The sequence below is a fragment of the Pseudarthrobacter raffinosi genome, assembly GCF_023913835.1.
Taxonomy (GTDB): Bacteria; Actinomycetota; Actinomycetes; order Actinomycetales; family Micrococcaceae; genus Arthrobacter; species Arthrobacter raffinosi.
Map to the genome: position 1 here is coordinate 168,965 of NZ_JAMXBG010000006.1, position 56,227 is coordinate 225,191.

The 56,227-nt window shown below is 64.8% G+C and carries 54 protein-coding genes and 3 tRNA genes (1 of these 57 only partly in view); 19 read left to right on the top strand and 38 right to left on the bottom strand.

The window, feature by feature from the left end; genetic code table 11:
* Positions 1-69 precede the first annotated feature (69 nt).
* From pyrE to NG697_RS08285, 15 genes are all read right to left on the bottom strand, one after another.
* Positions 70-651 carry an orotate phosphoribosyltransferase gene (pyrE, locus tag NG697_RS08215; RefSeq protein WP_252602161.1) on the bottom strand — a complete coding sequence of 194 codons (582 nt, stop codon included), beginning with the start codon at positions 649-651 and terminating at the stop codon, positions 70-72.
* A gap of 127 nt (positions 652-778) precedes the next feature.
* Positions 779-3,058 carry a gluconokinase, GntK/IdnK-type gene (locus NG697_RS08220; protein WP_252602236.1) on the bottom strand — a complete coding sequence of 760 codons (2,280 nt, stop codon included), beginning with the start codon at positions 3,056-3,058 and terminating at the stop codon, positions 779-781.
* Between the two features lie 56 nt (positions 3,059-3,114).
* A complete protein-coding gene (gene manD / locus NG697_RS08225) occupies positions 3,115-4,344 on the bottom strand; it encodes a D-mannonate dehydratase ManD (RefSeq protein WP_056348669.1) in 1,230 nt (409 codons plus the stop codon).
* A gap of 45 nt (positions 4,345-4,389) precedes the next feature.
* On the bottom strand, positions 4,390-5,823 hold the full coding sequence (gene uidB, locus NG697_RS08230; protein ID WP_252602158.1) for a glucuronide transporter: 1,434 nt from the start codon (positions 5,821-5,823) through the stop codon (positions 4,390-4,392).
* A 300-nt stretch (positions 5,824-6,123) separates the two neighbouring features.
* Positions 6,124-7,551, bottom strand: coding sequence for a mannitol dehydrogenase family protein (locus NG697_RS08235; protein WP_374209907.1), 1,428 nt, complete (start codon positions 7,549-7,551; stop codon positions 6,124-6,126).
* Complete coding sequence (gene uxaC, locus NG697_RS08240) at positions 7,548-8,954, bottom strand: glucuronate isomerase (protein WP_252613993.1); 1,407 nt, start codon at positions 8,952-8,954, stop codon at positions 7,548-7,550. Before uxaC ends, NG697_RS08235 begins: the two co-directional genes overlap by 4 nt.
* An 81-nt stretch (positions 8,955-9,035) precedes the next feature.
* Complete coding sequence (locus NG697_RS08245) at positions 9,036-10,097, bottom strand: LacI family DNA-binding transcriptional regulator (protein ID WP_252602152.1); 1,062 nt, start codon at positions 10,095-10,097, stop codon at positions 9,036-9,038.
* Positions 10,098-10,203: 106 nt separating this feature from the next.
* Positions 10,204-11,370, bottom strand: a complete 1,167-nt coding sequence (locus NG697_RS08250) for a Gfo/Idh/MocA family protein (RefSeq protein ID WP_252602150.1) — start codon at positions 11,368-11,370, stop codon at positions 10,204-10,206.
* Positions 11,371-11,430: 60 nt separating this feature from the next.
* Positions 11,431-12,291, bottom strand: coding sequence for a sugar phosphate isomerase/epimerase family protein (locus NG697_RS08255; RefSeq protein ID WP_252602147.1), 861 nt, complete (start codon positions 12,289-12,291; stop codon positions 11,431-11,433).
* 47 nt (positions 12,292-12,338) lie between these two features.
* Entirely contained in the window at positions 12,339-13,244 is a 906-nt protein-coding gene (locus tag NG697_RS08260; protein WP_252602144.1) for an ATP-binding cassette domain-containing protein, read from the bottom strand.
* Entirely contained in the window at positions 13,241-15,091 is a 1,851-nt protein-coding gene (locus NG697_RS08265) for a dipeptide/oligopeptide/nickel ABC transporter permease/ATP-binding protein (protein ID WP_252613994.1), read from the bottom strand. Before NG697_RS08265 ends, NG697_RS08260 begins: the two co-directional genes overlap by 4 nt.
* Positions 15,088-16,029 (bottom strand): ABC transporter permease, encoded by a 942-nt coding sequence (locus NG697_RS08270; RefSeq protein ID WP_252602138.1) that lies wholly within the window; start codon positions 16,027-16,029, stop codon positions 15,088-15,090. Before NG697_RS08270 ends, NG697_RS08265 begins: the two co-directional genes overlap by 4 nt.
* A 123-nt stretch (positions 16,030-16,152) precedes the next feature.
* On the bottom strand, positions 16,153-17,679 hold the full coding sequence (locus NG697_RS08275; protein ID WP_252602135.1) for an ABC transporter substrate-binding protein: 1,527 nt from the start codon (positions 17,677-17,679) through the stop codon (positions 16,153-16,155).
* A 195-nt stretch (positions 17,680-17,874) separates the two neighbouring features.
* The gene (locus tag NG697_RS08280; RefSeq protein ID WP_252613995.1) at positions 17,875-18,888 is read right to left on the bottom strand and encodes a Gfo/Idh/MocA family protein; all 1,014 of its coding nucleotides are present in this window, start codon (positions 18,886-18,888) and stop codon (positions 17,875-17,877) included.
* The gene (locus tag NG697_RS08285) at positions 18,885-19,745 is read right to left on the bottom strand and encodes a sugar phosphate isomerase/epimerase family protein (protein WP_252602129.1); all 861 of its coding nucleotides are present in this window, start codon (positions 19,743-19,745) and stop codon (positions 18,885-18,887) included. Before NG697_RS08285 ends, NG697_RS08280 begins: the two co-directional genes overlap by 4 nt.
* Positions 19,746-19,968: 223 nt before the next feature.
* Here NG697_RS08285 and NG697_RS08290 point away from each other — a divergent pair, with 223 nt between their 5' ends.
* Together NG697_RS08290 and nadE are read left to right on the top strand one after the other, a co-directional pair.
* Positions 19,969-20,985, top strand: a complete 1,017-nt coding sequence (locus NG697_RS08290; RefSeq protein ID WP_252602232.1) for a LacI family DNA-binding transcriptional regulator — start codon at positions 19,969-19,971, stop codon at positions 20,983-20,985.
* A gap of 114 nt (positions 20,986-21,099) precedes the next feature.
* Positions 21,100-21,921, top strand: a complete 822-nt coding sequence (nadE, locus tag NG697_RS08295; protein WP_252602126.1) for an NAD(+) synthase — start codon at positions 21,100-21,102, stop codon at positions 21,919-21,921.
* A 126-nt stretch (positions 21,922-22,047) separates the two neighbouring features.
* On the opposite strand, the gene NG697_RS08300 is transcribed toward nadE, so the two are convergent.
* A complete protein-coding gene (locus NG697_RS08300; protein WP_252602772.1) occupies positions 22,048-22,830 on the bottom strand; it encodes an IclR family transcriptional regulator in 783 nt (260 codons plus the stop codon).
* 199 nt (positions 22,831-23,029) lie between these two features.
* Here NG697_RS08300 and NG697_RS08305 point away from each other — a divergent pair, with 199 nt between their 5' ends.
* From NG697_RS08305 to NG697_RS08325, 5 genes are all read left to right on the top strand, one after another.
* Positions 23,030-23,749, top strand: a complete 720-nt coding sequence (locus tag NG697_RS08305; RefSeq protein ID WP_252613996.1) for a CoA transferase subunit A — start codon at positions 23,030-23,032, stop codon at positions 23,747-23,749.
* A gap of 78 nt (positions 23,750-23,827) precedes the next feature.
* The gene (locus NG697_RS08310) at positions 23,828-24,502 is read left to right on the top strand and encodes a CoA transferase subunit B (RefSeq protein WP_252610066.1); all 675 of its coding nucleotides are present in this window, start codon (positions 23,828-23,830) and stop codon (positions 24,500-24,502) included.
* Entirely contained in the window at positions 24,499-25,695 is a 1,197-nt protein-coding gene (locus tag NG697_RS08315) for an acetyl-CoA acetyltransferase (protein ID WP_252613997.1), read from the top strand. The genes NG697_RS08310 and NG697_RS08315 overlap by 4 nt, the downstream gene beginning before the upstream one ends.
* Before the next feature lie 244 nt (positions 25,696-25,939).
* Positions 25,940-28,093, top strand: coding sequence for an amylo-alpha-1,6-glucosidase (locus tag NG697_RS08320; RefSeq protein ID WP_252602761.1), 2,154 nt, complete (start codon positions 25,940-25,942; stop codon positions 28,091-28,093).
* Between the two features lie 22 nt (positions 28,094-28,115).
* Positions 28,116-29,126 (top strand): glycosyltransferase family 4 protein, encoded by a 1,011-nt coding sequence (locus tag NG697_RS08325; protein WP_252613998.1) that lies wholly within the window; start codon positions 28,116-28,118, stop codon positions 29,124-29,126.
* Positions 29,127-29,133: 7 nt separating this feature from the next.
* Here NG697_RS08325 and NG697_RS08330 read toward each other — a convergent pair whose 3' ends face one another.
* Complete coding sequence (locus NG697_RS08330; protein ID WP_252613999.1) at positions 29,134-29,880, bottom strand: ankyrin repeat domain-containing protein; 747 nt, start codon at positions 29,878-29,880, stop codon at positions 29,134-29,136.
* A 10-nt stretch (positions 29,881-29,890) separates the two neighbouring features.
* Complete coding sequence (locus NG697_RS08335) at positions 29,891-30,475, bottom strand: GlcG/HbpS family heme-binding protein (RefSeq protein ID WP_252602752.1); 585 nt, start codon at positions 30,473-30,475, stop codon at positions 29,891-29,893.
* Positions 30,476-30,721: 246 nt separating this feature from the next.
* Between NG697_RS08335 and NG697_RS08340 the strand changes: the two genes are divergently transcribed.
* The 3 genes from NG697_RS08340 to NG697_RS08350 all read left to right on the top strand — a co-directional run bounded on the left by NG697_RS08340 (position 30,722) and on the right by NG697_RS08350 (position 32,981).
* The gene (locus NG697_RS08340) at positions 30,722-31,984 is read left to right on the top strand and encodes a sensor histidine kinase (RefSeq protein WP_252614000.1); all 1,263 of its coding nucleotides are present in this window, start codon (positions 30,722-30,724) and stop codon (positions 31,982-31,984) included.
* Positions 31,981-32,607 (top strand): response regulator, encoded by a 627-nt coding sequence (locus tag NG697_RS08345; RefSeq protein WP_252602747.1) that lies wholly within the window; start codon positions 31,981-31,983, stop codon positions 32,605-32,607. Before NG697_RS08340 ends, NG697_RS08345 begins: the two co-directional genes overlap by 4 nt.
* 170 nt (positions 32,608-32,777) lie before the next feature.
* Positions 32,778-32,981: a cold-shock protein gene (locus tag NG697_RS08350; RefSeq protein ID WP_013599688.1), complete on the top strand. Its 204-nt coding sequence runs from the start codon at positions 32,778-32,780 to the stop codon at positions 32,979-32,981.
* Positions 32,982-33,059: 78 nt separating this feature from the next.
* Here NG697_RS08350 and NG697_RS08355 read toward each other — a convergent pair whose 3' ends face one another.
* Positions 33,060-34,193 (bottom strand): acyl-CoA dehydrogenase family protein, encoded by a 1,134-nt coding sequence (locus tag NG697_RS08355; protein WP_252614017.1) that lies wholly within the window; start codon positions 34,191-34,193, stop codon positions 33,060-33,062.
* Positions 34,194-34,355: 162 nt separating this feature from the next.
* Between NG697_RS08355 and NG697_RS08360 the strand changes: the two genes are divergently transcribed.
* The gene (locus NG697_RS08360; RefSeq protein ID WP_252614001.1) at positions 34,356-36,083 is read left to right on the top strand and encodes an AMP-binding protein; all 1,728 of its coding nucleotides are present in this window, start codon (positions 34,356-34,358) and stop codon (positions 36,081-36,083) included.
* Between the two features lie 2 nt (positions 36,084-36,085).
* Complete coding sequence (locus tag NG697_RS08365) at positions 36,086-36,592, top strand: MarR family winged helix-turn-helix transcriptional regulator (RefSeq protein ID WP_252614002.1); 507 nt, start codon at positions 36,086-36,088, stop codon at positions 36,590-36,592.
* A 73-nt stretch (positions 36,593-36,665) separates the two neighbouring features.
* Here the strand turns inward: NG697_RS08365 and NG697_RS08370 are convergent, their stop codons facing one another.
* The 4 genes from NG697_RS08370 to NG697_RS08385 all read right to left on the bottom strand — a co-directional run bounded on the left by NG697_RS08370 (position 36,666) and on the right by NG697_RS08385 (position 40,996).
* Positions 36,666-37,442, bottom strand: a complete 777-nt coding sequence (locus tag NG697_RS08370) for an enoyl-CoA hydratase (RefSeq protein ID WP_252614003.1) — start codon at positions 37,440-37,442, stop codon at positions 36,666-36,668.
* Between the two features lie 65 nt (positions 37,443-37,507).
* Positions 37,508-38,422 carry a 3-hydroxyisobutyrate dehydrogenase gene (gene mmsB / locus NG697_RS08375; RefSeq protein WP_252602740.1) on the bottom strand — a complete coding sequence of 305 codons (915 nt, stop codon included), beginning with the start codon at positions 38,420-38,422 and terminating at the stop codon, positions 37,508-37,510.
* Entirely contained in the window at positions 38,415-39,497 is a 1,083-nt protein-coding gene (locus NG697_RS08380) for an enoyl-CoA hydratase/isomerase family protein (protein ID WP_252614004.1), read from the bottom strand. Before NG697_RS08380 ends, mmsB begins: the two co-directional genes overlap by 8 nt.
* Positions 39,497-40,996, bottom strand: coding sequence for a CoA-acylating methylmalonate-semialdehyde dehydrogenase (locus NG697_RS08385; RefSeq protein WP_252614005.1), 1,500 nt, complete (start codon positions 40,994-40,996; stop codon positions 39,497-39,499). The genes NG697_RS08380 and NG697_RS08385 overlap by 1 nt, the downstream gene beginning before the upstream one ends.
* A gap of 274 nt (positions 40,997-41,270) precedes the next feature.
* Here NG697_RS08385 and NG697_RS08390 point away from each other — a divergent pair, with 274 nt between their 5' ends.
* Together NG697_RS08390 and NG697_RS08395 are read left to right on the top strand one after the other, a co-directional pair.
* Complete coding sequence (locus tag NG697_RS08390) at positions 41,271-42,077, top strand: exodeoxyribonuclease III (protein ID WP_252614006.1); 807 nt, start codon at positions 41,271-41,273, stop codon at positions 42,075-42,077.
* 34 nt (positions 42,078-42,111) lie between these two features.
* A complete protein-coding gene (locus tag NG697_RS08395) occupies positions 42,112-43,110 on the top strand; it encodes a DUF8083 family protein (RefSeq protein ID WP_252602731.1) in 999 nt (332 codons plus the stop codon).
* A 109-nt stretch (positions 43,111-43,219) separates the two neighbouring features.
* On the opposite strand, the gene NG697_RS08400 is transcribed toward NG697_RS08395, so the two are convergent.
* The 14 genes from NG697_RS08400 to NG697_RS08465 all read right to left on the bottom strand — a co-directional run bounded on the left by NG697_RS08400 (position 43,220) and on the right by NG697_RS08465 (position 51,673).
* Positions 43,220-44,272, bottom strand: a complete 1,053-nt coding sequence (locus NG697_RS08400) for a LacI family DNA-binding transcriptional regulator (protein ID WP_252602728.1) — start codon at positions 44,270-44,272, stop codon at positions 43,220-43,222.
* A 145-nt stretch (positions 44,273-44,417) separates the two neighbouring features.
* Entirely contained in the window at positions 44,418-45,395 is a 978-nt protein-coding gene (locus NG697_RS08405; RefSeq protein ID WP_141139288.1) for a carbohydrate ABC transporter permease, read from the bottom strand.
* Positions 45,392-46,357 carry a carbohydrate ABC transporter permease gene (locus NG697_RS08410; RefSeq protein ID WP_056348751.1) on the bottom strand — a complete coding sequence of 322 codons (966 nt, stop codon included), beginning with the start codon at positions 46,355-46,357 and terminating at the stop codon, positions 45,392-45,394. Before NG697_RS08410 ends, NG697_RS08405 begins: the two co-directional genes overlap by 4 nt.
* A gap of 93 nt (positions 46,358-46,450) precedes the next feature.
* Positions 46,451-47,788: an ABC transporter substrate-binding protein gene (locus tag NG697_RS08415; RefSeq protein ID WP_252602725.1), complete on the bottom strand. Its 1,338-nt coding sequence runs from the start codon at positions 47,786-47,788 to the stop codon at positions 46,451-46,453.
* A gap of 309 nt (positions 47,789-48,097) precedes the next feature.
* On the bottom strand, positions 48,098-48,370 hold the full coding sequence (locus NG697_RS08420) for a hypothetical protein (protein ID WP_252602722.1): 273 nt from the start codon (positions 48,368-48,370) through the stop codon (positions 48,098-48,100).
* A 104-nt stretch (positions 48,371-48,474) separates the two neighbouring features.
* Entirely contained in the window at positions 48,475-49,086 is a 612-nt protein-coding gene (locus NG697_RS08425) for a hypothetical protein (RefSeq protein WP_252614007.1), read from the bottom strand.
* Positions 49,083-49,667 carry a DUF6286 domain-containing protein gene (locus NG697_RS08430; RefSeq protein ID WP_252614008.1) on the bottom strand — a complete coding sequence of 195 codons (585 nt, stop codon included), beginning with the start codon at positions 49,665-49,667 and terminating at the stop codon, positions 49,083-49,085. Before NG697_RS08430 ends, NG697_RS08425 begins: the two co-directional genes overlap by 4 nt.
* A 71-nt stretch (positions 49,668-49,738) precedes the next feature.
* Positions 49,739-50,119: a hypothetical protein gene (locus NG697_RS08435; RefSeq protein WP_252602713.1), complete on the bottom strand. Its 381-nt coding sequence runs from the start codon at positions 50,117-50,119 to the stop codon at positions 49,739-49,741.
* Positions 50,116-50,307 (bottom strand): hypothetical protein, encoded by a 192-nt coding sequence (locus NG697_RS08440; RefSeq protein ID WP_111907359.1) that lies wholly within the window; start codon positions 50,305-50,307, stop codon positions 50,116-50,118. The genes NG697_RS08435 and NG697_RS08440 overlap by 4 nt, the downstream gene beginning before the upstream one ends.
* Positions 50,304-50,795, bottom strand: coding sequence for an Asp23/Gls24 family envelope stress response protein (locus NG697_RS08445; RefSeq protein WP_252602710.1), 492 nt, complete (start codon positions 50,793-50,795; stop codon positions 50,304-50,306). Before NG697_RS08445 ends, NG697_RS08440 begins: the two co-directional genes overlap by 4 nt.
* A gap of 71 nt (positions 50,796-50,866) precedes the next feature.
* Positions 50,867-51,154 (bottom strand): glycoside hydrolase family 32 C-terminal domain-containing protein, encoded by a 288-nt coding sequence (locus tag NG697_RS08450; RefSeq protein WP_308216215.1) that lies wholly within the window; start codon positions 51,152-51,154, stop codon positions 50,867-50,869.
* 158 nt (positions 51,155-51,312) lie between these two features.
* Positions 51,313-51,388: transfer RNA gene (locus tag NG697_RS08455), tRNA-Phe, on the bottom strand.
* Between the two features lie 48 nt (positions 51,389-51,436).
* A tRNA-Asp gene (locus NG697_RS08460) sits at positions 51,437-51,510 on the bottom strand.
* Positions 51,511-51,600: 90 nt separating this feature from the next.
* Positions 51,601-51,673: transfer RNA gene (locus NG697_RS08465), tRNA-Glu, on the bottom strand.
* 168 nt (positions 51,674-51,841) lie between these two features.
* Between NG697_RS08465 and NG697_RS08470 the strand changes: the two genes are divergently transcribed.
* On the top strand, positions 51,842-52,891 hold the full coding sequence (locus tag NG697_RS08470) for a PHP domain-containing protein (RefSeq protein WP_252602707.1): 1,050 nt from the start codon (positions 51,842-51,844) through the stop codon (positions 52,889-52,891).
* A gap of 53 nt (positions 52,892-52,944) precedes the next feature.
* The gene (locus NG697_RS08475; RefSeq protein ID WP_252610049.1) at positions 52,945-53,889 is read left to right on the top strand and encodes a DMT family transporter; all 945 of its coding nucleotides are present in this window, start codon (positions 52,945-52,947) and stop codon (positions 53,887-53,889) included.
* A 17-nt stretch (positions 53,890-53,906) separates the two neighbouring features.
* On the opposite strand, the gene NG697_RS08480 is transcribed toward NG697_RS08475, so the two are convergent.
* Positions 53,907-54,527, bottom strand: coding sequence for a class I SAM-dependent methyltransferase (locus tag NG697_RS08480; protein ID WP_252602701.1), 621 nt, complete (start codon positions 54,525-54,527; stop codon positions 53,907-53,909).
* Between the two features lie 72 nt (positions 54,528-54,599).
* Between NG697_RS08480 and NG697_RS08485 the strand changes: the two genes are divergently transcribed.
* The 3 genes from NG697_RS08485 to NG697_RS08495 all read left to right on the top strand — a co-directional run.
* Positions 54,600-55,028: a metallopeptidase family protein gene (locus NG697_RS08485; protein ID WP_056348808.1), complete on the top strand. Its 429-nt coding sequence runs from the start codon at positions 54,600-54,602 to the stop codon at positions 55,026-55,028.
* A 10-nt stretch (positions 55,029-55,038) separates the two neighbouring features.
* Positions 55,039-55,959 carry a cation diffusion facilitator family transporter gene (locus NG697_RS08490; protein ID WP_252602698.1) on the top strand — a complete coding sequence of 307 codons (921 nt, stop codon included), beginning with the start codon at positions 55,039-55,041 and terminating at the stop codon, positions 55,957-55,959.
* Positions 55,960-56,174: 215 nt separating this feature from the next.
* Positions 56,175-56,227: the 5' portion of a hypothetical protein gene (locus tag NG697_RS08495; protein WP_252602696.1), read on the top strand. Its footprint extends 85 nt past the window's final position; 53 of the gene's 138 nt are visible here — the first part of the coding sequence; the start codon lies at positions 56,175-56,177; the stop codon falls past the right edge of the window.

Sequence of the window (56,227 nt, forward strand, 5' to 3'; positions counted from 1 at the left end):
CCTCTACCGTAGCCACAGCGGAAGCCGCCGCTGCAACCCCGGCGCCGTGTAACCCCTGGCGTGAACCCGCTAGGAGAGGCCCAGCTCGTCCTTGCCGAAGGCGAACAGGTAGGGCACGCCGGTCTCGGCTTCGATCTTTTCCTTGGCACCGGTGTCCCGGTCCACGATGACGGCCACGGCCACCACGTTGCCGCCGGCTTTCCGGACACCCTCAACAGCGGTGAGGGCGGAGCCGCCGGTGGTGGACGTATCCTCCAGCACCAGGACCTTGCGGCCGTCAACCGACGGACCTTCAACCTGGCGGCCCATGCCGTAGGACTTCTGGGCTTTGCGGACCACAAACGCGTCCACGGTGCGGCCGGCGTCCACCGCAGCGTGCATAACGGCGGTGCCCACGGGGTCAGCACCCATGGTCAGGCCACCGGCGCACTCAAAGTCGATTCCGGCGTCGTCCGTCAGTGACAGCATGACCTGTCCCACCAGCTTGGAGGCCTCATGGTGCAGCGTGATGCGGCGCAGGTCGATGTAGTAGTCGGCCTCGGCACCGCTGGAGAGGATCACCTTGCCGCGGACCACGGCAAGTTCCTTGATCAGTTCCAGCAGGCGGGCACGGGCAGCAGTGTTGGAAGCAGCATCAGGGGTGGCAGTCATGGTGTCCAGTTTACTGGAGGCCTCGACGCGGAAATGGCCCTGTGACGCAGAAAAGGAACGGCGCTACGCGTATCCGCGTAGCGCCAGTCCGTCTGCGAGTCGTCAGTCTAGAACCCCAGCGATAACCCTAGAGCCGGGTGTCGAAGGATTCGCAGAAGACATTCTCGTTGAATGTCCCCTGGAACTCAGACTTGCCCATGATCTTCTCGATGGTGGCGCGGATGGCCTCCACAGTTCCCGCATGGGCGTGGATGGCGGTCTTGACCATCGGCACGTCGATGAGGTGGTTGGGCTGGTTCAGCGACACAAACACCGTGGGAACCTCGGTAACGTACCAAGGGATTTCCGCGGCCATCGGGGTGGACCACTTGATCCGGATTGCCGCTTCCTGGGCAAAGCCCTTGACGTTCGCGAAGACAAACGCGGCGTCGTACTTGTCCGCGTAGTCGCCGGTGGCTTCCTCGGAGATGACCGACATGAAGTTCACGCCAGTCTCCCCCGCGGCTTCGCGCTGAGCGGCGGTTTTGAACAGGTGCACCTCGAAGCCGGCTTTTTCCAGTTCGTCCTTGACCGTGTCCAGGTAGGCCAGCGGGTCCGCCATGGTGAAGTCCGGGCCGCCGGAGATGCCGTACAGGCGGATCCGTTTGTGCGTCTCCGGCCGGATGGGCAGGTTGTTCGCGGTGTCCTTGACCAGGGTGACGGTCTTGTCCGCGATCTCTGCGGCGACGGCGCGGTGCTCCGCGCTGCCGATCTTCGCCAGGGCTTCCACCGGCGGAACCAGTTCGTTGCGTGCCTTCAGGTGCAGCCCCAGCGAGGCCTTGAGGGCCAGGATGCGGCGCAGGGCGTCATGCAGGCGCTGCTCGGTGATAACGCCGGACTTGTAGCCGTCCAGCATGTACTGGAAGTCTTCGTCGGCGTTGCGGAAGAACAGGAACATGTCGCAACCCGCGGCAATCGTCGCAGGAACCAGGTCTTTGCGCTTCATGGCCTGGGTGAGTCCGATCATCTGCGAGGCGTCCGTGAGGATGAGCCCGTTGAAGCCGAGCTCGCCGCGCAGCAGGTCCTGGAGCAGCTCCGGGGCCAGGGTGGCAGGACGGATGTCCTTGTCCGCCAGGCCCGGGCGGAAGTGCCGGGAAAGGTCCGGCGCGCCGATGTGCCCGATCATGATGGACTGCACGCCGTGCCCGATCATTTCGCGGTACACGTGGCCATACGTCTTGTTCCACTCGTCGTAACCGAGCGTGTTGTACGACGTGACCACGTGCTGGTCGCGCTCGTCCATGCCGTCGCCCGGGAAGTGCTTCATGGCGCAGGCCGTGGGAGATTCACTGATGCCGTCGAAGTATTCCTTGGCCCGTTCCACCACGATCTCCGGCGTGTTGCCGAAGGCCCGGGTGGAGATGACCGTGTTCCTCCAGTTGTAGTGGATGTCCACGATCGGGGCGAAGGCCCAGTTGCAGCCCAGGGCTGCGGTTTCAACGCCGGCAACCTGCCCCATCCGGCGTGCGATGGACTTGTCCGGGTGCGAGCCTGCCTGCAGGTGCGTGGACACAAACGTGCCGTCGTCGCAGCTTCCGGCGCCGCCCATTTCCGGGTTGGACGCCACCAGCAGCGGCACCTTGGACTTCGACTGCGCGTGCCGGATGTGTTCCTGCACGGCAGCGGAGGGGCCTGGCCGGTAACGCATGCCGCCCACATGGAAATTCTCCAGCACACCGTCGAGGTACTCCGGGGAGTAATCGTTGTTGTGGTTGATGAACAGCTGCCCGATCTTCTCCTCAAGCGTCATCGATTCCAGGGTGGTGTTCACCCAGGTGATCGCTGCGTCATCGAGGTTGAACGGCGCGGCCTGGAGGTCGACGTCGAACTGGCGCACTGGGGTGCCAGCGGCACCAGCGGCACTTTCGTCGGCGGAATTTCCGACGGCGGCAGTCACCGCAGCTGCGATGCCGGCCAACGCGTCGGCCACGACCTGGTCCACTGGAGCGGCGATGTCCACCACAATGCCTGCCTCATCGGCTTCCAACGCTTCGAGGGTGGCCAGCTGGGATTCCAGCAGCGCGGGCGGCATAAAGTGCCCGGAGCGGCCTTCAGTCCGTGCCCTCAGAACCTCTTTGCTGCCATGCAGGTGCAGGAACACCGTACCCGGCGCCTGCGCGCGGATGGCGTCGCGGTAACTGCGGCGAAGAGCCGAGCAGGCCAGAACCAGGCCGCCCTTGGCAGCTGCCAGTTCAAAGCCCACCGTGGCGAGCCACGGCCAGCGGTCCTCGTCGGTCAGCGGAGTGCCCGCTGCCATCTTGGCGACGTTCTCCACCGGGTGGAGGGAATCGCCGTCGAGGAACTGAACGCCCAGCTCGCGGGCCACCAGGTCACCAATGGTGGTCTTGCCGCAGCCGGAGACGCCCATAACAATGACGCGCGGGCCGGAAGCTCCTCCTGCTGTGGAAGGCGATGTAGTGGCGGTCACCAGTCGTGCACCGTTCCGTCTACCAGGCGGTTGTACGGCAGGTACGCCTGCTGGTACGGGTACGCCGCCGCGGCTTCCTCGTTGAATTCGACGCCGATACCGGGCTTGTCGCCCGGGTGCAGGTAGCCGTCCTTGAAGGTCATGGACTGCTCGAAGACCTCGTTGGTCTTGTCCGAGTGCTGCATGTATTCCTGGATGCCGTAGTTGTGGATGGCCAAGCCAACGTGCAACTGCGCGGCGAAGCCCACCGGGGAAATGTCCGTGGGGCCGTGGAAGCCGGACTTGATCTGGTACTGGGCGGCGAAGTCCATGACCTTCTTCAGCGGGGAGATGCCGCCGAAGTGGGTGGAGGCTGCGCGGACGTAGTCGATCAGCTGTTCCTTGATGAGGGTCTGGTAGTCCCACACGGTGTTGAAGATTTCACCGATGGCCAGCGGGGTGGTGGTGTGCTGGCGGACCAGGCGCAGGCCCTCCTGGTTTTCGGCCGGGGTGCAGTCCTCGAGCCAGAAGAGGTCGTACGGTTCCAGGGCCTTGCCGAGCTTGGCGGCCTGGATGGGGGTCATGCGGTGGTGGCCGTCGTGCAGCAGCGGGATTTCCGGGCCGAACTCATTGCGCACGGCTTCAAAGACGGTGGGCAGGTGGCGCAGGTAGGCGCGGGTGTCCCAGTCCTCTTCCTGGGGGAACGCGCCGCGGCCGGCGGGCTCGTAGTCGTAGCGTTCGCCCGAGGCCTGGGCCTGCGCGGCCACACCGTAGACGGCCTTGATGCCGGGGACAGCGGTCTGGATGCGGATGGACTTGTAACCCAGTTCCAGGTGCTCACGGACTGAATCGAACAGCGACTCGAGGTCAGCGCCGGAAGCGTGGCCGTAAGCGCGCAGGCCGTTGCGTGAAGCGCCGCCCAGGAGCTGGTAGACCGGCATGTTCGCCATCTTGCCCTTGATGTCCCACAGGGCCATGTCCACGGCGGCGATTGCGGCCATGGTGACCGGCCCGCGGCGCCAGTAGGAGCTGCGGTACAGGAACTGCCAGGTGTCCTCGATCTTGTGCGGATCCTTGCCGATCAGCAGCTGGGCCACGTGCTCTTTGAGGTAGGCGGCAACAGCCAGTTCGCGGCCGTTCAGCGTGGCGTCACCGATGCCGGTGACCCCGTCGTCCGTAGTGATGCGCAGGGTCACGAAGTTACGTGACGGGCTTGTCACAAAGACTTCAGCGGCAATGATTTTCACGGCAGATCCTTTCGGGGACTTCTGGTCAGTTTGTGGTGCTGGGAGTTAGTGGCCGGCAGTTTTGCCGGCGCCAACCGGGGTGCCAGCATCAGCGGTGGTGCTGGCGTCAGTAGTGGTGCTGGCGTCAGCGGCTTCGCCGGCGCCCACAGTTTTGGTCCGGCGTTCCTGGATCTCCTTGAGGATCTCCGCGTGCTTGGCGTCGGTCAGCGTGTACTTGGACATAACTAATACGGCAAGGATAGTCAGCACGGCAGGGATTGCGCCCGCGGCGATCTGAATGCCGAACAGGGCGTCCGCGGTCTGGGCCGCTCCGGACTTGTAGCCGCCCAGCGCCAGGGCGTACGCGGCCAGGGCGCCGCCCACAGCCTGTCCGGATTTCCGCGTGAAGGAGAACAGGGCGTACGTGATTCCTTCGGTGCGGACACCGGTCCGCCATTCGCCGTACTCCACAGTGTCGGCTTCCAGCGCCCACACCACGATGTTGACGGCAAGGACGCCCACCAGGCTGACCACGAGGCCGGTAAAGCCCATCCAGACCTGGCCGGCCGGGGCGAAGAAGATGATCGCACCGCCGAGGACAGTGACCAGCGAAGAGTAGATGTAGACGCTCTTCTTGCCGACGTTACGGACAAGTTTGGGCATAAAGGCGGCCAGGAAGAAGGTGAGCGCCAGCTGGATGATGGACAGTACGGGGTATAGGTCCAGGCGGCCCAGGACGTCGCGCAGGTAGTACAGCTGCACGGAGGTCAGGGCGAGGTAGCCGGAGAGGAAGAAGAAGGAGCTCAGGCACAGCATCAAGAGGGGCTTGTTGCCTTTGAGCGTGTCCACGCTCTGCTTGAACGTCACCTTGGGGACGGCGCGGTGCACGCGTTCCTTGGCGGTCAATGCGGTGAAGAAGTACAGCGCCGCCCCGATGACCACAAACACCAGGGTGATGGTGGTGAACGTCGACTGGAGATCGGCACCGGGCTTGATCAGCGGCGCAACGAAGATACCCAGCGAAGAGCCCACCAGCAGGGCGCCCACCATGCGGGCCGAACCCAGCTTGGCGCGCTCTCCCGGATCCTGCGTCATGGCGCCGGCCAGCGAGCCGTACGGAATGTTCACGAGGCTGTAGGCAAGGCCTAGGGCGGCGTAGGTGACGTAGGCGTACAGCAGTGTGCCGGATTCACCCAGCTGCGGAATGGAGAACGTTGCCACGCTCAGCAGGAGCAGCGGGATGGAGCCGAACATGATGAAGGGCCGGAACTTACCGAAGCGCTTGCTGTAGGTCCGGTCAACGATCCGGCCGGCGAAGACATCAGCGAAAGCGTCAAAGAGCCTGACCACGAGCAGCAGGGTTCCGGCAGCCGCGGCGGAGATGCCGGCAACGTCCGTGTAGTACACCAACAGGAACATGGTGGCGGTGGTGAATGCGAGGTTGTTGGCTGCATCGCCGGCGCCATAGCCGATGATGCTGAGCTTGTTTAGCTTTTTCATGAATTGGGCTCCTTTACCCTTGCCGCCGTGTTGGCCAGCGAAAATTATTGAAATGCTATGAAGCGGTGAATCTTTGGCGATGCTGGAGCCGGCAGAATCCGCCTCCGACGGGCGTATCGCAGTGTTTTTCTCTCTGCCTGTAATCCTAGTCACTTGGCAATAAAATGGCAAGCGGTTGCCATAAATTTCTGTTGAAACTTCATGTAACTGCAGGTCATCGAAACAGCACTGCCCGGTCCAGGCGCCTGGACCGGGCAGTGCTGTTCTTTATGAAGCAGAAGGGCTGCTGGAGCGTGATTCTTAGGCGTCCGCCGGGAATGTGCCGAGCAGGCCGGAAACGAGTTCCACGACGGCGTCGTCCGCTGCGACGGCAGGATCCACCAGCGCCAGGACCGCCCGCACGCGCTCTGCGCCTTCCAGCTGGTTGGCCGCGGCCACTTCAGTTGCCAGCGGATCCTGGAACGTCTCGGCCGCGGCGCTGAAATCAATCCAGGCCGCGATCATCAGCGCTGCAGCGGCACCGGACCTGCCCTGGGCCCGTTCGGCCAAGAGGACAGGCACGGCCCGCATGCGCAGCTTGGTGCTGCCGTCCATGGCGATCTGGGCCAGGTGGTGGGCAATGCGCGCATTGCTGAAGCGGGCCAGCAGGGCAGCGCGGTACGCCGGGATCTGCAGGTCCGCGCCACCGGCCGCGGCGCCGGACAGGTTCGCCTCGGCTTCGTCCCAGAAGCTTTCGACGGCGGTCAGGCACTGCGGGTCCGCGAGGGCCTGCGCCACCGTGGTGTGTCCGCGGAGCTGGCCGGCGTAGGCCAGCAGGGAATGAGCGCCGTTCAGAAGCCACAGCTTGCGGTTCTCGTAAGGCTCGATGTGGTCAACGAAGACCGCGCCGGCATCTTCCCAGCGTGGACGGCCGGCCGGGAAATCGCCGCTGAGCACCCAGTTGGTGAAAGGCTCTGCCACTACAGGCGAGTTGTCGCGGTAGCCGCAGGCGGCCTCGACGGCGGCGATGTCCGCTTCCGTGGTGCGCGGCGTGATGCGGTCCACGGACGTGCTGACAAAACTGACGTTTTCCTCGACCCAGGCAGCGAGCTCCGCGTCCCAGGCCCGTGCCAGGCCCGCCACGGCGTTGCGGGCTACCGTGCCGTTGTTGGCGAGGTTGTCGCAGCAGACAACGGCGAGCGGCCCGGCTCCCGCAGCCCGGCGCGCGGCGAGGGCGAAGACCAGCCGGCCCAGCGGCGTCGACGGGTTTCCGCTGCCGGAAGCCAGCAGCGCAAGGTCGCCGGCGACGTCGGGCGCCGTAGTGTCCAGCTGTCCGTCGGCACCGAGGCGGTACGCCGCTTCGGTGACCGTCAGGGTGACCATGGCGGTGGCCGGTGCCGAAACGAGCTCTGCGAGCCGCTGCACGTTCGCGCCGTCGACCGCTTCAACGATGCTGCCGAGGACGGCGAACGAGTCTCCGCTGTCAGCGCGCTCCACGAGCGTAAAGAGGCCGTCCTGCTCGGCAAGGGCCAGGGCAGCATCCGGGCGGCGGCCGGTGAAAGCCGCAATACCCCAGTCGGCGGCGTCGCTGGCCTGGCTGGTGTACCAGGCCTGGTGCGAGCGGTGGAAGGCACCGAGTCCCAGGTGGACGATCCGCACCGGCGGTTTGGCGGAAGCCTGCAAGGTCCGGTCCAGCTGCGGCAGGGATTCGACCGTCTTGGCTGTTGCGTCGGTCTGTTCGATGCTCACAGTTTGAAAACCCTTCGAGGGGAAGAATCGACCGTGTCCACGATGATTTCGTGGGCGCGGTCTTCACTGACACGATGCTCGGCCACCAGACGGGCCAGGAAGGAGGCTTCGATCCGGCGGGACGCATCGTGGCGGGCGGGGATGGAGCAGAACGCCCTGGTGTCGTCGATGAACCCGGAAGAACGGGAGAAACCGGCCGTTTCGGTAACGGCGGAGCGGAACCGGAGCATGGCATCCGGAGCGTCCAGGAACCACCAGGGTGCGCCCAGGTAGACGGACGGGTAAAAGCCGGCGAGCGGTGCGAGCTCGCGGGAGAACACGGTCTCGTCCAGGGTGAACAGCACCAGGTGGAAGTCCTTGGCCGTGCCGAAGTCCTGCAGCAGCGGTCGGATGGCCTCGGTGTAGTTGGTGGCGAACGGGATGTCGTGGCCGGTGTCCGCGCCGAAGGCATCAAACGTTGCGGTGTGGTGGTTCCGGAACGAACCCGGGTGGATGGTCATAACCAGGCCGTCCTCCACCGACATCCGGCCCATCTGGTACATCATGTGGGCTTCGAAGGTGTTGCGGTCCTCGGCCGTGGCCTTGCCGGCGCGGGCGAGCTCGAAGATCCTCTCGGCTTCGGCGCGGTCCAGCTTGAGCGTTGCCGGAGTGGCCACACCGTGGTCTGCGGAGACTGCGCCGTGCTCCACGAAGTAGCGGCGGCGGTTTTCCAGGGCCGTGATGTAGCCCGCGTAGCCGTTGGCGCCGTCACCGGCGGTTTCGATCAGGCGGTCAACGTTGGCACTCCAGGTGGGGTGCGCAATGTTCAGGTAGGCATCCGGGCGGAAGGTCGGCAGGACGCGGCCATTGAACGAGGCGTCCTCGGCGATGGCTTTGTGGCTGGCCAGGTTGTCCAGGGGATCGTCCGTGGTGGCCAGGACCTCGATGTTGAAGTCCTTGAACAGCTGGCGGGGACGGAAGCCCGGCTCCACGAGTTTGGCGGCGATGGCGTCATAGCTGGCGTCAGCGGACATCTCGCCCAGGTCTGCGTCCAGATTGAAGACACTGTTGAACTGATTGCGCAGCCAGTATCCGGAGGCCGTGCCCTCGAAGAGGGGCCAGGCATCCACGAACGTGCGCCAGATTTCGCGTGACCCGGGCGTGGTGGAACCGCCGGCGCGCAGCTTGTCCAGGGGGGCGCCGTTGGCGTGGATCAGGCGGGTGACGTAGTGGTCCGGGCTGACGAGCAGCGCTGCCGGGTCCGGGAACGGCGTGTTGTGCTCGATGACGGCGGCGTCAACGTGGCCATGCGGGGAGATAATGGGGAGGTCCTGTACGCGCGCAAGGAGGTCCCGCGCAATGCTGCGCGTTCCTGGGTCGGCGGGCAGGAGCCTGTCTGGGTTGGCAGCAATCGACTGTGACATAGATCAATAATCTGCCTGGCGCCTCGTTTTGTCAACCGGTTGCCATGAATTGCCAAATGCTGGAATCGGCCTGTCCAGGACTCACTTCGCGGGCAGGATCCTACCGCTGGACCCGCGCAGCACCAGCTCAGTCTCCACGCTCAAAGTGCCGGCCTGCTCCCCGCTCCCGTGGAGGAAGTCCAACAGGCGCGTCGCGGCAGCCTCGCCGCATTCCCCCAGCGGCGAACGCACCGTGGTGAGCGGCGGCGTCGTGAAATCCGCGCCGAAGATGTCGTCAAAGCCGATGATGCTGATGTCGTCGGGCACCACCATGCCGGCGGCCTGGAGCTCCTGCATGAGCCCGATGGCCAGCAAGTCGTTGTACGTCATGACCGCGGTGGCACCGCTGGCGCGGACATCGCGCGCAGTCTGCCGGCCGCCGTCGACCGTTGGTTTGCTGGACTCAAGCCGCACGGCTTCGAGCCGGGACCATTCGCAAGCTGCCTGCACACCCTCCCAACGGCGTTCGGACATCCAGGACTGCGGCGGCCCCGCTACAAAGGCGATCCGCTGGTGTCCGTTGGCGGCCATGCTCCGGATTGCCTCGCTGATCCCCTTGTTGACGTCCGGCACCACGCACGGCACGCCCTCTACTTCGCGGTTGATGACCACCACGGGCTTGTCCTGGGCCAGGGCGCGGATGTTGTCATCGTCCATGCGCGGGCTCGCGAGAATGAGGCCGTCGACGGTGGCCATGAGCCGCCGGGCGGCAGTCAGTTCAGTAGCCGGGGACTCCGCCGACTCGGCGAGCACCAGGGTGTAATCCCTGCTGGTTGCGGTGGTCTCGGCGCCGCGGATGATGTCAAAGAATGTGGGGTTGGTGATGTCCGCGACGATGAGGCCGAACGTGTTGGTCTTGCCCGTGGGAAGTGCGCGCGCAAACGGATTGACCTGGTAGTTCAGCTGGGCGGCCGCATCCTCGATGAGCTTCTGTGTTTTGGAGCTGACCCTGCCCGGCTTGCTGAGTGCCCGGGAAACGGTGGACGCGTTGACGCCGGCCAACTTGGCGATGTCGTAGATGGTCGCATTGGACTTGCCGTCGCGGCCATGCTTTTTGACCGAACCCGTTGATGGGGCGGTGTCCGGCGTTTGGGGTTCAGTCACCGCCCCATCCTAACGATGAAACCACTTAAGCAGGTCGCAGCTGTGGCCGTTTTGATGGTCCAAAACGGCCACAGCTGCTACTCAGCACCGGTACTCCCTCAGGAGGTTACGCGCGCTGGGGGAACTTGCCCTCTTCGGCGATGCGCTTGTTGAGCTCGGCGAGGAACTCGTTCTCGTCGAAGTCCAGTCCAACTTCCTTACCGGTCCATGCGGAGAGGTGGATGGCGTTGGCCAGGCGGACACCGTTTATACCGTCCGAGCCCGGAGCGAGCAGCGGCGTGCCGTCCAGGATGTTGGCGGCGAAGTTCTCCAGGACACCTGAGTGCTGTGCACCCCAGGCGGACTCGAACTCGATGACCTCGGTGGTGTAGTACTCCTCCGGGTTCAACTCGCCCATAAAGAGCTTGCGGACATCGTCCATGCCCATGCCGTCGCTGAGTTCGCGCTCGGGCTTGTGCAAGCGCGTCACGGTGGCGGTCTTGCTGCCCTCGACCACGATCTTGCCCTGGTCGCCCAGGATCTCGAAGCGGTCGGTCCCGGTCAGGTCGTGCGTGGCGGTGACAAAAACGCCGGTAACGCCGTCTCCGTAGTCAACCACCGCAGTCACTTCATCTTCGACGGCGATGTCGCGGCGGAAGCCGAAGGAAACCTTGGAGTAGACGGACTTCGGGACGCCGCAGATCCACTGCCACAGGTCCAGCTGGTGCGGTGCCTGGTTGACCAGGACGCCGCCGCCTTCGCCGCCCCACGTCGCGCGCCATTCGCTGGAGTTGTAGTAGCCCTGCGGACGCCACCAGTTGGTGATGATCCAGTTGCTGCGGCGGATCTTGCCGATCTCGCCGTTTTCCACAATCTCTTTGAGCTTCTTGTACAGCGGGTTGTTGCGCTGGTTGAACATGATGCCGAAGGAGAGTTCCGGCTTGCTGGCAGCGAACTCGTTCAGTTCCTTGACCTGCTTGGTGTAGACGCCGGCCGGCTTCTCCACCAGCGCATGGATGTTGCGCTTGAGGGTCTCGATGCCCATTTCCGGGTGCAGGAAGTGCGGCACGCAGGTCACGACGGCGTCAACGTCGCCGCTTTCCAGCATCGCGATGTAGTCGTCATAGAAGGGAGCGTCCGGGTACGTGGCCGAGGCAAGTTCCCTCTTGGCCGGATCGGTGTCGCAGATAGCGCCGATCACCATGTTGGGGACCATGCCGTCTGTGATGAACTTGGCGTAAGCGCCGCCCTGCTGGCCCAGGCCGATGATGCCGAGGCGTACTTTCTTGCTCACAGTTATTTGTCCTTTTTGTTGGTTGAGCTTGTCGAAACCAGATTGTGGAAGTGGGTCCGCTTAGAAGAGCTCGGACTGCCCCAAGGCAACCAGGTTGTCGTAGGAGGTCTGCAGCGCTTCCCAGACCGTGCGGCCATAGAGTTCGTCCTGCTCCACCAGCAGGTACTGCGCGCCGGCAGCCTCCGCGGCCGGGATGATGGAAGCGAAGTCCAGGTTGCCCTCGCCCACTTCGGCGAACTGGACAACGTTCTTGAACTCCGTCATGAATCCAACGAAGTCCCCTGAATTCAGCAGCCCCATGGCCGACTCCGGCATTTGGCCGATCCGGTAGTCCTTCAGGTGCACCATAGCGGTGCGGCCGGCGTACTTTTCGAGCGTGCGGACTGGGTCCAGGCCGCCGCGCTGTACCCAGTGCACGTCGATTTCCATGCCCATGGCCGGGGAGTTCTCCGCAATGATGTCCAGCATGAATTTGCCGTCGAACTTCGCGAACTCGATGTGGTGGTTGTGGTAGTACAGGCCCAGGCCCTGCTCCTGCAGCCGTTCGGCGTATTCGTTGGCCTGCTTGGCGAAGTCAATTACCGCGCCGATGGACGTCATTGCCTCGAACGGCAGCATACCGATCCGCAACAGCTTCGAGTCCAGGCTCTTTGCGTCATCCACGATCTTGTCAAAGTGCTCCGCCAGGGAATCGCCGGGCCGGCCCTTGGGTGTCTCCATGGCCACGGACAGGGCCGCGATGTCCATGCCCAGCTCGCTGCGGGAGCGGTCCAGTTCAGCGACGTTTTCCGGCGTCATCGGGATCTGGGAGATCTCGACGGCGTTGTAGCCGATGTCGCTGACCTTACGGAGGGTTTCGAACGCCCCGATTTCGGTGAAGCTGTCCTTCAGCATCATTGCCTGTACGCCAATTTTGGCCACGTTATTCCTCCATAGTTGTTGCTGTTGAGTTAGTTCGGGCATGAGCCCTAGGCAAGGGCAGCGGCTTGCTCGTTCTGCTGGCGCTGTTCTTCGAGCAGCCGGTGACGTTCGGCACGGCGCTTCTCCTGGCGGTCCGGATCCGGCACGGGTGAAGCGAGCAGCAACCGCTGCGTGTAGGGGTGGTCGGGGTTGCGCGTGACGATCTCTGCCGGCCCCTGCTCCACGATTTCTCCACGGTACATCACGGCTACACGGTGGCTGATGTGGCGGACCACGTCAAGGTCGTGGGAGACAAACAGGTAGGACACGCCGGTGTCCTTCTGGATCTGCAGGAACAGATCCAGGACACGGGCCTGCGTGGAGAGGTCCAGGGCACTGACCGGCTCATCACAGACGATGAGTTTCGGCGACAGTGCCAGGGCGCGGGCGATGGCCACGCGCTGGCGCTGGCCGCCGCTGAACTCCCGCGGGAGACGGTGGATGGCGTCCGACGGCAGGCCTACCTGGTCCAGGAGCTCTCTGACGCGCTTCTTGGCTGCTGCCTGCTCCATGCCCTGCACGCCCAAGGGCTCGGCAAGGATGTCGCCGATCTCCAGGGCAGGGTTGAGCGACGTGTACGGATCCTGGAAGACCACTTGCATGTCTCGGCTCAGGACACGGCGCTGCTTGCGGGTGGCCTGGCTGATGTCCTTGCCCTCGAAGGTGACCTTGCCACCGCTTACGGGCGCGAGCCCCAGCACTGCCCGGCCCAGGGTGGTCTTGCCGGAGCCCGACTCCCCCACCAGGCCCAGGGTCTCCCCATGGCCGATGCTGATGTTGATGTCCGTCAGGGCACGGAATTTCTTTGCCCGGAACCCCTTGCCGGCGTACTCCACCACCAGGTTCTCGACCCGAAGGAGTCCTTCACGTGCCGGCGCTGATAACGCGGCGCCCAAGGCTGCAGTTTCTGTCACAGTACGTTCTCCTTAGCACTCGATGGCACCAGCATGGACATCGGTTCTTTGCCTTCGAGCATCGAAGCCAGCAGGGTCTGGGTGTAGCGTTCCTCCGGTTCGCGCAGTATGTCCCGCACGGGGCCTTCCTCCACGAGCCGTCCGTTCTGCATGACCACAACGCGGTCGCAGAGGTCAGCCACAACACCAAAGTTGTGGGTCACCAGGATGACGCCGACGCCGAGCCGGCGCTGGAGGTCGCGGATGAGGTCCAGCACATCGGCCTGCACAGTGACGTCCAGTGCCGTGGTGGGCTCATCGGCAATGATGAGGTCCGGTTCGCAGCTGATGGCGCCGGCGATGAGCACACGCTGGGCCATGCCACCGGAGACCTCGTGCGGGTAAGCCTTGAAGGTCCGGTCCGGGTTGACAATGCCGACGTCGGAGAGCAGCTTCATGGCGCGCTTCGTGGCTTCAGACTTGGAGATTCCCAAGACCCGCACCATGGGGGTAACCAGCTGGTAGCCGATGGTGAAGGCCGGGTCCAGGTTGCTCATGGGTTCCTGCGGGATGTAGGAAATCCGCTTGCCGCGCAGCTTGGAGAGCCGTTCCTGGCTGACGTTGTCTTCGCCGGGAGCCACCGTGTAGTTGCCATCGAACTGGATGGCACCGCCCACGATGCGTGCAGTATCCGGCAGCAGGCCCAGGATGGAAAAGGCCGTCTGGGACTTGCCCGAACCGGACTCGCCCACGATGCCAAGGATTTCGCCGCGGTCAACGTGGAAGGAGACGTCATCAACAACCTTCTTGACCGATCCGTCCGCCTGCGGGTACCCGACGCCCAGGTTGGTCACTTTGACCAGGTGGTGTTCGGTTCCGGCCTCGACGGCGGCGAGAGTCTTGCTTGCTGCCTTGGCGGCGCTGGCCGACGCAGCGTCTTCCGCCTCATGTGCTTTCTTCCTGCGGTGCTTGATCTTCTCTTGGTCTTCCAAAGCATCGCGGATAGCGTTCCCAAGAAGGACCAAGGCACCAATGGTCAGTGCCATGGCAAACGCGGGCCAGAAGAGCAGGCTGGGCGTGAGATAAACGTTCTTGAATCCCTCGCTGAGCATCACGCCCCAGGATGCCTTTGACGGATCACCCAGGCCCAGGAACTCAAGGCCTGACTGGATGGCGATGGCAACTCCGGCAATCGCCGCCGTCTGGATGATGATAGGGGCCCGCACCACAGAGAAGATATGGCGGGTGATGATACTCAGGTCAGAGAGCCCGGAGACCCGGGCCGCGTCGACATAGAGCTCGTTGCGGACCGATTGCACAGCAGATCGTGTCAGGCGGAAATAGGAGGGACTCAGCAGTATGCCCAGGAAGAGCATGGCAATCCAGACCGACGGCCCGAAGGCTGCACGCACAGTCAGCAGCACAATCAGGCCGGGGAGGCTCATGAGGATGCTGACAACCCAGTTGGACATAGCTTCGAACTTGCCCGCGTAGTAGCCCGCAATCAGGCCCGCGGGCAGGCCAATCACGATCGCAACGGCGGCACACAGCAACGCGGAGAGCAGCGTCAGCTGCGCACCAAAGAGAAGCCGGCTCCAGACGTCGCGCCCGGAGCTGTCCGTGCCGAGGATGTTGACGGAGTCCGGGGCGGCGAGGGTCTTTGAAATGTTTGCAAAGTTCTCCTCGAACGGCGCCAGGACATCGGCGAACGCGGCTAGGAGACCCATGGTCAGCAGGATGATCATCGATAAAATGCCGAGGGGGTTTTTGAAGAGACGCTTGAGCACCGTGGACCGGACCACGGTACCGGTCTGGCCGGTCGTACCGGGAAGCGGCGTCAGGGCTGAGGTTTCGACGGACTCGCTCACGAGGCACGCACCTTCGGGTTGAGCCAACCGTTGAGCAGGTCAACGATGAGATTGACAAAGATGACAACGGCGACGGTGTACATAACAACGCCCATGACCACGGGCTGGTCGCTCTGGCCGGTGGCGGCCACGGCAAGGGGGCCCATGCCGGGAAGGGCGAAAATCTGCTCGATGATGACCACGCCGCCGAGCATGCCGATCAGCTGCAGGCTGAGGACTGTAAGCCCCGCCGGGGCAGCGCTGCGCAGGACATGCTTAAAAAGGATCTCCCGCTCCTGGATCCCGCGGCTGCGGAGAGTCCGCACGTAGTCGCGTTCCAACTGCTTGATCACGGCGCTGCGGATCTGCTGGGCACCGCCGGTCACGCCGTTGATCAGGAGGGCTATGACGGGCAGGGTCAGCGAGAGCACCCAGGCGTCTGCTCCGGCACCCGGGGAAATGGTGCTGGTGGCGGGGAAGAGGCCCATCTGGATGGCCAGGATGGTGACGAGGATAATGCCGATGACGAAACCGGGAATGGAGTCGCCGATGATGGCGCCGACCTGGACCGTCCGGTCCACCCAGCCACGCTTCACTGCTGCGGCAACGCCGATGAGGGTAGCGATGATGGAAATAAGGAGCATGGCTGCCACCACCATGGTCATGGTGACCGGAATGCGGGTGGCGAGGGCGTCGGCCACCGGTTCAGAGGTGAACCAGGATGCTCCCAGGTCTCCCTGCAGCGCGTTGACAACCCAGTCCAGATAGCGGGTAAGAATGGGCTGATCCAGCCCGAGCTCTGTTTCTTTCAGCGCTACCTGCTCGGGCGTGGCCTGGTCTCCGACGATGTTCCGGGCAATGCTGCCGCTCGATACGTAAAGAAGGGAAAAAACGAGGATCGAGACGGCGAACAGGACTACTATTCCGCTGCCTAGGCGTTTAAGGATGAATGTGATCATTGCTGGCTCCATTGAACTGGCATGGTTTGACTGCCTGGTCCGGCAGCCCGGTCCGGCAGCCCGCCACCGTGGTGGTCGGGCTGCCGGACCTGCGCCGGTTTATGTTGCTTCCTGACCCGGGTCTTACTTGGCCGGCGAGTAGTTGTAGATGGACGGGACGGCCTGCTGGATCTGGGGCGTTACAGTGACCTTGTCGTTGTGGTAGTACATCTGGTTTACCCGGAACAGCGGGGCGAACCAGGCCTGCTCCACGACGTACCTGTTAACTTCCTTGGCGAGCTCGTCCGCTTTTTCGCCGCCGCTCTGCACCGCGTCGATCTTGGCCTGCAGCTCAGGAGTGGTGTTCTTGAACGGGTTGTACAGCGCCTTCGTGGAGACAATCTGGTTGATGGCCACCCACGGCTCCCCCTGGAAGAGCGAGAAGTACATGGTGGTGAATTTCTGGGCTGCGACGTCGCTCGTGAACGTGTTTGTAATCGCTGCGCCGACGTTCAGGGTGATCCCCACGTCCGACAGCTGCTGCTTCAGCACCGCGAGCTGGGTTTCGAAGCCCGGAACGGACGGAACCTCAAGGGTCACGCCGGTTTCGTAGCCGGCTTCCTTCAGCAGGGCCTTCGCCTTCGCCGGGTCATAAGGGTACTTGTTTTCAAGTTCCTCCACCCACGCGCCGCTCTCCTTGCCGAAGGGCTGGGACGTCGGACTGCCCTGTCCCAGCAGTACCTGATCGAGGATCGTCTTGCGGTCGAACGCGTGGTTAATGGCCTGACGGACCTTCACATCCTTGAGGGGGGCATTCTTGGCGCCGTCCCGATCCAGGAGCAACAGTCCCTGCCAGTCCACCTGGTTGGTGACCAGCTTCATCTTCGCGCCCTCGGCTTGCTTACCGGTCTTGGGATCTAGCAACGTAGCGTCCACCTGTCCCGACACCAAGGCGTTGGTCCGGGCGGTCGGGTCAGTCAGGATCTTGAGGGTGAGTTTCTCGAACTTCTGATTGTCCTTGTTCCAGTAATCCTTGCGGGCCGTGAACACCGACTGTGAGTCCTTAACCGTGGCCGCCTTGTCCATGACGTACGGGCCGCTGCCCACGGGCTCGGTCTTGATGCTTTCGGTGCCCAGGGCCTTGGGGCTGCCCATCAGGCCAGCGGCCTGGCTTAGGTAGAACTCCAGAGAAGGGTCAGGAGTGGCGAGGTTGAGCTCGATGGTATCGGCATCCACCACCTTCACGTCCGAGACGGCGGTGAGCTGGGCCATCTGCGGGCCATTGGCCTTTTTGAAGTGGTCCAGGTTTGCCTTGGCAGCCTCGGCGTCGAACTTGGCGCCATCGCTGAAGGTCACGTCTGTGCGGAGGTCAACGGTCAGCTGAGTGTCCGCGTCGTTGTACTTCCACGCGGTGGCCAGCATAGGGCTGAGCTTGCCATCCGGTTCCCGCAGGAGCAGGGAGTCGTAGGCTGCCTGGTAGGGCTGCAGGACGTGGCCCACATGCGCTTGCGCGGGGTCCCAGGAAGTCATGTCTCTAACGGCGCCCAGTGTGAGGGTGGTCGTTTTAGGGGCGCCGGGGTTATTGGCGCCTGGGGCGCCGCCGCAGGCTGTCAGCGCGAGGGCCGCGCTGGTGATAAGAGCGGCTGCTGCCGCTTTGGGACCTAACTTCATTGTTGGCTCCTGGATCTGTGGAACGTGAGAGTTGCGAATTCCGGCCGGTGTGGCGTTGGACACACCGACGTTCGAGATTCAGAGTACGCATAATTGCCAGTCTTGGCAACCGATTGTCAATTTTGTTGCAACTTATATTTTCGAAGCCCGCGAATGAAACGTTCTAAGCGACTTCAACCGGTTGCCGTGAAGCGGTCAGGAAACTTTCTCCGCCGCGTCCGGGTAGCTCTGGCGGTAAATTTCCTTGACGATCCTCAGGGATTTTTCCGCTGCTCCAGGGTCGATCCAGAACGGGCCCTCGTCACCGAGCCGGGCATAGAAGTCACTGATGAGCAGTTCGTGCGAGACGCCCCAGTAGGCACGTCCGCCGGTCTCCACCACACGCTCGGGAACCACTTCAACCCGGCCGTTCGCATAAGTGACCGTCAAGTCCCCACGAAGACTGAGAGTCGCTTTTTCCGTGACAATGTCCAGCGTAACCGGGGCGTTGACGGCGTTGGCCAGCGTGGCATAGAAGGCGCTCCGCGCACCGTTGGCGTGCTCGGCAACAAATTCCGCAGTGTCCTCCACCTCGATGGTTTCGCCCAGGAACCTGGTGGCCGCATTGCCGGACAACGAAACGACGTCGCCCAGCAGCCACTGCACCAGGTCAACGGTGTGAATGGCCTGGTTCATCATGAGCCCGCCGCCGCCACCCTCCCAGGTGCCGCGCCAGGGCCGGCTGCGGTAATAGTCGGCATTGCGGTGCCACAGCACCGTTGCTGACGCCCCTACTACCGCGCCTAGCTCGCCGGAGGAAAGCAGTGCGTGCATGGCCTGCGAGGTGGCGTTGTAGCGGTTCTGGAAGCAGACGGCAATCTTGGCAGTGCCCGCCTTGGCGGCCTCCACCAGCCGGCGGCCTTCTTCAAGCGTATGCGCGAGCGGCTTTTCGACAATGACGTTCACGCCGCGTTCAAGGCAGTCCACGGCGATGGTGGCGTGCATGTTGTGCGGCGTCGTAATGTGCACAACATCCGGTCCGACGGCCTCGATCAGGCTGAGATGATCGGGGAAACCCGGGATGCCGTAGGCGGCCACGGCGGCCGCAAGGCGGCCGGGATCCGAGTCGCAGACCCCAGCCAGCCGCGCGCCATCGAGCTTTGCGATGGCCTCAAAGTGCACTGCCGACACATCACCGCAGCCAATAACTGCGGCCTTGAGGCCGGTCACGAAAGTTCGATTCCGTTCTTGGCAGCAAGGACCGCGAAGGCGCGCGCGGCCATGCCGAAGGCAACCGGACCGGAGAAGCCGCCCAGCTTGTGGTGGCTGGCGAGGTGGGGTTCGAGTGAGGCAAAGCCTGCGTAACCGTCCGCCTTCAGGGCAGCAATGGTGGCGTCCAGTTCGCCGTCGCCGTGGCCGGAAGGCACAACCTCACCCGTAGCCATGATGGCGTCCTTGACCTGGAGGTATTCGAGGTAGGGGCGGAGCATGGCGTAGCCATCGGTGTAGGGGCGGACGCCTACCTGGACGAAGTTGGCGTTGTCCCAGGCGATCCTCAGTGCGGGAGAGTCCACGGACTCCATGATGTCCAGGACGCGCTGCGGCGTATCGCCGTAGATGTCCTTTTCGTTCTCGTGCAGGAGTACGACGCCGGCGCTTTCGGCTTCAGCGGCCAGTGCCCGCATGCGCGTGAGGACGTCGTCGCGGATTTCCTCCGGCGTCTGGGCTTCACTCCGGAAGAAGGAGAAGATCCGGATGTATTTGGTATCCAGGCCCTTGGCTACGGAGATGATCTGGCGAAGGCGCTCCACCTCGTGCTCCACGGGCAGGCTGATGTCCACCTTGCCGATGGGGCTGGCCACGGCTGAGACCTTCAAGCCCTTGGCGTCCAAGAGTTCCTTGAGGTCAGCTACCTGCTCAGACGTCATTTCTGAGACGTTGACGCCCCAGGCGCTGCGAACTTCGATGTAGTTCGCGCCGAGCGCCAGCAGGACAGCAGCCTGGATGGCGGGGTCCGTATCCACCTCGTCGCCGAATCCTGAGAGCGTCCAGGCAGTGCTTGTTGCTGCGGTTGTTGCTTCGGTCACGGGAATCTCCTTAGGTATGCCCGCGACGGGACAGCCTAGGTGCCGCTCCGGCGCGCGGGTGACTCAGTTCACAAACAAGTGCTGCCCTAAGTCTAGACACGTCAGCTGTCAATGACAACCGATTGCCAAATGATTGCAGGCTGTGGCAATCTAGGAGCTATAGGGCTGTGGCAACCGTCACAAGCCCCCAGTCATCCCGTTCAGTGAGGAGCGCGCCATGGCGATGCAAGCAGCCGGAACAGACCGTCCTGCCACCATCCACGACATCGCCGCGATCTGCGGTGTGGCCGCGTCCACCGTGTCCCGCGCACTTTCCACTCCGGACCGGGTCAACATCCGAACCCGCGCCCGCATCGAAGCGGCGGCGGCCGAGCTGAACTACACGCCGAACAGCCAAGCTAAAGCCCTGAGCTCCGGCCGCACCGGCGCCGTCGGCGTCCTGGTGCCCGACATCACCAACCCCTTCTATTTCGATCTCATCCGTGGCACCCAGCTGCAGCTCAAGGCAGCCGGCTACACGCAGCTGCTCGTGGACACCGAAGAGTCCGACGAAGTGGAGGCCTCCACCATGGAGCAGCTGCGCAAGAGCGCTGACGGAATCATCGTCGCCGCGTCCAGGCTCAGCGATGAGGCGCTGCTGGCCGCCGCAGCCAGGATTCCCATGGTGACCATCAACCGCGACGTAGCCGGCGTTCCCGCCGTCGTGATTGACACTCCCTCCGCCACCAGCCAGGCGCTGGACCATCTGATTTCCCTCGGCCACACCCGCATCGCCTACATGGCCGGTCCACTCACGTCCCAATCCAGCACCCTTCGCTGGACAGCCCTGGCGGCCGCCGCCGAGGACCGCGGCGTGGACGTGCGCAGGCTGGGACCGTTCGCCCCCAAGACACAATCAGGTGCCGCCGCAGCCGATGCGGCCGTGCACTCCGGCGTCACCGCCTGCATTGCCTTTAACGACCTCATCGCCATCGGCATGCTTCAGCGGCTGCGCGAACGCGGCATCCGGGTCCCGGAGGACATCAGCGTGGTGGGCTGCGACGACATCTTTGGCGCGGACTTCTGCAATCCCCCGCTGACCACCATGACGTCCCCGATCGAACAAGCAGGCCGCGTAGCAGTGTCCATGCTCCTGGCCCAGCTCAACCCGCTGGCGGGCGGTGGCAGCCGCAGCCGGTCGCTGATGCCTACGCATCTCACCGTCCGCGGTTCAACGGGAGCGGCACCGGCAGCGCTGTAGGTCCGGGCCCCAAGTGTCCGTTCGCGCCGGGCTGTGAGTGGTTCGGGTGGACACGTGGGTGGTTCGGGTGGACACAGTTGAGCGTTGTTGACAGCGCTGACTAGGCTGGATCACATGCGCGAACTCCAAGCCACCATCATCGAAGAAATGGGCGTGCAGCCCCGGATCGACCCCCTCGGGGAGGTGCGCAAGCGGGTGGATTTCCTGAAGGATTACCTCCGGGCAACCCACACCAAGGGCTTTGTCCTGGGCATCTCGGGCGGGCTGGACTCCTCCCTCGCCGGCAGACTGGCCCAGCTGGCCGTGGAGGAGCTTGATGCCGAAGGCGTGGAGGCCAACTTCGTGGCGGTCCGCCTTCCGTACGGCGTCCAGCACGACGAGGACGACGCCCAGGCCGCCCTGGACTTCATCCAGGCCAAGACGGAATGGACCTTCAACATCTCCGCCGCCGTGGATGGCTTCGAGAACGAATTCGAGAAGACGGTGGGCAACGGGATTTCCGATTTCCACAAGGGCAACACCAAGGCCCGCACGCGGATGATCGCGCAGTACGCGCTGGCCGGGGAGCACAACTACCTGGTGATCGGCACCGACCACGGCGCAGAGTCCGTCACCGGGTTCTTCACTAAATTCGGCGACGGCGGCGCGGACATCCTGCCCCTGTTCGGCCTCAACAAACGCCAGAACCGCGAACTGCTGGCCGAGCTGGGCGCCCCTGCCCGTGTCTGGGAAAAAGTACCCACCGCCGACCTCCTGGACGGCAGGCCCGGACGCACCGACGAGGACGAACTGGGAATCAAGTACGACCAGATCGATGATTACCTCGAAGGCCGGGAGATCCCCGAAGCGGCGGCCGAGCTGATCGAACAGAAGTACCTCCGCACACGCCACAAGCGCACCGTGCCGGTCACCATCTTCGATACGTGGTGGAAGTAAGCGCTCCACACAACGCTGGAATTCCCCACTTTTGGGGCACGACGGCGGCGCGTCGCCCCGAAAACGCGGCGCGCCGTCGTCGTTCCTTCCCTAAGCCGGGGAAACTCAGCGGCGACGACCGTGGATTCAGCGGCCGGTCAGTGTTGAACTCAGTGTGGTGCTGATCCGGTGGGCTTCCTCCATCAGCAGTTTGCCGAGGAACCCCTGCCGTTCCGGCCGGAACCGGGGTTCGATGCCGGTGAGTGAAAGCGCGCCCACGGGCCTGCCCAGCTGGTCGAACACGGCCGTCCCCATTCCCCAGCTGCCTTCCAGCACGAGGCCGGGATTCACTGCGAATCCATGCAGCCGGGTCCGTTCCAGATTCCTGCGCACCACGTCCATGCTGTGGCCTGCCGCGAAACTGCCGGCGTGCTGGTCCCAGCCGGACAGGATGGCTTCCTGTTCCTCATCCGGGAGGAACGCCATGATGGCGGTCCCGGCCGAGGCCACACCCAGTGGAAATCGGACTCCCTCGTGCAGCACGAAGGAACGTACCGGGAAGCTGCCCTCTTCCCGCAGCACGCAGACCGTCTCCTGGCCCCTGCGGATGGAATAGAACGCGCTCTCGCCGGTCTCCTCCGCCAGCCGGCGGAGGCTTGGCCGCGCCAGGTCCTCAAACGGGAAGCGGGCCGCCGCCACTGATCCCAGCAGGAAAATCTCAGGGCCCAGGATCCAGTTTCCGCTGCGGGCATCGTGGTCCAGGAGGCCCTCCGCGGCAAGGGAGGCCAGGAGCCGGTGGACGGTGGGGCGCGTCAGCCCGGACTCACGGACCAGCCCGGCAATCGAGCTGCCCTCCGGCTTCCGGCCGACAAGCCGGAGCAGTGATGCCACGCGGCCCACCACCTGAGCCCCTTGGACTGGATTCTTCATTCGGATCACCAACTCTCAAGAAATCCTCCACAATGTGGACACCTCAAAGCCTAGCGTCCACGCTGTGAAATATCTGCCTTGCGGGCAGAATTACGCCGTTGACCAACTTTCTTGAGCACCCTAGGCTCCTTCTTCAGGCCCAGCGTCCACAACGTGGAGGACTTGAATGGCTCTGCACGCTCGATGATGAGGAGACGGAATGTCCAAACTGAAATCCAACGCCGCCGCGGCCCTGGCGGAAGTGCTCCAGGACGGCATGACGCTCGCCGTCGGCGGTTTTGGCCTGGGCGGCATCCCGGCGGACCTCATCGAGGCCGTGCGTGATTCCGGTGTGCGCGACCTGACCGTGGTGTCGAACAACATGGGCGTGGACGGGAAAGGCCTGGGCGTGCTGATCGAAGCCGGCCAGGTCCGCAAGGTGATCGCATCGTATGTGGGCGAGAACAAACTCTTCGCCGAGCAGTACCTCGCGGGCCTGCTTGAGGTGGAGTTCACGCCGCAGGGCACCCTGGCCGAGCGCCTCCGTGCCGGCGGCGCCGGCATCCCCGCCTTCTACACCAAGACCGGCGTCGGAACCCTGGTCGCCGAAGGCAAACCGCTCGCAGAGTTCGACGGCGAAACGTACGTCCAGGAGCGCGCCATCCGGGCCGACGTGGCGCTGGTCCACGCGCACACCGCGGACACGGACGGCAACCTGATCTACCGCTACACGGCCCGGAACTTCAACCCCGTGGTGGCCACCGCCGGCCTGGTGACCATCGCCGAAGCCGAAGTCATCGTGGAGCCCGGCGCACTGGATCCCAACCACATCGTCACCCCGGGCGTATACGTCCAGCACCTGGTCCAGGCGAGCGGCCGGGTCAAGGACATTGAACAGCGCACCGTCCGCCCCCGGGAAGCGGCAACAGTCCCCGCGTGAACGCCACTCGCCCGCCCCACCCCGCAGCGCGAACGAACACTTAAGCCCCCGCATACTTCTAACCCCAAGGAGAACCCCATGGCCTGGACCAGGGATGAAATGGCTGCCATCGCGGCCGAGGAACTGAACGACGGCGACTACGTGAACCTGGGCATCGGCATCCCCACGCTGGTGGCCAACAACCTGCCCGACGGCGTCCGCGTGGTCCTGCAGAGCGAAAACGGCCTGCTCGGCATGGGCCCGTTCCCCTATGAGGGCGACGAAGACGCCGACCTCATCAACGCCGGCAAGCAGACCGTCACGGTCCTGCCCGGCGGCAGCATCTTCGACTCCGCCACATCGTTCGGCATGATCCGCGGCGGCCACGTCAAGGTGGCCATCCTGGGCGCCATGCAGGTCTCCGGCAACGGCGACCTCGCCAACTGGACCATCCCCGGCAAAATGGTCAAGGGCATGGGCGGCGCCATGGACCTCGTGGCCGGCACGCCGCGCGTGGTGGTCCTGACCGAGCACAACGCCAAGGACGGCACGGCCAAGATCGTCACCGAGTGCACCCTGCCGCTCACCGGCCTGCGTTGCGTGGACCGGATCATCAGCGATCTCGCCGTTTTCGACATCGTGAAATCGGACGACGACGGCGGGCGGCAGCTCACGCTGACCCGCCTTGCGCCGGGGGTCACAGTGGAGGAAATCCGCGAAAAGACCGAAGCCGCATTCGACGTCGAGCTTGAAACTGCGGGAGTAGAGGCATGAGCCTCAAGGAACAGTTCGGCAAGGATGTCCTGCTCACCGGCTGGGGCCACAGCCGGTTCGGCAAGCTCACGGACGAGACCCTTGAGTCCCTGATCGTCCAGGTGGCCACCGAGGCAATCAGCAACGCCGGGATCGAGCCCAGCCAGATCGATGAGATCTACCTGGGCCAGTTCAACTCCGGCATGATGCCGCTGGCGTTCCCGTCCTCGCTGGCATTGCAGGTCTCGGACCAGCTGGCCAACGTCGCCGCCACGCGTGTGGAGAACGCCTGCGCCTCCGGGTCGGCCGCGTTCCAGCAGGGCACCAAGTCGCTGCTTGCCGGGACGGCGAAGACCGTGCTGGTGATCGGCGCCGAGAAGATGACCCACGCCGGCGCCGACGTTGTGGGGGCCGCCCTGCTGGGCGCCGACTACGACATGGCCGGCCAGACGTCCACCACCGGCTTTACGGGCCTGTTCGCGGACGTCGCCAAGCACTACGAAAAGCGCTACGGTCGCGGCGACGGACAGCTGGGCGACGTGCTGGGCTCCATCGCGGCCAAGAACCACCGCAACGGCGTCGACAACCCCTATGCCCAGCTCCGCAAGGACCTCGGCGAGGAGTTCTGCCGCACCGTCTCGGACAAGAACCCCATGGTGGCCGATCCGCTGCGCCGCACCGACTGCTCCCCCGTGTCCGACGGCGCCGCTGCCGTTGTGCTCAGCACGTCGCCAACCGGCGGGGCCACAGCGCTGGTGCGGCTCGCCGGCTTCGGCCAGGCGAACGACTTCTTCCCGGCTGAACGCCGGGATCCTACGGCTTTCGCCGCCACGCGCATGTCCTGGCAGCGCGCGCTGGGGATGGCCGGCGTCGGGCTTGAAGACCTGGACTTCGCCGAAGTCCACGACTGCTTCACCATCGCCGAACTGCTGATGTACGAGGCCATGGGACTGACCGAACCCGGCCAGGGCGCCCGCGCTGTGCAGGAAGGCTGGGTCTTCAAGGACGGGAAGCTGCCCATCAACGTCTCCGGCGGACTCAAGGCCAAGGGCCACCCCGTGGGTGCAACCGGCGTATCCCAGCACGTCATCGCCGCCATGCAGCTCACCGGGACGGCTGGCGACATGCAGCTCGCCAGCCCTCGCCGCGCCGCCGTCCAGAACATGGGCGGTGTAGGCATTGCCAACTACGTCAGCGTCCTCGAAGCGGTCTAGGGATACGTGGTGGGTTCCGCACCTAGCGTCCACAGAACCACAAGCGTAGGGTCATAGAACCAACGTGCTCCTGATGGAGGTCGGCCATCACAGATTTGTTGCCCATCAGGCTCCGTTGGAGCCGACGAGGACGAAGATCCCACGACTGATTGATCCGCGGCGGCAGCCCTTCTGATCCACCGCGGGATCCACAGGAACGGGCCCCGCAGCGTTGCTTACAGGATGAGCGTCAAAGGAGCCAGGGATGGCTGGATGGAATGCTGACACCGCGGCTGGCCCTCTGGGGGCCACGGTGACACTCGTGGATGGCTCGAACTTCTGCATTTCCGGTCTTGCCGGCGACATGTACTCCGACCGCCCCCATGGCGTGTTCCATGAGGACACCCGCATCGTCTCCCGCTGGAGACTGACGGTCAATGATGTGACTTTGGAGCCGCTGGCCGCCCGTGCCCTCGAACCGTACCGGGCCGTCTTCATAGGTCGTCCGGGCCGGTCAGCCGGCCATGCGGACAGCCCTTTGATCGTGGAACGAAACCGCGAGGTGGGCGCGGGCATCCAGGAAGAGATCACCGTCCGGAACCATTCCCGCGAGCCTGCCGTGTGCGTGCTGGAGCTGGCGATGGACGCGGACTTCGCGGACCTCTTTGAGGTGAAAGACGCCCGGATCATCCGATACTGGGACCAGTCCCGGCACCCGGAAGGCGACTCCCTCACCATCAAAGGCGTCTGGCGGGGAATACACAAGGGGGTTGTACTCCAGGCTCCCGACGCGACTTTTAGCCACGAAGGCCTGGGCTACCGCACCGTGGTGCCGCCGCACGGCCAGTGGCGCACAAGGGTGACGGTGTCGCCGCTACTGGACACAGCCGAAACGCCCGCGCCCTTCCAGCGCCAGGCAACCGGCACCTCGCCTGCGGAAATACGGCGCCAGGAGTGGATCCGGAAGATCCCCGCGATGTACGTCAGCAACGTGTCGATTGCCCGCACCCTGCAGCGCAGCCATGATGACATCGGCGCCCTCCAGATCGAGGACCCGCTGCATCCGGACCGGACCGTCGTCGCAGCGGGTGCTCCATGGTTCATGGCCCTCTTCGGCCGCGATTCGCTTCTCTCGTCCTATATGGCGCTGCCTGTGGACCCGTCGCTGGCCTTGGACACCTTGCAGACGCTGGCCGAAAGGCAGGGCAACGCGGTGGACGCGCTGACCGAAGAGCAGCCCGGCCGGATCCTCCATGAGGTCCGGCTGGGCGTCAGCACGGGCCTGGCACTGGGCGGCAAGTCCGCCTATTACGGCACGGCCGATGCCACGCCGTTGTTCGTCACGCTGCTCGGCGAAGTCAGCCGCTGGGGGCTCGCCGCGGACCAGGTGGCCGCACTGCTGCCCAACGCTGACAGGGCGCTGGAATGGATCAGGGATTACGGGGACAGCGACGGCGACGGCTTTGTGGAATATCAGCGGCTCAACAACCAGGGGCTGATCAACCAGGGATGGAAGGATTCCTGGGACGGCATAAATTTCGCGGACGGCCGCATGGCAGAGCCGCCGATCGCCCTCTGCGAAGTGCAGGGTTACGTGTACGGCGCCTACATCGCCCGGGCGTGGATGGCGTACGACGCCGGAGACCTGGCTTTGGCGCGGGAGTTGCGGGAACGCGCGGCGCGGCTTAAAAAGCAGTTCAACGAACAGTTCTGGCTGCCGGACCGTGGCTACTACGCCATCGCCCTGGACCGGGACAAGAGACCCGTGGATGCCTGTGCCTCCAACATGGGGCACTGCTTGTGGAACGGGATTATCGACGCCGACAAGGCGCCGCTGGTGGCTGCCCGCCTGATGTCGCCGGAAATGTTCAGCGGCTGGGGGATCCGCACCCTGGCCACGGACATGGGTGCCTACAACCCGGCGAGCTACCACAACGGATCCGTGTGGCCGCATGACAACGCGATGATTGCTACGGGCCTGATGAGGTACGGATTTGTGGACGAGGCCCAGCGGGTTGCCCGCGGACTTATTGAGGCGGCGGATTTCACGGACCACCGCTTGCCTGAATTGTTCTGCGGATTTGACCGCGCTGATTTCCCGGAACCGGTGCCTTACCCGACGGCTTGCTCGCCCCAGGCCTGGGCTGCCACCACCCCGGTGCATTTGCTGCGCACACTGCTGCGGTATGACCCCCACGTCTCCATGAACGGTATGTGGATGGACCCTGTGCTGCCGGAGTCCTGGGGCCGGGTCCACATCACCAACTGCCCCATAGGCGATGGCCGGATCACCATCGACGTGACCGGCAGCCAGGCCACGATCGAGGGGCTCCCGCCGGGGATGACGTTCCACCGCGGGACACGTCCCCCCCTTGCCGATCTGGTTGAGCTCGCCGAGAAGCTGGACAAGACGGGCTAAACCCCGAACAGGAGCGCGCATCTTGCGGATAGGACTGATAGCTCCACCATGGCTCCCCGTCCCGCCCCTAGGCTACGGCGGAACGGAGGCGATGATCCATGCGCTGGCCACCTCGCTGGCGGCGGCCGGGCACAGCGTTGTGCTTGCCGCGGCGGCCGACAGCACCTGCCCGGTGGAACGAATCGGCGGCTTCGCTCCGGCGGAGCGTGCCGCCATGGGCAGAACGAGCTCTGAGTTGCCGCACGTGATCAGGGCCTACGCCGGACTGGTCGACGTCGATATCATCCATGACCACACCCTGGCGGGACCGTTGTACCGGCACCGCCCACCCGGGATTCCAGTGGTCAGCACCATTCATTCGGACATGCGGCCGGAGCTGTGCCGGGTATATGAAGCCTTCAGCCGGGACGTGTCACTGGTGGCCATCTCGCAGCACCAGGCCAACAGCGCCCCGGATGTGAGAATCCGACGGGTCATCCACCACGGCATCGATCCCGCAACTGTTCCACCCGGTGCCGGAGCTGGTGGCTACGCGTGTTTTCTGGGCCGAATGGCGCCGTGCAAAGGCATCGCTGAGGCCATCGCGGTGGCCCGCAGAGCGGGAATTCAGCTCAAGATCGCCGCAAAAATGAGCGACCCGGCGGAAGTGGATTATTTCCGCTCCGTGGTCGCTCCCTTGCTCGGGCCTGATGAAGAGTTCCTCGGAGAACTGGACGCAGACGGAAAGTTCGCCCTGCTGGGCAATGCCGTCGCGCTGCTCAACCCTGTGCAGTGGGACGAACCCTTTGGAATGGTCATGATCGAGGCGCTGGCCGCCGGCACCCCCGTTGTGGCCACTCCGCGGGGCTCCGCACCGGAAATCATCGAGCACGGAGTCACCGGTTTCCTCGCCGCGAGTACCGATGCACTGGCCAGCTGCCTGCAGCGTGCGTCCGGCCTGGACCGGCATGACTGCCGGTCCGCCGTCGAAACCAGATTCAGCGCGGAGGCGATGACGCGGAAATATGTGGAGTTGTTCGAGGACGTGCTTTAGCCCTGTGTCAGCGGGCACGGATCAGGGCAGCGATCTCGCCGAAGCCCAGCCGCTCCGCATTCTCCAACGGCGTCCGGCCTTGGGGATCGCGTATGCCCGGGTCCGCACCGGCAGCCAGCAGCTGCCGGACTACGTCTTGCTGCCGTGGCCCGCCGTTGTTCAGCAGGATGGCTTCCTGCATGGCGGTCCAGCCCAGGTCGTTGACATGGTTCACGGGAACTCCGGCGGCAATAAGGATCCGGACCGTTTCCACGTGGCCGTGTTCACTCGCGGGAATCAACGCTGTGCCGCCGAAACGGTTGGTGCTGGCAACATCTGCTCCGTTCGCGAGCGTCAGCTGCAGGATCTCGTTGAAGCCCTCTGCCCCGGCGTAGAGGAAGGCCGAGTCCTTGATGGCGTCCTTGGCGTTCACGTTGGCGCCGCGGCCGATCAGCTCACCAGCCAGCGCCACATTGTTGGCCTTCGCGGCGGCGATAAGCTCCTGGTCGAGCCGGGTCTGGGCCTCGGCGGACAGGGCTGGTGGTTTGGTGGCTGCCGTTGCGGTGGAAGCAGGCGGGGACGTACCCGGCCAAGCTGACGGTCCGGACGGGGGCTGGCTGCCGGGGCTGCCCAGGACGGACGACGGCGGCGACTCCTGCCGTTGCGGCTCGCCGGGACCCGTCTGGCAGGCGGCCAGGCAAACTGATACACCACCCGCCAGAAAGAGAATTGCCGCCGCCCTGCGTGCCCGGCGCCAGGTCCTGAACCGCCTCATGGAGCCGAGCCTACTTGCCTGAGCCGGCAGCTGCAGCGGCGATGGCCTCGGCGCCGGCGGTGGCGCAGGCTTCGTCCAGGTTGCCGTCGGGGGCACCGCCCACGCCGATGCCTGCCACGGACACACCATTGACCTTGAGCGGGACGCCGCCGGGCAGGAACAGGGTGCCGGGGAGGTCCGCGATGCTGGGCCCGTTGCCGTTGACGCGCTTGGCCAGCTCGCTCGTCGGTGCGCCGAAAGCGGCCGCGGTGTAGGCCTTCTGCTGGGCTGCTTCGATCGTGTGCTCGGCGGCGTTGTCCCCGCGCAGGAGCGCCTGGACGGTGCCGAACCTGTCCACCAGGGCCACCGTGACGAACGGCAGCTTGTCAGCTTGGCATTTCGCAAGGGCTGCCCGGACCGCATCGGCCGAGGCACCCGCGGTGATGCGGTTCTGCGCCACCACGGTCTGCGGCGCCTGCGGGATATCGACGGCGGGTACCGCGGCGGGAGCCGCCGCCTGGCTGGTCCCGGCGTTGGCTGCAGCGGTTAGCCCTCCCGTCAGCAGCAAAGCTCCTGCGGCAGCAGCGGCGGCGGCAATCTTGTTGGACTTCTTCACGGTGTTTCTCCTTGGGTTGATGGACTCACGTTGATGGACGCACGTTGCTGGACTCACGCTGGCGGAATCCATTGGAACGGGCATCGGCTCCATCCATCCTGTCCGGCCCCGCCGGAACAAACATCGGGCCTTTGGCTGCGCCCCGCTCCCCCGGATGGCCAGCAGCATCAGCCAAAAGGCGGAGAGACCAGCAACGGCGCGGGCAATAGCATGGGATAGGAACGCCCCTGACCTGAACCGGACCCCATGCCCTTGCCAGCCACTCCCCGTAAAACCCTGACCGACGGATCTTCGCTGACCACCGGACGCGCCCTGCCTGTTGGACCGGCCGCCGCCCCTGGCCGGTTCGGCCGGATCGACACCGCCGTCCACCTTGGCTTCGCTGTCCTGCTCGTCGCTTCGGCCGTCCGCTATGCTATGCGGCACAGCCTGCAGGACAACCTGCTGGTCCTCGGCCTGGCAGGAGCGGTGTGCGCCCTGTATGCCGTCATCGCCGTATTGGCCCGGCAGAGACGCCCATGGGCGGTCTGGATGCTCGTGTTTGTGGCCGTCTGGGCAGCGCTGGTTATCGCCGCACCCAGCTTCGCTTGGTGTTCCTTTGCGATCCTCTTCCTGTGCCGGACGGCCTTTAAGGGCGCCGTGGGTTACGTGGCGGCAGGCGCGACGGCGGCCGCCACCGCCGTCGGGCTGTTCCGGCTCAGCGACGGGACGGACCTCGCGATGCTGCTGGGGCCGCTCGCCGTCGGCGTGATGCTTACGCTGATCAATGACCGGATCGAGCACGACGCCGCGGAGCAGCGCCGTCTCCATGCGGAGGTATCGCTGGCACACGGGCAGCTGGCGGCCAGCGAGCGCCTGGCCGGCACCATCGCCGAACGCGAGCGCGTATCGCGAGAGATCCACGACACCGTGACGCAGGGCCTGGCCAGCAGCCTGCTGCTCCTGGAGGCCGCTGACCGTTCGTGGCCAGGCCAGGCATCGCGCCAGGAGCTCAACCAGGCTACGGAACTTCTGCGCCGGAATCTCTCCGAGACGCGCAATCTGGTCCACGAGCTCGCCTCCCCGGGCCTCGACGCATCGCCGCTTCCCGAAGCCCTGCACCAGGCGGCCGCCCAGTACGTCCCGCACGCCCGGCTCCTGGTCACCGGCGAACCGAGGGAGGTCCCTGCGGAAGTCCGGCACACCCTGCTGCGGGTGGTCCAGAGCGCGGCCGCTAACATCCAGCAGCACGCAAACGCCGCCACCACAACCCTGACGCTGGGGTTCCTTCCTGACTCGGTCACCCTTGACATCTACGACGACGGGACGGGCTTTGACCCGTCGGCGGCAGCACCGCCGTCGGACGCCGGAGGCTACGGGCTGCGGGCAATGCGCCAGCGGGTTGAGCAGCTGGGCGGGGTATTCTCGGTGGAAAGTTCCCCCGGCGAAGGGACCATCGTGGCCGCACAGGTGCCGGCCCGGGTGCAGTCAGCGCCACCTGGCCAGCAGATGACACCGGAGGACGCATGACTACCATCACTGTCCTCCTGGTGGACGACCACCTGGTGGTCCGGAGCGGACTCAAGGCACTGCTGGGTACGCAGCCTGACTTTGACGTGGTGGCCGAGGCCGCCTCCGGCGAGGAAGCGCTGGGGCTGGTGGAACACCACTCCCCTGCCGTGGTGGTGATGGATCTGGCCATGGGCGCCGGAATGGACGGGATCGAGGCCATCAGGCAGCTGCGGCAGCGCAACAGCCGGCAGGCCATCCTGGTGTTCACCACATACGATTCCGACGCGGACATCGTCCGGGCGGTGGACGCCGGCGCCATGGGCTACCTCCTCAAGGACGCCGCCCCGGACGAAATCTTCGCCGCCATCCGCGGTGCCGTGCAAGGGAAGAGCGTCATGAGCGCCCCCGTGGCCTCCCGGCTCTTCCAGCAGCTGCGCAATCCCGACGAGGTCCTGACGCCCCGGGAGGCGGAGCTGCTGAGCCTCCTGACCGAGGGGCTCAGCAACCGGGAACTGGGCCAGCGGCTCTTCATCTCCGAGGCCACCGTCAAGACCCATCTGGCGCATATCTACGCCAAGCTCGGTGTGGAGACCCGCTCCGCGGCGATCGCCACGGCCATCCGCCGGGAGGGCATGCGCTAGCCCGCAGTGGACAATTCCCGCGTACCACTTCTGTAACAGCGGTGACACTTGATGACTGCAGCTATTGCACGCCCACCGCGCAGCCCCTAGGTTTGAGACAGCGGACTACAGACTCCGCGTCTGCCTGCCGTCCGAGCAGGACCAGAAAAGGGTTACAAAGGAAGTTAGCAATGGCAACAGGCACAGTTAAATGGTTCAACGCTGAAAAGGGCTTTGGTTTCATCGCTCCGGACGACGGATCCGCCGATGTTTTCGCGCACTATTCCGCAATCGCCAGCAGCGGCTACCGCTCGCTGGATGAGAACCAGAAAGTCGAATTCGATGTGACCCAGGGTCCCAAGGGCCCGCAGGCAGAGAATATTCGCCCGCTCTAAGGTTCTGATCAACTGCCCTGACCGTGCTGCAAAGCATGGCCAGGGCAGTTTTTTCTTAAGTTCTTTTCCCGTGAATTGCTAGACGAAGGCCGATTTTCCGGTAACGGCCCGGCCAACAATCAGCGAATTGATTTCGTAGCTGCCCTCATAGGTATAGAGGATTTCGGCATCACCAAACAGCTTGCCCATTTCAAAGTCCGAGCTGATCCCGTTGCCGCCCAGCAGCGACCGTCCCATCGCCACCGACGCGCGGGCCAGCCGGGTGCACGTGGACTTTGCCATGGCCGCCTGCGCCATCTCCAGCTTGCCGTCCGTCTGGATCCGGGCGAGCTGGGCCATCAATGCCAGTGACGCGGAGGCGTTGCCCAGGATCTCCGCCAGTTGCTGCTGGACCAGCTGGAAGCATGCCAGTTCCTTGCCGAATTGCCTGCGTTCCAGGGAGTAGGAACGGGCGACGTCGAACGCGGCCAGCTGGATCCCGGCACCCTGCCAGCCAACCCAGGCGCGCGAATCCCGCAGGAGGTCGTTGGCTTTGGAGAAGTCCGTGGCGCCCGGCAACATGTTGGACGCCGGAATCCTGACGTTGTCCAGCACAATGTCCGCGTTCTGCATGATCCGCAGGCCGATCTTGTTGGCAATCTTGGTTGCCCGGTACCCAGCGCGGTCCGTCTCCACAATGAAGCCCTTGATGTGCCCGTCCGCTGCGTCACGCGCCCACAACAGCGCGAAGTCCGCGATGGTCCCGGAGCCGATCCAGCGCTTCGCGCCGTTGATCACCCACTCGCCGCCCTCCAGCCGCGCGGAGGTTGCCAGCCCGCCGGCGATATCCGAGCCGTGCTCCGGCTCGGTCAGGGCGAAGGCGCCCAGCTGGGTAAAGTTCCTCAGGCCAGGCAGCCACCGCTGCTTCTGTTCCTCCGAACCGAGGGCGTCGATCATTCCCACGATCAGTTCGTTGTGGATCCCCACCAGGGCCGACAGCGAAACGTCCGCCCTGGCCACCTCGACGTACATCAGGCCTTTGAAGAGCTTGGACGTGCCGTCCGTCTGCAACGTGCCAAGCCCGTGCTTGCCCATCTCCGCCAGTAGCCCGAACGGGAACTCCTCGCGGTTCCAGTAGTCAATGGATGCCTGCCGCACCGTGGACTGCAGGAACGCCCGGATCTCCAGGTAGCGCGCACGTTCCGCCGCGGGCAGGAGGTCCACGATGTGCATCAGGTCCGCCTCTGGGAAGGGCGGGGCTCCGGTCACAACACGCTCACGTCCTTGTGGCTGCACGCTTCATATCCCTTCGGTCTTCCAAACCCTTGGATGTCCTAGTATATTGCACAGGGATGGATTCTTAGTGATGCGCATCACTGGACGAAAGGTGTCCCCTTGTCAGTCACCGATGACTTCCGCGCGGCACGCGACCGCCTGCTGACCCTGCATTCCGACTACCACCAGGCCAGGCGCGAGTTCGTGTGGCCGCGGTTCACGGAGTTCAATTTTGCCCTCGACTGGTTCGATCAGATCGCCGCAGATCCTGAGAAGGCCAACAATCCGGCCCTGGTCATCGTGGAGCAGGACGGTTCGGCCACCCGCCGGAGCTTCGCGGACCTGGCCGCCCGTTCCAACCAGGTGGCCACCTGGCTGAGAAGCCAGGGCATGCGCCGCGGGGACCGGATGATCATCATGCTGGGCAACCAGGTGGAGCTCTGGGAGCTGATGCTGGCCGGCATCAAGCTGGGCATTGTCCTGATCCCCACCACCACCCTGATGGGTCCGGAGGACCTGGCCGAACGCGTGGAGCGCGGCGAGGCGGGCTGGGCCGCCGTCGGACGTTCCAACATCGGCAAATTTGCCGGCGTTCCCGGCGATTACCGCCTGATCGAAATCGGCGCCGGCGGCGGTTCAGCCGGCACCCCCGGTGCCCTCCAGTACACGGATTCGACGACGGCGGCAGTCACGTTCACGGCTGACGCCCCCACCCAGGCGGACGAGACGCTGCTGCTGTATTTCACCTCCGGAACCACATCGAAGGCCAAGCTGGTGGAACACACCCACACCTCGTACCCAGTGGGGCACCTCTCCACGATGTACTGGATCGGCCTGGAACCCGGCGACGTGCACCTGAACGTGGCATCGCCGGGCTGGGGCAAACACGCCTGGTCCAATTTCTTCGCCCCGTGGATCGCGGAGGCGTGCGTATTTGTCTACAACTACGCACGGTTCGACGCCCGCGCCCTGATGGAGCAGATGGACCGCGAGCACGTCACCAGCTTCTGCGCCCCGCCCACAGTCTGGCGGATGCTCATCCAGGCGGACCTGAAAGTGCTGAAGACCCCGCCCACCAAGGTGGTCTCCGCGGGCGAGCCTTTGAACGCCGAAGTGATCGAGCAGGTCCAGCGCGCGTGGGGCCAGACCATCAGGGACGGCTTCGGCCAGACCGAAACCACCGTCCAGGTAGCCAACACGCCCAGCCAGCCGGTCACCATCGGCGCCATGGGGCGGCCGCTTCCCGGCTATGACGTAGTGCTGGTGGACCCCAACACGGGGAAAGAAGCCAACGACGGCGAGCTGTGCCTCCGCCTGGACCCCCGGCCGGTGGGGCTGATGAAGGGTTACTACGGGGACGCGGAACGGACCGCCGAGGCGTTCCGTGGCGGCTACTACCACACGGGCGACATGGCCAGTCGTGACAAACACGGCGTCATCACCTATGTGGGCCGCGACGACGACGTCTTCAAATCCTCCGACTACCGGCTCTCGCCGTTCGAACTGGAGAGCGTGCTGCTGGAACACCCCGCCGTGGCCGAGGCGGCTGTGGTGCCGTCGCCGGATGCGGTCAAGCTTTCGGTCCCCAAGGCCTATGTTGTGCTGGTGCCCGGGCTGGAGCCGGGGCCGGAGCTGGCCGAGGACATCCTGCGGTACTGCCGCGAACACCTGGCGCCGTTCAAACGGATCCGGCGGCTGGAATTCGCGGCGCTGCCCAAGACCATCTCGGGCAAAATCCGCCGTGTGGAGCTGCGGCACAATGAGGAGCTCCGGCATGGCGGGGGCACCCATCCCGACGGCTTCGGCGTGGAGTACTCCGAGGCGGATTTCCCGGGGCTGAAGGGCTGAGGATGGCCGTGCCACTGCCCCGGGACCCCATCGCGGACGCCCAACGGAACTGGGAGGAGCACGGCTGGGCCGACGTCGCCGCTCCCATGGCCGCGATCACCGCGATCATGCGCACCCAGCAGATCCTGCTGGCCCGGATCGAGGGCGCCCTGAAGCCGTTCGGGCTGACCTTCGCCCGCTACGAACTGCTCGCGCTCCTCAGCTTCGCCCGCAGCGGCGCGCTGCCCATGAACAAGGCGAGCGCCCTGCTCCAGGTCCATCCCACCTCGGTGACGAACGCCGTCGACCGTTTGGAAGGCTCGGGACTGGTGGCACGTTCGCCGCACCCTACGGACGGCCGCACCACCCTGATCGAGCTCACCGCGGAGGGGCGGATCGTTGCCAAACGGGCGACGGCGGTGCTCAACACCGAGGTTTTTGGCCAGTCAGGTTTCGACGCGGCCGACGTGGACCAGCTGATCCGTATCCTGGGCACGTTCCGCCGGAACGCCGGGGACTTCACCGACTGACCCATCGATTGCTCCGTAACCGCCGTTTTGGGCACTGAAAAGGGCTTCTACGGAGCACTCGATGGGGAGGGGGTCAGCGGTGGGTGAACTCGGGCTGCCGTTTTTCCGTAAAGGCGGCCATGCCTTCCTTCTGGTCCTCGCTGGCGAAGAGCGAGTGGAAGATCCGGCGTTCGAACAGGACCCCCTGGGCGAGTCCCGTTTCAAAGGCCGCGTTGACGGCTTCCTTCGCGAGCATGGCCACGGGCTTGGACTTGGATGCGATTACCTCCGCGGCCTTGAGCGCCTCCTCCACCACATTCTCCGCGGGCACCACGCGCGAGACGAGTCCCCAGCGTTCAGCCTCCTCGGCGCCGATGAAGCGCCCGGTGAGGATCATGTCCATGGCCTTGGCCTTGCCCACGGCGCGCGTGAGCCGCTGGGAGCCGCCCATGCCCGGCAGCACGCCGAGGTTGATCTCCGGCTGGCCGAACTTGGCGTTGTCCCCGGCGATGATGAAATCGCACATCATGGCCAGCTCGCAGCCGCCGCCCAGCGCGAAGCCGGACACGGCCGCGATGACAGGGATCCGCAGCCGGGTGAAGTCCTCCCAGCCCCGGAACCAGTCTGCGGCGTACATGTCCATGTAGCCCTGCGAGGCCATTTCCTTGATGTCGGCACCCGCGGCGAACGCCTTGCTCGAGCCGGTGATCACCACCGCACCGACGCCGGGGTCGGCGTCCATGGCGGCGACGGCTGCCACGAGCTGGTCCATGGTGGCTTTGTCCAGGGCGTTCAGCGCCTCCGGCCGGTTAAGCGTGACCAGCCCTACCCGGCCGCGCTGTTCCACCAGGATGTTCGTGTACTCCGTCATGCCTAACCTTTCAGCTGTTTTCGCGTGTTGCTGGTGCTGCAGAGTTACCAGTGCTGCAGATGGTGCTAGTGCTGCGATTTGTCGCGGATATCGGTGATGATTCCGGAGAAGTCCCGGCCGGCTCCGCCTTCAGCGGCAAACGTATCGTAGATTTCCGAGGCGAGCGGTCCCAGCCGGGCCGCCACCCCGGTACTTTCCAGCGCATTCAGCGCCAGCCGCAGGTCCTTCGCCATCAGCGCCCCCGCGAAGCCCGGCTGGTAGTCGCGGTTGGCGGGGCTGGTGGGGACCGGACCGGGAACAGGGCAGTTGGTGGTCAAGGCCCAGCATTGTCCGGAGGCGTTGGAGGCGACGTCGAACAGCGCCTGGTGCGTCAAGCCCAGCTTCTCGCCCAGCACAAAGGCTTCGCTGACCGCGATCATGGAGACCCCCAGGATGAGGTTGTTGCAGATCTTCGCGGCCTGGCCGCCCCCGTGCCCGCCGCAGTGGACCACCCGTTTTCCCATCACCTCGAGCAGTGGCCGCACCGCCTCGAAGTCCTCCGTTTCGCCGCCCACCATAAAGGTCAGCGTGCCGGCTTCCGCACCCACCACACCGCCCGAGACCGGGGCATCCACGGCACGGTGGCCGGCCGCAATGGCGAGCGCGGAGGCTTCCCGTGCCTCGTCAACGTTGATGGTGGAACAGTCCAGAAACATGGTCCCCGGCTTGGCCTCGGCCAGCAGGCCCGGCTGTCCCTCCGTGCCGCGGTAGGCGTCCAGCACATGCTGTCCGCTGGGGAACATGGTCAGCACCACGTCGGCACCGGCAATGGCGTCCAGCGGACTGGCCACCGTGGGGACACCGTGCGTTTGGGCGGCGTCCAGCGCGGCGGGGACCACGTCGAAGCCCGCCACGGTGTAGCCGGCACGGACCAGGTTCGCTGCCATGGGCCCGCCCATGTGGCCCAGGCCCAGGAAAGCGACGGTGGTTTGTTCAGGCATTGTCCGGCTCCTTTGTGTGCAGGTTGAGCTCCCGGTCCCCCAGCGGCGCGAAGAACCGTTCGATGTCCGTCGCGTGCACCTCGTGCAGCGTGGCCGGCTTCCATTGCGGAATGCGGTCCTTGTCCACCACCTGCGCCCGGATCCCTTCGCGGAAGTCGGGCGCAACCAGGAACCGAAGCCCCACGCGGTATTCCTGCGCCAGCGCCTCGTCCAGCGTCAGCCCCTTCGCGCGGCGAAGGGACTCCAGTGCCACCTTCACAGCCGTCGGCGACTTCGCTTCGATGGTGTCGGCGGCCTCGGCCGCTTCGGCCGCAGGCTCCCCGCCCGGCGCGCCGCCCGAGGCCTCATCCAGCGTCCGCAGCCGCCGGACAATGTTCTCCACGTCATCGCTGGCATAGGCGGCATCGATCCAGTCGCGCTGCGCCTCCAGCCCGGAGGGCGGCGGGCTCTGGGCAAAACGTACGACGGCGGCTTCCGCACTTTCGTGTTCGAGCGCCGCCGCCAGCTCCGGCAGGCTCCCCGACGGGACAAAGTGGTCCGCGAGGCCCAGGAACAGCGCATCCGCCCCGGTCAGATGGGCTCCGGTCAGCGCGGCATGGGTGCCGGTCTCTCCAGGTGACCTCGCCAGCAGCCAGGTCCCGCCGACGTCGGGCACAAATCCGATGGTGGTCTCCGGCATTCCCAACCGGGTCCGTTCGGTGACCACCCGCACGGAGCCGTGCGCGGAGATTCCCACACCGCCGCCGAGCACCAGTCCGTCCATGAAGGCCACATAGGGCTTGGGGTACGCGGCGATGAGGGAGTTCAGCCGGTATTCGGCCTGCCAGAAGTCAGCAGTTTCCGTACCGCCGCCGAGGATGTCCCGGTAGATGGCCACAATGTCGCCTCCGGCGCAGAGGCCACGCTCGCCGGCGCCGCGCACCAGGACGGTGGCCACGCCGTCGTCGTCCGCCCAGGCGGTGAGCTGCGCCAGCATGGCGTCCACCATGCCGGCGTTCAGGGCGTTGACTGCCTTGGGCCGGTTGAGCGTGATGACGCCCAGGTGGCCGCGCTTCTCGAACAGAACCTCCGTCATCAGCTGCCTTCCGGCATGATGAAGCTGGCGCCCTGGCGGATCCCGGACGGCCAGCGTGTGGTGACCGTTTTGGTCTTGGTGTAGAAACGGAACGCGTCGGCGCCGTGCTGGTTAAGGTCGCCGAAGCCGGACGCTTTCCAGCCGCCAAACGTGTAGTAGGCGATGGGAACCGGAATCGGCACGTTGATGCCCACCATGCCCACCTCCACCCGGCTGGCGAAGTCCCGGGCGGCGTCGCCGTCGCGGGTGAAGATGGCCACGCCGTTGCCGAATTCGTGCTCGGAACACAGCCGGAGCGCTTCGTCGTAATCGGCGGCGCGGAGCACGCTGAGGACGGGGCCGAAGATTTCCTCCTGGTAGATCTTCATGTCCTTGGTGACGTGGTCGAAGAGCGTGGGGCCTACCCAGAAGCCGTCGTCATAGCCTTCCACCGTGATGCCGCGCCCATCGGCCAGCAGGGTGGCACCCTCGTCCACGCCGGACTGGATGTAGCCCTCGATCCGTTCCTTGGCACTCGCCGCCACCACGGGCCCGAAGTCCGAGTCCTTGTCCAGGCTGTGGCCTACCCTGAGGTGTTTGACGCGCTCGACCAGCTTGGATACCAGCGCATCCGCGGTCTTCTCCCCCACCGGGACGGCCACGGAAATGGCCATGCAGCGCTCGCCCGCGGAACCGAAGCCGGCGCCGATCAGGGCGTCGGCGGCCATGTCCAGGTCCGCGTCCGGCATGATCACCATGTGGTTCTTGGCCCCGCCGAAGCACTGGGCGCGCTTCCCGTGGGCGGCCGCGGTGGCGTAGATGTACTGGGCGATGGGTGTTGAACCCACAAAGCCGATGGCCTTCACGCGGGGATCTTCCAGCAGCGCGTCGACAGCTTCCTTGTCCCCGTTGACCACGTTGAACACACCGTCCGGCAACCCGGCCTCCGTGAACAGTTCGGCCAGACGCAGGGGAACCGAGGGGTCCCGCTCGGAGGGCTTGAGGATGAAGGCGTTGCCGGCGGCGAGGGCCGGGCCGGACTTCCACAGGGGGATCATGGCCGGGAAGTTGAACGGGGTGATGCCCGCGACGACGCCGAGTGGCTGGCGCAGCGAGTGGACGTCGATGCCCGCACCGGCGTCGTCGGAGAACTCGCCTTTGAGCAGGTGGGGGGCGCCCGCCGCGAACTCCACCACTTCAATGCCGCGCTGGATATCGCCCTTGGAATCGGCGAAGGTCTTCCCGTGCTCGGAGGACAGCAGCGTGGCCAGTTCGTCCATGTTCTCGTTGACGAGGTCAACAAACTTAAGCAGGATCCGGCCGCGGCGCTGCGGGTTCATGGCGCCCCAATGGACCTGCGCTTTCTCCGCGGCGGCCACCACGTTCCGGACCTCCTCTCCGCTGGCGAGGGGCAGGCGCGCCTGGACTTGGCCCGTGCAGGGGTCAAAAACGTCACTGAAGCGGCCGGAGGTCCCCGTCACCCGCTGGCCGTCGACGTAATGGGATAGTTCGCGCACCATGATGCAATGCTCCTTCGCATGTGATCCAGGTCATCTCTGCAAGCGAATATACTCGGACTTCCTACTAAATTCCAGACTGTCCCAAAACCCTCGTGGCACACGCTGCCGCCGTCGTCGGCATTTGTTGCGGCACATCGTCCCGGGGCACGTTGACGTGGATCTGGGCCCTCAAAACGCGATTCGACGGCGTGTCCGCGCCATAGTGCCCCGTCTTCGCGGGCACGTTCCAGCCACGGCAACGCCTCCGGGCAACAAGTTCGGTAAGTTAGGGACTGTGAAGATTGCTACCTGGAATGTGAACTCCCTCCGTGCCCGCGCCGACCGTGTGGAGGCCTGGCTGCAGCGCAGCGATTGCGACGTCCTGGCCATCCAGGAGACCAAATGCAAGGACGAAAACTTCCCCTGGGAACTTTTCGAACGCATGGGCTACGAGGTGGCCCACTTCGGTGTGAACCAGTGGAACGGCGTGGCCATCGCGTCCCGGGTAGGCCTGGAAGACGTTGAGCGCACCTTCCTGGACCAGCCTCCGTTCGGGAAAGAAGGCAAGGACCCCATCCAGGAAGCCCGCGCCATGGCCGCGACCTGCGGCGGCGTCCGGGTCTGGAGCCTCTACGTGCCCAACGGCCGCTCCCTGGACGACGAACACATGCCGTACAAGATCAAGTGGCTTGAATCCCTGAAGACCCACGCCCAGGGCCTGGTGACCGCCGACCCGACAGCTCAGGTAGCCCTCATGGGCGACTGGAACATTGCGCCGTTCGACGACGACGTCTGGGACATCGACCTTTTCGTCAATAACAAGTACACCCATATCAGCCCGCCGGAACGTGCTGCGTTCCACGCCTTTGAAGAGGCCGGATTCAAGGACGTGGCACGCGAGTACACCCCCGGTCCCGGCGTGTACACGTACTGGGATTACACCCAGCTGCGCTTCCCCAAAAAGGAGGGGATGCGCATTGACTTTGTCCTTGGCTCCCCCGCGTTGGCGGCCCGCGTCACGGGCGCGTCGATTGACCGCGAGGAACGCAAGGGCAAGGGCGCCTCGGACCACGCCCCCGTTCTGGTGGAACTGGCGGACTGATGGCTGCGGCCGGGGCCCAGGAAGGGAGACTGTAATGACGGGAAACCTCTACAGGGGCCAGGCCGGGCTGCCGTTCTCCTCCACCCTGCGCGTCTACGAACCGCTGGAGGCCTTCCCGGAAGGACAGCGGGAGGCCATCCGGACCGCCGGTGCCCGCACAGCCTCGCGGGCCGCCGTCGAAAACGCCGAACTGCTGGCCTCGCTGGGCCGGATCACCCGCTCCGGCGGGGACCCCTTCCCCACCGGGCGGACGGATCTGGTCCGGGTCACCAGCATTCCCGGTGTACCCCCCGGGCGGACCCCGCAGCCAGGAACCTCCGACGCCGGTGCTGCCGCCGGCCCGAGTGCCGAGTCAGGCTTGGGTACCGGGATAGGCGCCGGTTCCGGCTTTGGGCCTGACGCTGGGGGCGACGGTGGGCGTGACGCTGGGTCCGGGCGCGTCCTTCTGTACTGCCCCAGCCAGCTGGTCCTGCGCGCCGGCCTCGCGGCCAATGCCCTCATGGAAGGCATCCACGGCCCGCTGGCCGAAATGCTGATTCCGGAAGAGCAGCGGGACAAGCACCAGGAACGCATTGACCAGGTCAAAGCCCGTGACGGCGCCATCCGTGTGCATACCCGCGCCTCCACGTGGGGCATCCCCTTCAGCTGGTTCTCGCTGTTTATGGAAGGCGATCATAAGGACGTGGTGGAATCAGGCGGGCGCATCCTCACCGTCAGGGTGTGGGCTCCCATCACCGAAGCCATGGAGCGGGCACGGTACGCCGTGGCCCACCTGGCGCTGGCGGCCCCGGACCTGGACATGCTGGACGACCTCGCGCAGCTGACCGAATGGCTGGAGCTGTTCCACGTCAATTCCATGGTGGAACTCGACTACGGCGCCGTGGCGGACAAGGTGTACCCGGACGAGTCGCCCATGGACATCCGGCTAGGCATCGAATGCCTGGCAGAGGGCGACATGACGGGCGCCGCCGCGGCCTACCGCAGGCTGGCTTCCCGCTGGATTCCCATCCGGCAGCTCGCCCGCGCGTCCTGACCGCTTTTTCCTAGACGCGGCTTCTTCCTAGACACGGCTTCGCGACTGCGGCTTCCTGAACCCGGCGTCCTGGCCGCGGCATCCTGGCCGGATGCCGCGCCGCGCCTCCTCAGGAACGAGGCGGCGCCGTCGTACGCCTGATGATGAGCTGGTGGGGCGCGACGGCGGATTGGACCGCCCCGACCGTGCCGTCCAGTTCGTCGATGAGCATCTTGGTAGCCAGCTCGGCCTGTTCGTCGGGCCGTTGTCCCACGGTGGTCAGGCCCATCGCGTCGGCGAAATCGTGGTCATCGATCCCCACCACCGAGAGGTCCTCAGGGACCCGTACGCCTACGCGTGCTGCTTCGAAGATGACTCCCATGGCCATTTCGTCTGAGGCGCAAAAGATGGCGGTCGGCTTCGGGCCGGGCTGGGTCCAGAGGCGTCGGAATGCCTCTTGGCCGCTGCGGACCGTGAAATCGCCCCATTCGTCCCACTCGGGGCGGGTGGGCAGCCCTGCTCCTGCCATAACGTCCTTGAAAGCCAGGATCCGCACGCGGGGAACGTCGAAGTTAAGGTCCGTTTCGTCGTCGCCGTGCAGGAGGGCAATGTCCCGGTGGCCGAGGTCGATCAGGTGCCGTACGGCGGTGGACGCTGCGGCGTAGTCGTCGATGCCGATGTACGCGCACTCTTCCACATGGCCGCCCACCACGATCAGCGGGATATCAATCTTTTGGAGATGGTCCAGTTCCTCGTGGCTGAGCGCCATACAAAGGACAAGCAGGGCATCAATCTGTTTGTAAACCATGGTCTTGCTGAACAGGCGTTCCCGGTTGCTGCCGTGACCGCCCAGGTTGAAGAGGGAAAGATTGTAGTGGCGGGCGTGAAGTTCGCGGTCCGCGCCCTCAATGGCCTTGGAGAAGAACCAGCGGCTCACGAACGGTGCCAGGACGCCAATGGTCTTGGTTCGGCCGGTGGCCAGACCTGACGCCGACGACGACGCCACATAACCCAAAGCACCCGCCACCTCGAGGATCTTCTCCCTGGTGGCGGGCGAAACCCTGGGAAGCCCGCGTACGGCCCGGGAAACGGTGGCGGTGGAGACGCCTGCGGCTGCGGCCACGTCCTCAATGCTGACGCCGCTGTGGCCACCCCGTTGAGACCTTTCAGCCATGCGTGCCACCGTTTCCCCTCATGGGTTCAAACCTAATTTCCGCTATGCAGTTGCCCCCAAGCCATGCTAGGTTGCGGGCCGCCCGACGTCACAGTGTTACCTGCCTGCCTCCCCTTGCGTCCGATCAGCCTATGCGGATCGGCCCTGAGCCCGGTCAGCCCTTGAGGCCGCCGGCCAGGAGACCACGGACAAAGAAGCGCTGCAGGCCAAGGAACACCGCCAGCGGGACGATGATCGAGACGAACGCGGCGGCAGGGTTCAGGAAGTCCCTGTTGCCGCGGGTACCGGAGATCTCAGCGAGCCGCTGGGTGATGGGCGCTACGTCCGCCGTTCCACCCGAGAACACCAAGGCCACCAGCAGGTCATTCCAGACCCACAGGAACTGGAAGATGGCCAGGGATGCCAGAGCCGGGACGGACAACGGCAGGATGATCCGCCAGAAAATGGTGGTGTGTCCTGCCCCATCCACCTTCGCGGCCTCGATCACTTCGCCCGGGATCTCCGAGATGAAGTTGTGCAGCAGGAAGATGCCCAACGGGAGTCCAAACATGGTGTGGGCGATCCACAGCTGGGCATAGGACCCGGGCGGGAGCTTCAGGACCTGCGTGAACAATGACAGCAGCGGGATGAGTGCCATCTGCAGGGGAATGATCTGCAACGCGAACACGAAGATGAACGTAGCCTCGCGGCCCCTGAAGTTGCCCCAGGCGAAGATGTAGGCCGCCATGGAGGCGAGCACCAGGACAAAGACGGTCACCGGGATGACAATCGCCAGGGAGTTGATGAAGTACTGCGAAAGGTTCGCAGACTGCGATCCGGCTGCTGCCGTGACGTCGACGTAGTGCTTGAAAGTAAAATCCCAGTCGGCAAAGAAGTTCCACCAGCCATCCGAGCGCGGGCCCACCTGCTTGGCCGCGGGACGGATGGAGGAGACCAGGAGACCGAAGGTGGGCACGGTCCAGATCGTCGCAATGATCACGGCGGCCGCAGTGGCCCAGCGTGACGTGAGCTTGGTCTTGACGCGCCGCATGATCGGTGCGGAATCCTCCGGCGTCGCGGGACGGCCTTTGTCTTTGCGTGACTGGGTCCGGGAAGAGTTGGCCGCCTCATCCGGCGCTGGCATGACGGTCATCGGATTTCCCTTTGCTGACGAAGTACGCGGGCATTGTAGACCACTATGGGCAGTACGAGAAGGAACAGGACGAGGGCCAGCGCCGCACCCCTGCCCGGTTCGCCGGCGCGGAAGGCCTGCGTGTACATCTCGTTGGCGATCACGGACGTGTCATAGTTGCCCGCCGTCATGGTGCGGACAATGTCGAAGACTTTAAGGGTGGCGATGGTGATGGTTGTCAGCACCACCACCAAAGCGCCCCGAATGCCGGGAACCGTCACATTGCGGAACTGCTGCCAGGGGTTGGCACCGTCCAGGCGCGCTGCCTCAACCAGTTCCACCGGCACGCCCTTGATGGCAGCGGAGAGGATCACCATGGCAAAGCCTGTTTGGATCCAAACCATCACGATGATGAGGAAGATGGTGTTTTCCGGGGCATCAAGAAGAAATTGCTTGGGGTCCATGCCCAGGGCAACCCGCACAGCGTTAACGACGCCAGTCTGTTCAATGCCGGGGCCGCGGTAGTCGTACACAAGCTTCCAGATGATGCCGGCGCCCACCATCGAGATGCCCACCGGCATAAAGACCAAAGCTTTGAGGGCATTTTCGCCGCGCGCCTTGTCAATGAACACCGCGTAAGCGAGACCGAAGACCGTGGACAGCAACGGCACCAGAACGGTCCAGATCACCGTGTTGCGGAGGGTGGCCAGCGCCTCGGGCTGGGTAAACATCCAGACGAAGTTATCGACTCCGTTGGGTTGGCCGGAGGCATTCGTGAATGCCAGGAATGATGTCTGCACGGCGGGATAAACCAGGCCGACCAGCATCAGGATTGCCGCCGGCGCCAAAAAGCCAACGATCGTCAGTTTGTCTTTGACTGATTTGGGAGCCCTGTCCACAATCAGCATGATCAGCCCAATTAGCGCGGCAAAAACCGCCAAGGCGATAAAAACTTGAAGAAATTTTCCTCCAAGAAACTCCATTGCCCAACCTCCGTGGTGTGCGTGGATCTGTTTGTTCTGAATCGACATCGCGCCCTTGGGACTTGATGTCCCAAGGGCGCGATGCGAAGGAGGTTAGCTCTTAGGCCAGCTGCCTTCGATGCTGTCGGCAACCTGCTGGGCGGGAGTGCCGTTGATCCATGCAACGATGCCCTTCCAGAAGGAGTTGGAGCCTACGGCGCCCGGCATCAGGTCAGAGCCGTCGAAGCGGAAGACGGTGTCCGGATCCTGGAGCAGTGCGATGGACTGCTTGTCGAGTTCCGTCTGGGCACTCGCCGGGTCCAGTCCCTTGTTGGCACTGATGACGCCACCGAGCTTGACTCGGTTGTTGGCGAACTCGGCGCTGGCCAAGTAAGCCAGGAAGGCCTGCGCCTCCGGGGTGTCCTTGTAAGCGCCCACCATCTCGCCGCCGCCGGTGATTGCCTGGCCCTTGCTGGGGTCGATCGGAGGCGTCATGAAGGCCCAGACGTCGCCATCGGGAGCCACAGCGGTCCCTTCCGGCCAGTTGGCTGCCTGGAAGTTGGCCTGGTGGTGCATGGCGCACTGGCCATCGAGGACGGGCTGACCTGCCTGCGCGAAGCCGGTGGTCAGGATTGAACGAACGTCGCCAAATCCGCCGTTGACATAGTCGGAGTTCAGGAGGATCTCGCCGGTCTGGTTCAGCGCATCCACAATCTTGGGGTCGTTGAAGGGAATCCCGTGCGTGACCCACTGGTCGTAGACCTCGGGGCCCTGAGCGCGGAGGACAACATCCTCGACCCAGTCAGTGCCCGGCCAGCCGGTCGCTTCGCCGGATTCGAAGCCGGCACACCACGGCTTCATGGTGCCGTCATCGGCGATCTTCTTGGACAGTGTCAGCATTTCGTCCCAGGTCTTGGGAACTTCCCAGCCCTTGTCCTTGAACGTCTTCGGGGCGTACCAGACGTAACCCTTGACGTTCGCGAGCATCGGTGCCGCGTAGAAGGTCCCGTCCACCGTGCCGTACTTCTTCCAGTCAGCGGACCAGTTCTTGTCCACAAGATCCGAGACTGCCTTCGGAGCCGGCTTCAGGCCGCCTGCCTTGGCCTGATCGGCCAGGAGGCCTGGCTGCGGGAAGATGGCGACGTCCGGGGCGTTTCCAGCCTTGGCCCGGACACCGATCTGGGTCTCGAATTCCTTGCTGCCCTCGTACTTGATGGTTGCGCCGGTGCATTCCTCAAACGTTGCCCAGGCGGTTTCCAGGTTGGTAGCTTCGATGTCCACGATGGTGGAGTAGACGGAGACGGTCTTGCCGTCGTGCTTGCCGTAACTCTCATAGGGAGAGCAGTCACTGCCGGTGGTGCCGCCACCGCCCCCGCCGGGACTACAGGCCGTCAGGGACAGCGCCAGAATTCCGGTGGCAGCAACCGGAAGCAGGTATTTGCGGTTTTTCATGCTGAGGACTCCTCGGTGAGTTACAGAACTTCAACAGGTGAGACAAAGGCAACGGACATCATTGCGTGGTCTGAATCACATACTAATCAGGCTCCGGCCATGAATGCAAGCGTTTACATCCGGTTGTGTCCGAAAGGATATCTAGGCCCCCGTCCACGGGAGTTTGGGCGCCGCAGCGATGATGCCCGGGACCGTGAGACGGCTTCGACATGCGGCTATGCCCACAAAGGGCGCACAAAGGAAAGGCGCCGCGCTCCCCGGGGAGCGCGGCGCCCTTTAGGCATCGTGGGGCATACCCCATGGTTGGGCCTATTTGCCGCCCTTGAACAGACCGGCGATCTTCGCGCCAAAGCCCTTCACGTTCTCGGTCACGCTGCCGGCCAGTCCCTTGGCGTTTTCAGCAACATCGCCCACGAGTTCCTTGGCGTTCTCAGCCACGTCGCCGTCGAAGAACTCCTTAACGTTTTCTGCAGCTTCGCCAGCGAATTCCTTCACGTTCTCCGCAGCCTCGCCAGCGAATTCCTTGGCCTTTTCTGCCGCGCCTTCGTTTGCCGCTCCGCTGCCAGTTACTTGCTCGCTCATGGTATTCCCCTTGATTCCCCGGATATTCGATCCGGACAGTGGTGGTGGCCCGTTGCCAGGCGATGTCCGCCGGCATCGGCACAACAGATGTCCCCCGGATCACACTAATGGACGCGCTCAGCGCGGCTGAACCGTGTCCTGGCCCCGGCACCAATGTGAATCAGGACGGGTGTCTGTTTTCCCACCACTTGGTCCAAGGCGTCCACCAGGGCAGAGACCTCGGCCGCAAGGAGATGCGGCGCCACGCCCTGGCGCGGCTGGAGCCGGATTTTCAGGGCGGGGCTGCCCTGGACATCGTAGGTTGCCACCGTGGCACCCGCCAGATCGGGCCGTTCAGCCAAGGCGTGTTTCAACGCCTGCTCCGCTACTCCCCCGCTGATCCGGACGTCTCCGGCTACTGTCCCGGGATCGTACTCGGCCACCAGCAAGTTGCTCCGGCCTTTGCCCTGCTGCGCAATCCAGGCAACCATCAGGCCAATCAGAACCACCAGGGCAAACGCCATCACAATCCAGAGCCAGCTTTCCGGACGTCCCGGAAAGCGGGTGTTGTCGAAGAACTGTTTGACGCTGCGCCAGGCCGATCCGGACCAGGCATGCCACCAGGTTGCCACGGGTGGAACGGTGGCCAGCAGGACGAGCAGGATGCCCACGGCGAGCAGCTTGAGTCCGAGGATGCCGAGCAGGATCCGGTTGAGGAGCGAGGGTGTGGCCGTCATGCTCCAATCACTCCTACGGTGGAAATGTTCACGCGGACGTCAGGTACCGGGACCAGTGACATCCCGCTGAGTTCGTCCTGGACCGCGGCCAGCACCGCCGCTTCCGCCACGGGGACCCCTGAGGTGGGGCGCACGTTGACGATAATCTGCCGCCGGGACACCACCACCATGACCTGCTCCGGGGTGACATTGGCAGCGAGCCGTGCGCTGCGTGCCAGGGCGGAGGCGATGACCTCGTCATCGACCACCACGGCGGACGAATTTCCGGTGCCGTTCAGCGTGGTGCCGTTCAGCACGTGCCGGGCTCGTCTTCCCGGCAGGACGGCGTTGAGCAGGAAAAACAGCCCCACCATGGCTACTACGCCGCCGCTGGCACCGAGCAGCAACGGCGGGATACCCGCCGGAAGAGCAACGATGCGCTCCGCCGCCAGTTGCGGTTCGATCAGCCAGGCCGGCTGACCAATGGCGTGCACGGCCGATTCGAGAAGACCGTAACCGGCCAGCCCCATCACCAGGACCGCTGCCACCGTGGCCACCGCTGCCCGCGAGGAATGGGTTTCCCGGTAGACGACCCTGCGCATATCAGGTTGCCGCTGGGCTCGGGCGCGGTTTGTTTGCCTCGAATCCAGGTCCCCGTCCACTGATCCTCCGGTCACTGGACCCGGCCTCCCTCGATCGGCTTAACGCCGCTGATGCGGATATCCACCCTGCTCAGACTGGCGCCGCTGAGGGCCGTGACCGTTGACATGATCCTGGATTTGGCATCGACCGTCCGGTCCCAAATGGATCCACCGAATGCGGCCACCCGGCTTGCATCCCTGAGCACGGTGGCCAGCGGCGGGATCCTGATCGGTGACACCAGCGACAACGCCAGCAGGCCGTCGTCGTCCGTCCAGTCCGCCCGGACATCGTGGGGCTCCACACCCAGGGCTTCCGCGGCGGCTGTCCTGGCAAGGCTGGTCAGGGCCTGCGTGCTGATGCGGTTGTGGCCGCTCAGGACCCGACCCTGAATGGATGGTGCGGCTGCCGTCATGACGATGAGCGCCGGCCGATGATGGCATCCAGGACGCCGCGCAGGTCCAGTTTCCCTTCCGCTGCGCGGCCCAGGAGGGCGCCGATGGCCATAAAGAGAAGCGAGACCAGAAAGCCCCATAGCCCGAACTGGAAGGACATAAACGCCACGAAGGCGCCCATGGCGATGCCCACAACGGTCAGATTCACAGCAGTGCCTCCCTCTCGGCGACGGCAGGGGCTCCGGCCTTCGCCGGCGGCGCCACGTAGACATCGGTTATTTCGACATTCACTTCAATGACCTGCAGGCCGACGAGTTCCTCGACCGCGCGGTAAACGGCTGCTCTCACCTGATTGGCCAGGGAATGCAGGGGCGTGCCGTAGGAGGCCACCAGGCTGATGTCCACCGCCACCTGCGTCTCACCGACCTCGGCTCGGACGCCTGCAGCATGGTCCGAACTGCCGACGGCGTCCCGGATGGCCCCCAGCGCACGCGACGGAGCCGAGCCCAAAAAATAGACGCCGGGCACGGCACGGGCAGCGATGCCGGCAACTTTTGCCACGGCGGTCTCAGCGATCACGGTGCGGCCATGACCGGGCACGGGCGCCTGGCTGGCGGCATGGTGGCTGGTAGCAGGCTGGCTGGTAGCGAGCCGGCGCTCGACGCCCGCATCGGGTTGTGGGTTCTGGTATTCCATCAGACACTTCCCCTTCTGTTGATCCCAACCCTATCCCGTGCGTGTGGGAACGCACGGGAATCCGTGGCGAGTCAGGCCAGCTTCCGGCCGGTCAGCGTAAATCCGGCCTTTCCGCCTTCGCTGAACACCGACGTATCGGTGTCGGCCCAGTCGGGCAGGAAGAGGTCTGTGACAACAGTGCCGCTTCCGGGGGCGAACACCTCCACTGACGAGGTATCGAGCAGGATCCGCAGCTTCAGTTTTCCGTCCACCAGTGGCAGGCTCACCTGGTGGTAGGGGCTGAACTTGTCCGAAAAGTTTGAGGTCCCGGCCGCGGACCGGTCAACCGTCAGCGTGCCTGACTGCGCCTGGTATCGGATCTCACGACACGCAAATTACCCTCCGACACGGAAAATCCTTGGCGACACCTATATTTCGGTGTCGCCAGGGAATCTGCGCGTCGACAAGGAGTATGCGCGTCGTAGGACGGGCCGTTAAAGAAGAAAAGCACCAGTTCCGAAGAACTGATGCTTCCCAGTGGTGGCTCCGACCGGCGTCGATCCGGTGACCTTTCGATTTTCAGTCGAACGCTCTACCAACTGAGCTACAGAGCCTAGGTGACATGTCACCTTGACCGCCGGAATTTCTTCCGGCAATCAGAGCGACCCTGACGGGACTTGAACCCGCGACCTCCGCCGTGACAGGGCGGCGCGCTAACCAACTGCGCTACAGGGCCTTGATTTTCTTGCTTCGCGGCATCGCTACCGCTTTTTTCAAGGCTTCCAGCTTACCAGACGTTTTCAGCCTGCCAGACCAGTTTCTTGCGTACCCCCAACGGGATTCGAACCCGTGCCGCCGCCGTGAAAGGGCGGTGTCCTAGGCCGCTAGACGATGGGGGCCAGAACCCGTTCGGCACAAAATAAAAGGCTTCGAGCCGAGGGCCCTCAGTCTTTACGTTTGCAGTTGCTCCGAACTGGACTCTAAAACTATAGGGCCTCGGCGGGAATAACTCAAAATCGGCCCGCAGACACCTGACCGAAGCGGCCGGAACAGGCGAAGATGGACAGATGGATGCCGTCGCCGCACTCAATGAAATTGCTTTCTGGTTGGAACGGGAACGCGCTGCCACGTTCAAGGTCCAGGCCTTCCGGAAGGCGGCCGGGATCATCGCCGGGCTTGACCCTTCGGAGGTGGCAGTCCGGGCCCGGGACGGCAGGCTCAAGAGCATGAAGGGCATCGGCGACAGAACGTACCAGGTGGTCCGGCAGGCCGTGGACGGCGAGGTGCCCGAGTACCTTGAGGACCTGCGCCAGCGCAGCGGGGCGCCTCTGGCCGACGGCGGGGCCGAACTCCACGCAGCACTCCGCGGCGACCTCCACAGCCACAGCGACTGGTCCGACGGCGGCTCCCCCATCCAGCTCATGGCCGATGCCGCCCGCCTGCTGGGCAGAGACTACCTGGCACTGACAGACCACTCGCCCAACCTGACCATCGCCAACGGGCTCAGCGCCGAGCGCCTGACCGAACAGCTCGATGTAGTGGCCGCCATCAACGCCGCCTCCGCACTTGACGGCAAGGATGACGGATTCCGGCTCCTGACCGGCATCGAGGTGGACATCCTGGAAACCGGCGAACTGGACCAGTCGCCGGACATGCTGGACCGGCTGGATGTTGTGGTGGCCAGCGTCCATTCGAAGCTTCGGGCGGACCGCGCCACCATGACCCAGCGGATGCTCCAGGGCATCCAGAACCCCCAGACCAATGCGCTCGGCCACTGCACCGGCCGCCTGGTGGAGGGCTCCCGTGGCACGCGGCCGCAATCGGACTTCGACGCCCGGGAGGTGTTCGCGGCGTGCGCCGAATACAACGTGGCGGTAGAGATCAACTCCCGCCCCGAGCGGCAGGACCCGCCGGATGACCTGATCCAACTGGCCCTCGACGCCGGCTGCCTGTTCTCGATCGACAGCGACGCCCACGCTCCGGGCCAGCTCGACTTCCTCCAGTACGGGGCTGCCCGCGCCGCGCATAACAATATTCCCGCGGAGCGCATCGTGACCACCTGGCCCCTGGAACGGCTGCTGGAGTGGTCGGCCCGGGATTGGCAGAAACTCGACTAGACGTGACCGATTCCCGCCAGCCGCCGGCGTCGCCCCGGGGATAGATTGGCAGCATGGCTTCAAGCACCCCTCCCAGCGCAGCAACAACAACGGCGCTTCGCCCACCACCTGGCCGAACAAATGCGCTCGGCGTCGCCGCCGTGGTGGTCACCGTAGTGCTCTGGGCTTCGGCGTTCGTGGGGATCCGGGCCATCGGCCCCACCTTCTCCCCCGGATCCCTGACCCTGGGCAGGCTGGCGGTTGCCGCCGTCGTGCTCGGTGCACTGGTGCTGCCGCAGCTGGCCAAAAGCAGAGTGCTGCCGCAAGGCCGCGAATGGTGGCCCATCCTGGGGTACGGCGTGATGTGGTTCGGCGGCTACAACGTGGCCCTGAACGCGGCGGAACACCTGCTGGACGCCGGGACCGCCGCGCTGCTGATCAACGTCAACCCCATCCTCGTTGCCATCATGGCCGGTTTCTTCCTGAAGGAGGGCTTCCCGCGCTGGCTGATTATCGGGAGCCTGGTGGCGTTCGGCGGGGTGGCGCTGATCGCGCTCGGATCCGGCTCAGGTTCCGGGGAACGTTCGACGGCGGATGTGGCGGGCGTGCTGCTCTGCCTCCTTGCCGCCGTGCTCGCCGCCGTCAGCGTCATCATCCAGAAGCCGGTGCTGCGGAAGTTCCCGGCGGGCCAGGCCACCTGGTTCGGCATCATGGTGGGGGCGGTCTGCTGCCTGCCCTTCAGCGGCCAGCTGGTGTCCGAACTGCAGTCCGCCCCGCTGCCGGCAACACTGGGCCTGGTGTATCTGGGCGTCTTCCCCACCGCCATTGCATTCACCACGTGGGCCTACGCGCTGTCGCTGATTGACGCCGGAAAACTGGCGGCCACCACCTATCTGGTGCCGGGCACCACCATCCTGATCTCCTGGCTGATCCTCAGCGAAGTCCCCGCCGTGCTGGGCCTCGTGGGCGGGGTGGTCTGCCTGGTGGGTGTGGGCCTGACTCGCCGCAGGTCCCGGTAGAGGCGGTCCATTCAGCGTCAGGAGGGCTTCACTGCTGTGCCCGCGATGATGGGCGTGGCCAGGGCAACCGCCGGGGCCTCCAACCTGCTGACTTCCGTGAATTCGAACCCGGCTTCGCCGATGGATGCCACCGTGTTCCGGTTGAGGTGGCACCCGGGCGCCACGCATAGGCCCCACAGACCGTCCAGCCTGTCCTGCCAGCGGGCCGCACGGCCCTGTCCGCGGACATGTTCCAGCACCGCGAGGGTACCTCCGGGTTTGAGCACCCTGCGGGCCTCCAACAGGGCAAGCCGCTGATCCGGCACCGAGCACAGCACCAGGGTGAACACAACGGCGTCAGCCGTGCCGTCCGGCAGCGGCAGGTGCTCCGCATCGGCCTCGGAAACCTCCACCGGAACGGGCGACTCCCCCAGACGTGCCCTCAATCTGGCCCGCATGTAGGGGTCCGGTTCCACGAGGATTACCCGGTCAGCGTGGCGGAAGTGCCGCAGGTTGGCCCCGGTGCCAGCGCCGACGTCCACCACGGTTCCCGCCAGCGCGGAGAGCAGTAGCGCCCGGCGCGGAGACAGCTCCCTGCGCTCCACAGAGGCCGACAACGTGTCGTACATGGCGGCAAAAAGGCGATGGCGGACGGACATCCGGCTCCTCACAGGTGGTCAGGGATGGGATTCAGTATGCGCGCCAACCCGGCTGCGGACTAGAGTCTGCATATGCCCGTCAACCTGCCGCCCGGCCTGCCCATCATCCCGGATGGCCCGCAAGAGTCCGGTCCGTTTGAGATGTCCGCTGACGATTTCGAAGCCGCCGTCACGGATGCCCTGGGCCTGATCCCCGCCAAGCTTGCGGCCGCCATGGACAACGTGGCGGTGTTTGTCGAGGACGACTACGTGCCCGGCCCGGGCGAGGACCCGGACACCGTTCTGCTGGGCCTCTATGAGGGTGTCCCCTTGACGGAGCGGGATTCATGGTGGGACGCCGGTTCGCTGCCGGACCGGATCACCATCTTTCGCCAACCCATCCTGGACATCTGCGGGTCCCGCGACGAGGTGATCCAGGAAGTGGCCGTGACGGTGGTCCACGAGATCGCCCACCACTTCGGCATCGATGACCGGCGGCTGCACGAGCTCGGCTGGGACTAGCCTTGTAGGCATGGGACACGACCACAGCCACACACACGGGATCACGGCAACAGGCCGGCACCGCAAACGGCTCATCGCCGTCCTGACCATCACCCTTGCGGTGGTGGTGGTCCAGGTGATCGGCGCGGCACTGTCCGGATCATTGGCCCTGCTGGCTGATGCCGGCCACATGCTCTCCGACGCGGCAGGCGTGACCATCGCGCTCCTGGCTGCCTGGATCGCAGGACGCCCGGCGAGTGACCTGCGGACCTACGGCTACCAGCGTGCCGAGGTCCTGGCCGCCCTGGCCAACGCGCTGATCCTGATTGTCATCTCGGTGGTCATCTTCACCGAGGCCATCCGGCGGATCGGCTCGGCGCCCGAGGTCCACACCGACATCATGCTCTTCGCCGCCATCCTGGGCGCAGTGGCCAACCTCGTTTCGCTGCTGATCCTGCGCGGCGCGCACCAGGACAGCCTGAACGTCCGGGGCGCCTACCTTGAGGTGCTGGGTGACCTGCTGGGCTCAGTCGCCGTCATCGTTGCTGCCCTGGTCATCATGTTCACCGGCTACCAGGCCGCCGATACGATCGCCTCCGTGCTCATCGCCCTGATGATCCTGCCGCGGGCCTGGAGCCTGCTGCGGGATGTGGTGGACGTCCTCCTGGAGGCAACCCCCAAAGGCGTGGAGGTGCAGATGATCCGCGAACACATCCTCAGCGTTGACGGAGTGGTCGACGTCCATGACATCCATATCTGGACCATCACGTCCGGGGTGCCCGTGTTTTCGGCCCACGTGGTGGTGGAGGACGGCGTCCTTAATGCCCGCGGCGCCGACCAGCTCCTGGACAAGCTCACCACCTGCCTGGGCTCCCACTTTGACACCGAGCACTGCACATTCCAGCTGGAGCCCGCCAGCCACTCGGAGCACGAATCGCGCCAGCACGCCTGATCGTTGCGGCATGCGCAGCGGACTCGAAACGACACGCCGGACCAGATGTGCCGGAATCGCACTCTTGTTGATTATGTTATTGATGTGACCAGTGTTGCCAAAGTGCACACCCTCACGTAGCCTCGGACTGCTGGGTGATCAGCAGAGGGGCTCCTTGTGCCGCCACCAGACCTCGCTTCCCCAGCCTTACTACGTGCGAGGTTCTGCGAAAGGGTTTGACCGGATCCGGCCTGAAGGCCGCCGTGCTGTGCACCGCCGTCGTACTTTT

Bases quoted from the DNA above. Each gene is read 5' to 3' on its own strand.
- pyrE (WP_252602161.1), bottom strand. From the start codon at position 651: ATGACTGCCACCCCTGATGCTGCTTCCAACACTGCTGCCCGTGCCCGC.
- NG697_RS08220 (WP_252602236.1), bottom strand. From the start codon at position 3,058: ATGGGCGTCTCCGGCTGCGGCAAGACCACCATTGGTGACCTGGTGGCC.
- uidB (WP_252602158.1), bottom strand. From the start codon at position 5,823: ATGAAAAAGCTAAACAAGCTCAGCATCATCGGCTATGGCGCCGGCGAT.
- uxaC (WP_252613993.1), bottom strand. From the start codon at position 8,954: ATGTCACAGTCGATTGCTGCCAACCCAGACAGGCTCCTGCCCGCCGAC.
- NG697_RS08270 (WP_252602138.1), bottom strand. From the start codon at position 16,029: ATGATCACATTCATCCTTAAACGCCTAGGCAGCGGAATAGTAGTCCTG.
- NG697_RS08275 (WP_252602135.1), bottom strand. From the start codon at position 17,679: ATGAAGTTAGGTCCCAAAGCGGCAGCAGCCGCTCTTATCACCAGCGCG.
- NG697_RS08290 (WP_252602232.1), top strand. From the start codon at position 19,969: ATGCAAGCAGCCGGAACAGACCGTCCTGCCACCATCCACGACATCGCC.
- nadE (WP_252602126.1), top strand. From the start codon at position 21,100: ATGCGCGAACTCCAAGCCACCATCATCGAAGAAATGGGCGTGCAGCCC.
- NG697_RS08300 (WP_252602772.1), bottom strand. From the start codon at position 22,830: ATGAAGAATCCAGTCCAAGGGGCTCAGGTGGTGGGCCGCGTGGCATCA.
- NG697_RS08305 (WP_252613996.1), top strand. From the start codon at position 23,030: ATGTCCAAACTGAAATCCAACGCCGCCGCGGCCCTGGCGGAAGTGCTC.
- NG697_RS08310 (WP_252610066.1), top strand. From the start codon at position 23,828: ATGGCCTGGACCAGGGATGAAATGGCTGCCATCGCGGCCGAGGAACTG.
- NG697_RS08315 (WP_252613997.1), top strand. From the start codon at position 24,499: ATGAGCCTCAAGGAACAGTTCGGCAAGGATGTCCTGCTCACCGGCTGG.
- NG697_RS08320 (WP_252602761.1), top strand. From the start codon at position 25,940: ATGGCTGGATGGAATGCTGACACCGCGGCTGGCCCTCTGGGGGCCACG.
- NG697_RS08330 (WP_252613999.1), bottom strand. From the start codon at position 29,880: ATGAGGCGGTTCAGGACCTGGCGCCGGGCACGCAGGGCGGCGGCAATT.
- NG697_RS08340 (WP_252614000.1), top strand. From the start codon at position 30,722: ATGCCCTTGCCAGCCACTCCCCGTAAAACCCTGACCGACGGATCTTCG.
- NG697_RS08345 (WP_252602747.1), top strand. From the start codon at position 31,981: ATGACTACCATCACTGTCCTCCTGGTGGACGACCACCTGGTGGTCCGG.
- NG697_RS08350 (WP_013599688.1), top strand. From the start codon at position 32,778: ATGGCAACAGGCACAGTTAAATGGTTCAACGCTGAAAAGGGCTTTGGT.
- NG697_RS08355 (WP_252614017.1), bottom strand. From the start codon at position 34,193: ATGCACATCGTGGACCTCCTGCCCGCGGCGGAACGTGCGCGCTACCTG.
- NG697_RS08365 (WP_252614002.1), top strand. From the start codon at position 36,086: ATGGCCGTGCCACTGCCCCGGGACCCCATCGCGGACGCCCAACGGAAC.
- NG697_RS08370 (WP_252614003.1), bottom strand. From the start codon at position 37,442: ATGACGGAGTACACGAACATCCTGGTGGAACAGCGCGGCCGGGTAGGG.
- mmsB (WP_252602740.1), bottom strand. From the start codon at position 38,422: ATGCCTGAACAAACCACCGTCGCTTTCCTGGGCCTGGGCCACATGGGC.
- NG697_RS08380 (WP_252614004.1), bottom strand. From the start codon at position 39,497: ATGACGGAGGTTCTGTTCGAGAAGCGCGGCCACCTGGGCGTCATCACG.
- NG697_RS08385 (WP_252614005.1), bottom strand. From the start codon at position 40,996: ATGGTGCGCGAACTATCCCATTACGTCGACGGCCAGCGGGTGACGGGG.
- NG697_RS08395 (WP_252602731.1), top strand. From the start codon at position 42,112: ATGACGGGAAACCTCTACAGGGGCCAGGCCGGGCTGCCGTTCTCCTCC.
- NG697_RS08405 (WP_141139288.1), bottom strand. From the start codon at position 45,395: ATGACCGTCATGCCAGCGCCGGATGAGGCGGCCAACTCTTCCCGGACC.
- NG697_RS08410 (WP_056348751.1), bottom strand. From the start codon at position 46,357: ATGGAGTTTCTTGGAGGAAAATTTCTTCAAGTTTTTATCGCCTTGGCG.
- NG697_RS08415 (WP_252602725.1), bottom strand. From the start codon at position 47,788: ATGAAAAACCGCAAATACCTGCTTCCGGTTGCTGCCACCGGAATTCTG.
- NG697_RS08420 (WP_252602722.1), bottom strand. From the start codon at position 48,370: ATGAGCGAGCAAGTAACTGGCAGCGGAGCGGCAAACGAAGGCGCGGCA.
- NG697_RS08425 (WP_252614007.1), bottom strand. From the start codon at position 49,086: ATGACGGCCACACCCTCGCTCCTCAACCGGATCCTGCTCGGCATCCTC.
- NG697_RS08430 (WP_252614008.1), bottom strand. From the start codon at position 49,667: ATGCGCAGGGTCGTCTACCGGGAAACCCATTCCTCGCGGGCAGCGGTG.
- NG697_RS08435 (WP_252602713.1), bottom strand. From the start codon at position 50,119: ATGACGGCAGCCGCACCATCCATTCAGGGTCGGGTCCTGAGCGGCCAC.
- NG697_RS08445 (WP_252602710.1), bottom strand. From the start codon at position 50,795: ATGGAATACCAGAACCCACAACCCGATGCGGGCGTCGAGCGCCGGCTC.
- NG697_RS08470 (WP_252602707.1), top strand. From the start codon at position 51,842: ATGGATGCCGTCGCCGCACTCAATGAAATTGCTTTCTGGTTGGAACGG.
- NG697_RS08475 (WP_252610049.1), top strand. From the start codon at position 52,945: ATGGCTTCAAGCACCCCTCCCAGCGCAGCAACAACAACGGCGCTTCGC.
- NG697_RS08480 (WP_252602701.1), bottom strand. From the start codon at position 54,527: ATGTCCGTCCGCCATCGCCTTTTTGCCGCCATGTACGACACGTTGTCG.
- NG697_RS08485 (WP_056348808.1), top strand. From the start codon at position 54,600: ATGCCCGTCAACCTGCCGCCCGGCCTGCCCATCATCCCGGATGGCCCG.
- NG697_RS08490 (WP_252602698.1), top strand. From the start codon at position 55,039: ATGGGACACGACCACAGCCACACACACGGGATCACGGCAACAGGCCGG.